At 61.7% G+C, this 51306-nt stretch carries 46 protein-coding genes and 2 pseudogenes; 13 read left to right on the top strand and 35 right to left on the bottom strand.

All coding sequences use genetic code 11. The annotated features are described in order from the left end of the window. The 5 genes from PHW99_RS05530 to PHW99_RS05510 all read right to left on the bottom strand — a co-directional run. Positions 1-230, bottom strand: a 230-nt coding sequence (locus PHW99_RS05530) for a hypothetical protein (RefSeq protein WP_300174574.1), incomplete at its 3' end; no start/stop codon positions are given. 60 nt (positions 231-290) lie between these two features. Continuing rightward, positions 291-779 (bottom strand): VOC family protein, encoded by a 489-nt coding sequence (locus PHW99_RS05525; RefSeq protein ID WP_300174572.1) that lies wholly within the window; start codon positions 777-779, stop codon positions 291-293. A 63-nt stretch (positions 780-842) separates the two neighbouring features. Next, a complete protein-coding gene (locus tag PHW99_RS05520) occupies positions 843-1280 on the bottom strand; it encodes a nuclear transport factor 2 family protein (RefSeq protein WP_300174570.1) in 438 nt (145 codons plus the stop codon). A gap of 93 nt (positions 1281-1373) precedes the next feature. Then, complete coding sequence (locus PHW99_RS05515) at positions 1374-2309, bottom strand: GyrI-like domain-containing protein (RefSeq protein WP_300174568.1); 936 nt, start codon at positions 2307-2309, stop codon at positions 1374-1376. Between the two features lie 464 nt (positions 2310-2773). Next, positions 2774-3586, bottom strand: coding sequence for a DUF2971 domain-containing protein (locus PHW99_RS05510; protein WP_300174566.1), 813 nt, complete (start codon positions 3584-3586; stop codon positions 2774-2776). Positions 3587-3728: 142 nt separating this feature from the next. On the opposite strand from PHW99_RS05510, the pseudogene PHW99_RS05505 reads away from it, so the two are divergent. Next, positions 3729-3920, top strand: a pseudogene (locus PHW99_RS05505) (IS110 family transposase); the annotation flags it as partial. Between the two features lie 268 nt (positions 3921-4188). Here the strand turns inward: PHW99_RS05505 and PHW99_RS05500 are convergent. The 11 genes from PHW99_RS05500 to PHW99_RS05450 form a co-directional block, all read right to left on the bottom strand. Continuing rightward, the gene (locus PHW99_RS05500) at positions 4189-4407 is read right to left on the bottom strand and encodes a glycine zipper 2TM domain-containing protein (protein ID WP_300174564.1); all 219 of its coding nucleotides are present in this window, start codon (positions 4405-4407) and stop codon (positions 4189-4191) included. A gap of 172 nt (positions 4408-4579) precedes the next feature. After that, entirely contained in the window at positions 4580-5467 is an 888-nt protein-coding gene (locus tag PHW99_RS05495) for an EamA family transporter (protein WP_300174562.1), read from the bottom strand. Between the two features lie 92 nt (positions 5468-5559). Beyond that, positions 5560-6549, bottom strand: coding sequence for a dihydroxyacetone kinase subunit DhaK (dhaK, locus tag PHW99_RS05490; RefSeq protein ID WP_300174560.1), 990 nt, complete (start codon positions 6547-6549; stop codon positions 5560-5562). A gap of 39 nt (positions 6550-6588) precedes the next feature. Continuing rightward, the gene (dhaL, locus tag PHW99_RS05485) at positions 6589-7185 is read right to left on the bottom strand and encodes a dihydroxyacetone kinase subunit DhaL (RefSeq protein ID WP_300174558.1); all 597 of its coding nucleotides are present in this window, start codon (positions 7183-7185) and stop codon (positions 6589-6591) included. A gap of 23 nt (positions 7186-7208) precedes the next feature. Further along, entirely contained in the window at positions 7209-8240 is a 1032-nt protein-coding gene (locus PHW99_RS05480) for an ABC transporter ATP-binding protein (RefSeq protein ID WP_300174557.1), read from the bottom strand. Further along, entirely contained in the window at positions 8233-9363 is a 1131-nt protein-coding gene (locus tag PHW99_RS05475; protein ID WP_300174555.1) for an ABC transporter ATP-binding protein, read from the bottom strand. The genes PHW99_RS05480 and PHW99_RS05475 overlap by 8 nt, the downstream gene beginning before the upstream one ends. Positions 9364-9368: 5 nt before the next feature. Next, complete coding sequence (locus PHW99_RS05470; protein WP_300174553.1) at positions 9369-9593, bottom strand: hypothetical protein; 225 nt, start codon at positions 9591-9593, stop codon at positions 9369-9371. Between the two features lie 13 nt (positions 9594-9606). Continuing rightward, the gene (locus PHW99_RS05465; RefSeq protein WP_300174551.1) at positions 9607-10563 is read right to left on the bottom strand and encodes a carbohydrate ABC transporter permease; all 957 of its coding nucleotides are present in this window, start codon (positions 10561-10563) and stop codon (positions 9607-9609) included. 19 nt (positions 10564-10582) lie between these two features. After that, the gene (locus PHW99_RS05460) at positions 10583-11533 is read right to left on the bottom strand and encodes a sugar ABC transporter permease (RefSeq protein ID WP_300174549.1); all 951 of its coding nucleotides are present in this window, start codon (positions 11531-11533) and stop codon (positions 10583-10585) included. An 82-nt stretch (positions 11534-11615) separates the two neighbouring features. Then, entirely contained in the window at positions 11616-12947 is a 1332-nt protein-coding gene (locus tag PHW99_RS05455) for an ABC transporter substrate-binding protein (protein WP_300174578.1), read from the bottom strand. 72 nt (positions 12948-13019) lie between these two features. Then, positions 13020-14057 carry a LacI family DNA-binding transcriptional regulator gene (locus PHW99_RS05450; RefSeq protein WP_300174547.1) on the bottom strand — a complete coding sequence of 346 codons (1038 nt, stop codon included), beginning with the start codon at positions 14055-14057 and terminating at the stop codon, positions 13020-13022. 181 nt (positions 14058-14238) lie between these two features. Here PHW99_RS05450 and bamE point away from each other — a divergent pair, with 181 nt between their 5' ends. After that, on the top strand, positions 14239-14742 hold the full coding sequence (bamE, locus tag PHW99_RS05445) for an outer membrane protein assembly factor BamE (protein ID WP_300174545.1): 504 nt from the start codon (positions 14239-14241) through the stop codon (positions 14740-14742). A 109-nt stretch (positions 14743-14851) separates the two neighbouring features. Then, positions 14852-15895 (top strand): L-glyceraldehyde 3-phosphate reductase, encoded by a 1044-nt coding sequence (gene mgrA, locus PHW99_RS05440; RefSeq protein WP_300174543.1) that lies wholly within the window; start codon positions 14852-14854, stop codon positions 15893-15895. A gap of 18 nt (positions 15896-15913) precedes the next feature. Here mgrA and PHW99_RS05435 read toward each other — a convergent pair whose 3' ends face one another. Then, on the bottom strand, positions 15914-19216 hold the full coding sequence (locus tag PHW99_RS05435; RefSeq protein WP_300174541.1) for a diguanylate cyclase: 3303 nt from the start codon (positions 19214-19216) through the stop codon (positions 15914-15916). A 160-nt stretch (positions 19217-19376) separates the two neighbouring features. Between PHW99_RS05435 and PHW99_RS05430 the strand changes: the two genes are divergently transcribed. Both PHW99_RS05430 and PHW99_RS05425 read left to right on the top strand, forming a co-directional pair. Continuing rightward, positions 19377-20585, top strand: coding sequence for a threonine ammonia-lyase (locus PHW99_RS05430; protein WP_300174576.1), 1209 nt, complete (start codon positions 19377-19379; stop codon positions 20583-20585). A 105-nt stretch (positions 20586-20690) separates the two neighbouring features. Continuing rightward, positions 20691-21110, top strand: coding sequence for a universal stress protein (locus PHW99_RS05425; protein WP_300174539.1), 420 nt, complete (start codon positions 20691-20693; stop codon positions 21108-21110). Between the two features lie 120 nt (positions 21111-21230). Here PHW99_RS05425 and PHW99_RS05420 read toward each other — a convergent pair whose 3' ends face one another. After that, positions 21231-22157, bottom strand: coding sequence for a LysR family transcriptional regulator ArgP (locus tag PHW99_RS05420; protein WP_300174537.1), 927 nt, complete (start codon positions 22155-22157; stop codon positions 21231-21233). A 208-nt stretch (positions 22158-22365) separates the two neighbouring features. Between PHW99_RS05420 and PHW99_RS05415 the strand changes: the two genes are divergently transcribed. The 4 genes from PHW99_RS05415 to PHW99_RS05400 all read left to right on the top strand — a co-directional run bounded on the left by PHW99_RS05415 (position 22366) and on the right by PHW99_RS05400 (position 25774). Further along, positions 22366-22758: a hypothetical protein gene (locus tag PHW99_RS05415; RefSeq protein WP_300174535.1), complete on the top strand. Its 393-nt coding sequence runs from the start codon at positions 22366-22368 to the stop codon at positions 22756-22758. A gap of 128 nt (positions 22759-22886) precedes the next feature. After that, positions 22887-23435, top strand: coding sequence for a DUF302 domain-containing protein (locus PHW99_RS05410; protein ID WP_300174533.1), 549 nt, complete (start codon positions 22887-22889; stop codon positions 23433-23435). 19 nt (positions 23436-23454) lie between these two features. Next, entirely contained in the window at positions 23455-25137 is a 1683-nt protein-coding gene (locus PHW99_RS05405; protein ID WP_300174531.1) for a tetrathionate reductase family octaheme c-type cytochrome, read from the top strand. Positions 25138-25141: 4 nt separating this feature from the next. Beyond that, positions 25142-25774 carry a cytochrome b/b6 domain-containing protein gene (locus PHW99_RS05400; protein ID WP_300174529.1) on the top strand — a complete coding sequence of 211 codons (633 nt, stop codon included), beginning with the start codon at positions 25142-25144 and terminating at the stop codon, positions 25772-25774. Between the two features lie 59 nt (positions 25775-25833). Here PHW99_RS05400 and PHW99_RS05395 read toward each other — a convergent pair whose 3' ends face one another. The 16 genes from PHW99_RS05395 to PHW99_RS05320 all read right to left on the bottom strand — a co-directional run bounded on the left by PHW99_RS05395 (position 25834) and on the right by PHW99_RS05320 (position 43011). Next, positions 25834-26646, bottom strand: a complete 813-nt coding sequence (locus PHW99_RS05395; RefSeq protein ID WP_300174527.1) for a TlpA disulfide reductase family protein — start codon at positions 26644-26646, stop codon at positions 25834-25836. 69 nt (positions 26647-26715) lie between these two features. Next, positions 26716-27123 carry a PIN domain-containing protein gene (locus PHW99_RS05390; RefSeq protein WP_300174525.1) on the bottom strand — a complete coding sequence of 136 codons (408 nt, stop codon included), beginning with the start codon at positions 27121-27123 and terminating at the stop codon, positions 26716-26718. Next, entirely contained in the window at positions 27120-27380 is a 261-nt protein-coding gene (locus tag PHW99_RS05385) for an AbrB/MazE/SpoVT family DNA-binding domain-containing protein (protein ID WP_300174523.1), read from the bottom strand. Before PHW99_RS05385 ends, PHW99_RS05390 begins: the two co-directional genes overlap by 4 nt. Positions 27381-27468: 88 nt before the next feature. Then, the gene (locus PHW99_RS05380) at positions 27469-28713 is read right to left on the bottom strand and encodes an anion transporter (RefSeq protein ID WP_300174521.1); all 1245 of its coding nucleotides are present in this window, start codon (positions 28711-28713) and stop codon (positions 27469-27471) included. A 39-nt stretch (positions 28714-28752) separates the two neighbouring features. Next, positions 28753-29514, bottom strand: coding sequence for an SDR family oxidoreductase (locus PHW99_RS05375; RefSeq protein WP_300174519.1), 762 nt, complete (start codon positions 29512-29514; stop codon positions 28753-28755). 80 nt (positions 29515-29594) lie between these two features. Beyond that, positions 29595-31028: an aldehyde dehydrogenase family protein gene (locus PHW99_RS05370; protein ID WP_300174517.1), complete on the bottom strand. Its 1434-nt coding sequence runs from the start codon at positions 31026-31028 to the stop codon at positions 29595-29597. An 87-nt stretch (positions 31029-31115) separates the two neighbouring features. Beyond that, on the bottom strand, positions 31116-31916 hold the full coding sequence (gene otnI / locus PHW99_RS05365; protein ID WP_300174516.1) for a 2-oxo-tetronate isomerase: 801 nt from the start codon (positions 31914-31916) through the stop codon (positions 31116-31118). Between the two features lie 5 nt (positions 31917-31921). Continuing rightward, positions 31922-32605, bottom strand: a complete 684-nt coding sequence (locus PHW99_RS05360; protein ID WP_300174515.1) for an aldolase — start codon at positions 32603-32605, stop codon at positions 31922-31924. Beyond that, positions 32602-33927, bottom strand: a complete 1326-nt coding sequence (otnK, locus tag PHW99_RS05355; RefSeq protein WP_300174514.1) for a 3-oxo-tetronate kinase — start codon at positions 33925-33927, stop codon at positions 32602-32604. The genes PHW99_RS05360 and otnK overlap by 4 nt, the downstream gene beginning before the upstream one ends. Further along, the gene (ltnD, locus tag PHW99_RS05350; protein ID WP_300174513.1) at positions 33924-34814 is read right to left on the bottom strand and encodes an L-threonate dehydrogenase; all 891 of its coding nucleotides are present in this window, start codon (positions 34812-34814) and stop codon (positions 33924-33926) included. Before ltnD ends, otnK begins: the two co-directional genes overlap by 4 nt. A gap of 141 nt (positions 34815-34955) precedes the next feature. Then, positions 34956-35732: a FadR/GntR family transcriptional regulator gene (locus PHW99_RS05345; protein WP_300174512.1), complete on the bottom strand. Its 777-nt coding sequence runs from the start codon at positions 35730-35732 to the stop codon at positions 34956-34958. Between the two features lie 22 nt (positions 35733-35754). Beyond that, positions 35755-37032 carry a TRAP transporter large permease gene (locus tag PHW99_RS05340; protein WP_300174511.1) on the bottom strand — a complete coding sequence of 426 codons (1278 nt, stop codon included), beginning with the start codon at positions 37030-37032 and terminating at the stop codon, positions 35755-35757. Continuing rightward, complete coding sequence (locus PHW99_RS05335) at positions 37029-37523, bottom strand: TRAP transporter small permease (RefSeq protein ID WP_300174510.1); 495 nt, start codon at positions 37521-37523, stop codon at positions 37029-37031. The genes PHW99_RS05340 and PHW99_RS05335 overlap by 4 nt, the downstream gene beginning before the upstream one ends. Before the next feature lie 91 nt (positions 37524-37614). After that, positions 37615-38586 carry a TRAP transporter substrate-binding protein gene (locus PHW99_RS05330; RefSeq protein ID WP_300174508.1) on the bottom strand — a complete coding sequence of 324 codons (972 nt, stop codon included), beginning with the start codon at positions 38584-38586 and terminating at the stop codon, positions 37615-37617. Positions 38587-38674: 88 nt separating this feature from the next. Further along, positions 38675-39730: a D-erythronate dehydrogenase gene (gene denD / locus PHW99_RS05325; RefSeq protein ID WP_300174506.1), complete on the bottom strand. Its 1056-nt coding sequence runs from the start codon at positions 39728-39730 to the stop codon at positions 38675-38677. A 20-nt stretch (positions 39731-39750) separates the two neighbouring features. Then, complete coding sequence (locus tag PHW99_RS05320; protein WP_300174504.1) at positions 39751-43011, bottom strand: EAL domain-containing protein; 3261 nt, start codon at positions 43009-43011, stop codon at positions 39751-39753. A 280-nt stretch (positions 43012-43291) separates the two neighbouring features. On the opposite strand from PHW99_RS05320, the gene PHW99_RS05315 reads away from it, so the two are divergent. Then, complete coding sequence (locus tag PHW99_RS05315) at positions 43292-44605, top strand: AAA family ATPase (protein ID WP_300174502.1); 1314 nt, start codon at positions 43292-43294, stop codon at positions 44603-44605. Beyond that, positions 44602-48744: a hypothetical protein gene (locus tag PHW99_RS05310; RefSeq protein WP_300174500.1), complete on the top strand. Its 4143-nt coding sequence runs from the start codon at positions 44602-44604 to the stop codon at positions 48742-48744. The genes PHW99_RS05315 and PHW99_RS05310 overlap by 4 nt, the downstream gene beginning before the upstream one ends. Positions 48745-48783: 39 nt before the next feature. Here the strand turns inward: PHW99_RS05310 and PHW99_RS05305 are convergent, their stop codons facing one another. Then, positions 48784-49722, bottom strand: a complete 939-nt coding sequence (locus PHW99_RS05305; protein WP_300174498.1) for a LysR family transcriptional regulator — start codon at positions 49720-49722, stop codon at positions 48784-48786. A gap of 95 nt (positions 49723-49817) precedes the next feature. Between PHW99_RS05305 and PHW99_RS05300 the strand changes: the two genes are divergently transcribed. Together PHW99_RS05300 and PHW99_RS05295 are read left to right on the top strand one after the other, a co-directional pair. Then, complete coding sequence (locus PHW99_RS05300) at positions 49818-51167, top strand: aspartate aminotransferase family protein (RefSeq protein ID WP_300174496.1); 1350 nt, start codon at positions 49818-49820, stop codon at positions 51165-51167. A gap of 8 nt (positions 51168-51175) precedes the next feature. Then, a pseudogene (locus tag PHW99_RS05295) lies at positions 51176-51306 on the top strand (AraC family transcriptional regulator); the annotation flags it as partial.

The following is a 51306-nucleotide window of genomic DNA, read 5'->3' as shown; positions in this document are numbered from 1 at the left end:
AAATCTTCGGGGTTGGAATCAGTCCACAACTCAACAACGTACATGGTTTTTTTCTCTCCCGATTCTTCGCTGGAACATGAAGTGAGCAAAGGCGTTGCTGAGACGACAGCACATCCTGTCAAAAACTCACGACGCTTCATCTGGTGCCCAACGAGGCTGTAAAAAAATACGATTTTCGCGCGCCACACCGCGTGCCAGATGCTTTTTACAGCCTGAACGTGCCAGCTCAAGGGCGCGAGGTTGGCTTGCCTGCGAAGCGTCCCTCTGGAGCGCAATGTTAGGCTGGCTCGTCATTTGTCGGTATTTGTGCAACCCGTATTTCCGGAAGCCAGCATTGCATCCCAACGTTTTTGCATTTCTTCGTGCGAGACGTTTTCAATCTGATGCTGAAGCATCCATTTGTGCCCAAAGGGGTCGCTGATTCCGGCACTACGGAAGCCATAAAACATATCAGTCGGTGGCATTTCGATAGTTGCGCCGGCGGCACGCGCGCGTTCTGTGGCTGCATCAGCATTCTCCACTATCAGACTAAAACCCACAGCAGTGCCGCCAAGGCTCAGAGGCGATTTATTGCCCCATGCGGGATTTTCGTCGGCAAGCATAAAGTGGCTGCCATTGATCATAAGTTCGGCATGACCGACACCCCCCGTTCTCGCATCGGTGAGCCGGGAGATTTCTGTCGCGCCAAACGCAGCTTTATAAAACTCGATAGCCTTGCTCGCGTCCCTCACAGTGAAATAGGGACTCATTGGCGGATAGTTGTTGAGTTCGGTATTCATGATTTTTCCTCAATTGGTGGTAGTGACAGGGCTGAATCCCGCTTGATGGATGGTTAAGTGCCATTATCTGAGTTCACGTAAAAGGATTGCTTTTTTGTCATTGAAATCTACAGGTACCGATGTATGTTCGTGAACAATTTTCACGGCGCCTCTCTCTGGCTTGAACGTCCAGGTAAGCCGGTTCTGCATGGTACGCAGTTCCTTACCTTCAGCGGAATAACCAGCATAGGTGACGATGGCCGTGAGCACTGCCAATTCACATCCGCAGAGGGTTTGCACTTCTTCGAAGTTCACTCTGACACATTCGTTGCCCAGTGAAAGGAACCACTCCTTGATCAATTTCCGCCAGATCTCAGAACCGTCGTAGAACCAAACGCTCCATGCGTCGAATACCTTCACGTCCGGGCTATAAAGACTGATGAATGCTTCGATGTCCTTCTCGGAAATTGCCGTTTTGTAGGCTTCCATAACCCGCAACATCGACGTTTCAATATCGTCCACTTCGTTTCTCCATTATTTGTACTCGTGGCGACCAATCATCGAGTGGTAGTCACGAGAGCGCTGTGCCAAACGCTGACTGTTGTGACCTCGTCATCAAAGCGGAACCACAGGAATGCATATCTCGCACTCAAATTTTCCCGTTTTGCAATCAAAGGCCGCACCCTTTGGGTAGTACTCGAAACATGGACGTCCATCAAGTTGCAAACCGCTGGAGGGTAACCAGTTCCGAAGTAACGCCGCCCAAGCCTCACCTACCCGTTCAACTGTTCCGTTGAAATGGAGCACCGCATACTTGCCGCCCGGAATGGTCTTCTTGAGTGCCCCACCAGTTGCCATGAAATCGGGTAACACTTCGGCACAAGCGTCATATCTGCACTGCTCGGGTGCGGTAATGCTCGGGTCGTCGTGGCTGATTCCGTAGCGAGCGTGATCCGCGCCAAGTTTGTTCATGACAGCCCACGGCACATAGGTTTCCTGCCAGAACCGCACGATGGGTTCGCCGTAAGGGCCAAGGTGGCGGAAATAGGCAACAGTCGCAGGCAGGCGGTCAATGAGTACTACTTTCATGATGTTCTCCTTGTTCAGTTTTCGGGAGACTTCATGTTCCGTGAATGTCACCTGTAATGCTTGACCGTGCTTGCTATTCGCCTGATCAGAATTGCTTTTTGCATGGCGTTGCAATGACTGCAGTTCACGCCATGCCGAAGGTGAGCATCCAAAGCGGTTTTTGAACGCGCGCGTAAATGCTTCTGCAGAGCCAAAGCCCACCGACAAGGCGATGTACAAAATTCTCGTGCGTGGCTGAGCCGCAAGCCGCATAGCAGCCACCTCGATTCGCCGACGGCGCAGATAGTCGCCAAATGTTTCACCCATCCATGCGGAAAAGAGCCGATGAAAGTGGAACGACGAAAAGTGTGCAACGTCAGCCAAAGTGGCGAGATCGAGTTGCTCATCCAGATGCTCGTCGATGTACGCGAGCACCCGATGCATTCGGCTTTCGTATTCTGAGCGACTATCGTGGGAGTCCATACAGTACCTAACGAGACCATGCAAAAACCATGTTTGCGCGTAGCGCCAACAGGTTCATGAGATGCGGATTTGACTTCATCGTTTCGATCCCCTGTGCTTCGTGTGTGGTTATTGTTGCGCCCATTCTTGCACCGGTGCGTCCGGATCAGACCCCAATGAGGCACGACTGACTTATCTTTCCCCCGTCACTGGTCGCTGGGCTGGCTGTCGCCACTGAGGGAAATGAACTGAACGTTGGGCAGGCAGGCATGACGGTCTACGGGTTTGTAGCGGGCCATGGCACTGAGGGTAAGAATGCGATGCCCGAATAACGTTTTTTGCTTTCTCATCAACTGACGTAATTTCCGCTTTCAAAAGGTTTTTTTGCACAGCCTCAACGCCTGAATTCAGCGGCGCTTGAGGCGACGCCTGTTTTTGCGATAGCAAAAATGGGCGGCGGGTCAAACGTTCGCTGCAATGATTTGTTAGCTGCCACGCTCAGCCACCAATGCCGAAACGTCAAACGAATCGATATCCCACGTAGCGCGGGACAACCGGCATCCATTAACTGACAGCTCTGGACAAAGCTCGTGATACTCATGTAGTCCAGCTTTTGCGGCGCTAATAGACTGAAGCGAAGAGTGTCTCATGCCCAAATAGATTTCCCTAATTGCTCCATCAGGAAGCGTGTAGCAATAGAGTGTCTTATCGGGCAATTCGACTTCAACAAAAGTGCCGCTTTGATTAGTCCCACCCTTTCTGTCCGAGAGGCACTTCACTACCCGAACTTCTTCTTCGTAAGCCCAGCAGGCTGGCTTTTGGAGAAATGTACGTTGCAGCTTTTCTTCGTGGCCAACAGGATAGTGATGCGTATGACCTACCGAGATCGGATTGGAGCCTTTAAACGATGCCAAAGCGTGGGTTGGCCGAGTATGTGTATAAACCACATTTCCAAATTGTGCGGGCACTAAGCAGCGTTGCACATCAAGAAATCCTGCTTGCTCTACATCAATACCTAGCACCACGCCTCGATGTTCGTCTCCGTAATGGGCCCACATCAAAGCGTTCAACGGGTTTCGCGTAAGGCACAGAACTCCACTTGTATCCGACCAAATGAATTGCTTACCGCATGACCGAATCACATCGATGAACAAAGCTAGTGGATTAGCTCCTTGCGGCGGATAGGCCGCCTTCAGCTCATACGGGTCATTAAACGTATCGGGCTTGGCAAATCCAATTGATCGATTTTCAAGGATCAACTTCGCTGCTGATTCGGACATGTACTTATACAGGATCACTCGAGTACTCCTGGCAGCTAACGAATGAAAGGGACTTCCCCGTCCCGAGCAAGCCGCGCCCCGTCAGGGATGCAGTAAACAACAACCGAGTGCCACGATGGGAAGTGCGAGCTTTTCATCAACTTGTCCGAAAGGAGAAATCATGACCATCGTAACCATTGGAATCGATCTGGCAAAGAACGTTTTTGCCGTGCATTGTGTCGATGCAACAGGCAAGCCTGTGTTGCTCAGGCCTAGCGTGCCACGCGCCAAGCTGGCGGAACTCATTGCGTCTTTTCCGCCTTGCCTGATTGGCATGGAAGCCTGCTCTGGTGCCCATCACTGGGCAAGACTGTTGCGACCTTTGCTCACATCGTGCGCGAGGCCAGACAACAAGAACCGTGTGGTGATGTTGCCGCACTCGCCGGTGTCTGCCATGCGCATGCAGTGGCTGGGCAGCACGTGCAGTGTGGACGGCTGGCCGATAGGCGCAACTCGGCAGAATTGCTTAAATAGCTATCTATTTAATAGCAATTAACATCCTATTGACGTGGGATAGACGCCTATTTCATGACCAACATGATTGAACAATCGGATGACGCCAGCCGCATCGACGGCACAGGCTACTTGTGCCCGACCCGGTCACCAATCACACCCCCCACGGCCGCACCGCCCACCGTGCCCAGCGTGCTGCCACCGGTCAGGATCGAACCGGCAACGGCACCAATACCGGCACCGGCAATGGTGTTGCGGTCTCGGTGCGACATGCCGGCGCAACCCGTCAGCGCCAGCAGAACAGCTGATACAACGATGCCAGAAACCCAACGCGAATCATTTTTCATGAGAAAGCCTTTGTCTTTTGTTGATTGACACGTGATGACGTGAGGCGCCCATGATGCCGCCGTCCCGGCGGGTTGGAAAACTGAAATTGTTTCAGCAAGTGTCCCTGGGTCACTTTGGCTGCATTTGGAAACAACTGACACGCCTTGCTTACGCGCCCGGGGTCGTCACCCCTCACATCACCACGTCTTGCGGCACCGTGTGGGCAGCCCTTGGGCTGGCCGTGATTGCACTGCCAGCTGCCGCCAGCATGATGCAGACGATGGCCAGCCATTGCATGGCACTCAGGTGTTCATCAAGCACCAGCAGGCCCAGCAGGGCAGCCATGGCCGGCTCCATGCTGGTCATGATGCCAAAAGCACCCTGCGGCAGGCGTTTGAGGGCCACCATCTCCAACGAGATCGGCAAGGCGCTGGACACCGCTGCCACACACAGTCCAAACAGCAAAATGTGTGGCTGCCACAAGGCGCTGCCCGCGTGCCAGAGACCAAACGGCACCACGGTGATGGCTGCCACACTCAAACCCAGTGCCACCGAGTGCCCGGCATGCAAATGCCCCACGCGCTTGCCAAACACAATGTAGGCGCCCCAGCACACCGCCGCGCCCAGCGCAAACATCACCCCTTGCAGGTCAAGGCTTCCCACACTTTGCCCCAGTGGCAGCAGCAGACCCAGTCCGACCATGGCCAGCGCCAGCCAGAGGAAGTCCACCGGCTTGCGCGAGGACAGCATGGCCACCGCCAGCGGACCGGAGAACTCGATCGCCACCGCCACCCCGAAGGCAATGGTCTGCAGCGACAGGTAAAACAACAGGTTCATGCAGCCCAAAGCCACGCCGTAGAGCAGCAAGGCGCGGGCATCGGAACGCGACAGCGCCCAGCGCCAGGGCCGCCACACGGCCAGCATCAGCAGGGCGGAAAACCCGACACGCAACGCCGTGGTGCCCAGCGACCCCACCAGCGGAAAAAGCTGTTTGGCAAACGAGGTGCCCAGGCCCAGGGCGGTGACGGAGCCGAGCACGGCCAGCAAGGGTAGAGTATTGGGAAATCGAAGGGCGCGCATCCCGCTGAAGATAACCGATCACCGAAGTTCACCCCCGGCGGTCAACACGCCGGGCCAGCATCTGGCCCCGGTCCACGCACCCGACAAACGGATCAGCGCCCCCAGCGCAAGGCTGCGGTCTGCACCGGCGCGTCCCACAATGCCAGCATGTCCTTGTCAACAGCACACACCGTGATGGAACAGCCGGCCATCTCCAGCGAGGTGACGTACGAGCCAGTCAAGTGACGCACCACACTCACGCCAGCTTTGCCCAGCACCTTGCGGGCCGCGTTGACCATCAGGTACAGCTCCAGCATGGGGGTGCCGCCAAAACCGTTGACCAGCAGGATGACTTCCTGCCCCGGCTGAAGCGCCAGATCCTTCATCACCGAGTTGGTGAGCTCTTCGGCAATGTCGTCCGCGCTGGCCAGCGGCACGCGGCGCCGTCCTGGCTCGCCGTGGATGCCAACGCCCACCTCCATTTCATGCATGCCAATCTGGAAGGTTGGTTTGCCGGCGGCCGGCACCGTGCAGGAGGTCAGCGCCACCCCCATGGAGGCTGTGGCCTTGTTCACGGCATCACCCAATGCCTTGAGCTGCTCCAGACTATCACCGCGCTCGGCGGCAGCACCCAGCATCTTTTCCACAATCAGGGTGCCAGCAACGCCCCGGCGGCCGGTGGTGTAGGTGGAGTCCTCCACCGCCACGTCGTCATTGACGATCACAATGTCGTTGTCCTGGTCGAGCATTTCTGCCGCCATCTGGAAATTCATCATGTCGCCGGAATAATTCTTGACGATGAACAGGACACCGGCACCCCCATCCACGGCCTGCGCAGCGTTGAGCATCTGGTTGGGGGTAGGCGAGGTGAAAATCTGCCCGGGACAAGCCGCATCCAGCATGCCATGACCGACAAAGCCCGCATGCAGCGGCTCGTGCCCGGCGCCACCCCCCGAAATCAAGGCCACCTTGCCGGGCTTGGGGGTCTTGCGGCGAACAAATTCGCGATCCGCGCCAAGCACCACAATGTCGGCGTGCGCGGCAGCAAAACCGTCCAGCGATTCAGCCAGAACGGTGTCAACGTGGTTCATCAGGTTTTTCATGGGGTACCTCTTGAGTCAGTAAAAAGCCGGCGGCAACACTCAGGCCCGGGACAAGGTGTCACAGACCGCAGCAATGATCAGGGCCGTGGAGCGTGACCCCGGGTCCACATGGCCCTTGGCACGCTCACCCAGAAAGGACGAACGGCCACGCGTGGCATCCATGTCAGCGGTCGCGGCAGCGCTGTCCAATGCACATTGGCGCACCCGGGCGATCAGGTCATCGCCGCCCTGGGCCAGCACTTTTTGCACCGGGTCCAACACATCAAGCAGGGTCTTTTGCCCCACCTGGGCCTTGCCCAGCCGGGTCAGGGCCTCGATGCTGGTGCGCAGCGCCAGGGCCAGGTCCTGGTGGGTCGGATTGGCGGGCAGCTCCTTGCCCAGCGTCATGAGCAGGGTGCCAAACACCGGGCCGGACGAGCCACCAATCATGGCTACACAGGTCTTGCCCATGGTCTTGAGCGATTCGTTCAGGCCGGTGCCTTCCATCTCGGCCAGCTTGGCCTGGATGGCCTGGGCGCCACGTTTCATGTTCAGGCCATGGTCGCCGTCGCCAATGGCCTGGTCCAGCGCCGTGAGTTCTTCCAGATGGTCCACCAGTGTCTGGGTGGCGTTTTGAATGATTGTGTTGATTGACATGATGAGTCCCTGTGTAAAGATGATCAGTGGCGCACCCGTTGCCCGCCGGCATCAAACCACAGGCTGTGTGCAATGTGAATGTGGATGTCTTCGCCGGGCCGGGCCAGCTCGCCAGGATGGGCCGACGCAATCAGCCCCTGCTCGCTGCCTGGCAAACTCAGGTGCAGCAAATACTGGTCGCTCAGGCGTTCAATCCGCTCAACACGGGCCTGCGCGTTGGCCTGTGCCAGGGTGTCCGGGTGACAGACCTGGATGTGCTCGGCCCGTACCCCCAGCGTGGTGACCGTCTCGGGCACCTGCAGATAGGCCAGCGCCGCACGGGGCAACAGATTGATGCGTGGTGAACCCAGCCGGCTGGCCACGGCCACACTGGCCGGGTCTTCATACACCTGCTGGGGGGTGCCCAACTGCACCAGCTGCCCGTGATCCAGCACACCGATGCGGGTGGCCAGGGTCAGCGCCTCGACCTGGTCATGTGTGACATACAACATGGTCGCCTGGGTGTCCTGCTGGATGCGCTTGAGCTCCAGCCGCAGGTCGTTGCGAAGCTTGGCGTCCAGTGACGACAGTGGTTCGTCCATCAGGTACACCGCCGGGTTGCGCACCAGGGCGCGGCCAATGGCCACCCGCTGCATCTGCCCACCGGAGAGCCGGGTGGCCGGGTTCTGCAACTTGTCTTCCATACGCAGCATGCGTGCCACTTCGGTCACCTTGGCCCGGATGTCGTCTTCACTGGTCTTGCGCAGCGGTGAACGCAGGGGGAAGGCCAGGTTGTCGTAGACACTCAGATGCGGGTAGAGCGAATACTGCTGGAACACAAAAGTCACGTCACGCAGTGCCGGTGCCACCTGGGTGACATCGCGGCCATTGATCCAGACCTGCCCGCTGTCAGGCGTTTCCAACCCGGCCACCAAACGCAGGGTGGTGGTCTTGCCCGCGCCACTGGGGCCCAGCAGCACGACAAATTCACCACTGGCCATGTCGATGTTCAAGTCCCGGACCGCCGCTGTTTGGCCAAAATGTTTGCTCACCGCGGCAATTTTCAGATCAGCCATGGGCCGCACCTCCTCTGGTCCCGATCAGGCTGACGGGAATGTCATCACGCGCGGTGCGCAGGGCGCGCCCGCTGGCCGCGTCAAACAGGCTGACCTGTGCAGCGTCAAACACCAGCCCGACCTGATCGCCCCGCTGAGCGGGTGAGCGGACATCCGCCTTGGCGCGCACGGTGCTGCCCACGGCAGTGGTCAAGGTGACGATCTGGCAGTTGCCCAGGTAGTCCACCCCCACCACTTCAGCCCGCAAACCGGTGTCTGCCGAGAGTTGGATATGCTCGGGGCGAACACCATACAACAGGGGCCGCTCGGTGACCGCATCACTCACCGCCGGCAAACCCAATGACGCCCCACTGACACGGATCGTGGTCGCCCCGCGGGCCAACGCCGCCGAGACCGGGATGAAGTTCATCGATGGCGAGCCCATGAAATCAGCCACAAACACGCTGGCCGGACGTTCGTAAATTTCCTGCGGGGCACCGAGCTGCTCGATCACGCCCTGGTTCATGATGGCGATCTTGTCAGCCATCGACATCGCCTCGCGCTGGTCGTGGGTTACATAGACCGTGGTCGCCCCCAGCCGGTCATGCAGGCCACGCAGTTCCTCACACATCAGCTCACGAAACTCGGCATCCAATGCGCCCAGGGGTTCGTCCATCATGAAGGCCATCGGCTGGCGCACGATCGCCCGGCCCAGAGCGACACGCTGGCGGTCCCCGCTGGTCAGACCGGAGACCGATTTGTCGAGCAGGCCGGTGATGTGCAGCGTATTGGCGGCTTGCGCCACACGCTGGGTGATCTCCGATTTGGCCATGCCCTGGGATACCAGCGGAAACGCGATGTTCTGGCGCACCGTCATGTGCGGGTACAACGCAAACATCTGGAACACAAACGCAATGTCACGTGCCGAGGCACGCTTGAAAGTGACGTCTTCACCCCCCAGAAATATCTGCCCGGAGGTGGGCAGTTCCAGCCCGGCGATCATGCGCAGGGTGGTGGTCTTGCCACAGCCCGACGGCCCCAGCAGACAAAAAAATTCACCGTCGTTCACCGTGAACGACGAATCCTTCACGGCGGTGAACTCGGCAAACGCCTTGTGCAGGTTTTGAATACGGATTTCAGCCATGGTGCTTATTCAGGGAACTTGGAAACCACCATGAACATCACCGTGCCGGCCAGCATGGTGACAAACGACCAGGTGTAGAGCACCAGGGCAAAGGGCTGCAACAACATGAACAGCCCCAGGCCGATGACCAGGCAAGCCACCATTTCCATGGGGCCGCGGCGCAACCAGCGGGGCCAGCGGGAACCGGCCGTGCCAGCAGCTTTCACAGGAGAAATCGAGGTAGTGGACATGATCAGCCAGGTGTTATTTGCGAACGGCGCCGAAGGTGATGCCACGCAATAGATGCTTGCGAAGTAGCACGGTGAAGACCAGGATGGGCACCAGGAACAGGGTGGTGCCAGCGGCCACAGCCGGCCAGTCCTGACCACCTTCACCAATGATGATGGGGATGAACGGCGGCGCGGTCTGCGCCTCGCCCGAAGTCAGCAACACGGCAAAGGCGTATTCGTTCCAGGCAAAGATCAGACAAAAAATGGCGGTGGCGACGATGCCGGTGGTGGCCTGCGGCAGCACCACCTTGCGAAACGCCTGCAGCCGGGTGTAACCGTCCACCATGGCGGCTTCTTCGTATTCACGCGGGATTTCATCGATGAAACCTTTGAGCAGCCAGACCGCCAGCGAGACGTTGACGGCGGTGTAGAGCAGGATCATGCCGGTGCGGGTGTCGGACAGGCCCAGCTCGCGGTACATCAGGTAGATCGGAATGGCCACCGCAATTGGCGGCATCATGCGGGTCGACAGAATGAAAAACAGCAGGTCGTCCTTGAGTGGCACCTTGAACCGCGAAAAGGCGTAAGCCGCCATGACACCCAGCGCCACTGACAGAATGGTGGAGCCAAAGGCAATGATGAGTGAATTGGCAAAACGCGGAATGTAATTGGACTTGCCGGCCACCACCATGTTGTCGGCGCGGGCCATCTGCTCACACTGGTCTTGCGCCGCCGGCAGGGCAGCAATGTATTCGGGGGTCTGGCGCGAGCGCGTGGTGAACAGGTTGCAATACCCTTGCACGGTCGGCTCAAACACCACCTTGGGTGGGTAGCTGATGGCATCGCCTGGGCTCTTGAAACCGGTCAGGATGATCCACGCCAACGGCGTGATGGTCACCAAGGCATATAGAGCGACCAGAAAGCCGGCGATCCAGCGGCTGGTGTCGCTGGGTTCAACCACGGAATGCGCAGTGCTGATACCTTTGCTCATGACGTTTCCTGGTTGGCTGTTAGCGGTTCTTGACGTAATTCAGGGCCTTGACGTACATGTTGGCCAGCCCAAAAACCGCGACAAACAAGATGATGGCAAAGGCCGATGAATACCCGGTGCGCCACTTCTCGAACGCCTCGCGCTTGAGGGTGATGGAGGCCAGTTCGGTGGCCGAGCCCGGCCCCCCGGAAGTGAGCAGGTTGACCATGTCGAACATCTTGAAGTTTTCAATGCCACGGAACAGCACCGCCAGCATGATGAAGGGCATCACCATCGGCAAGGTGATGGACCAGAACTGGCGCCACTTGGAGGCACGGTCTACTTCGGCCGCCTCGTAGATGTAGTCGGGAATGGAGCGCAGGCCAGCCAGGCAAATCAGCATGACGTAGGGGGTCCACATCCAGGTGTCGACAATCACAATCGCCCAGGGCGCCAGTTGCACCGACCCCAGCATGGAGAACGACGAGGCTGGCACCCCCGACAGGAAGGCGGCGGCGTAGTTGAAAAGACCCACCTGGGGTTGGTACAAAAAGGCCCAGAAGTTGCCCACCACCGCCGGTGACAACATCATGGGAATCAGGATCATGGTGGTCCAGAAGCCATGCCCCCGGAACTTGCGGTCGATCAAATAGGCCAGGGTGAACCCAATGACCATTTGCAGAAGAATGGTCCAGAACAGGAAATGCGCCGTGTTCTGCATGGCCAGCCAGATATCCGGGTCCGTCAGCACCGAGACATAGTTGTCGATCCCCAGGTCCACCACCGGGGCGTTGGGCCGGTTGGCACGGTAATTGGTGAACGACAGCTTGATGGTCCAGATCAGCGGGAAGATGTTGATGGCCAGCAGGATCAGCATGGTCGGGCCGATGAACAGCCAGGCAATGGCACGATCGGACAAGCCACGCACCGTGGAGGCCATGGTGGCAGGCGTTGCGATGGCAGCACGCTCGACAGCGCTCTTGATCTTCATGGTGGGGTCTCGTTTACTTGGCGGTCACGCAGCGGTGTCCCCTTGCTCGGCCCATGCGGGGCGAGCAAGGGAGCAATACCGATCACTTCAGCTTGCCGTCGTCCTTGAAGACCTTCTTCCAGTCCACCACCAAGGTGTCCAGCGCTTCCTTGGCAGAGCCCTTGTCGGCCACCACATAGTCATGCACACGTTTTTGCATGGCCAGCATCAGCTGCGCATAGGTCGGTTCGGCCCAGAAGTCCACCACCATGCCCATGGAGTCCAGGAAGGCCTGGGCATAGGGTGCGCTCTTGGCATAACCGGGGTCATTGAGCACTGCCTTGTGGGCCGAGGAGCCGCCGACGGCCTGCCATTTCTTCTGGACATCAGGCGAGGCAAACCACTTGATGTATTGCAGTGCTTCGTTCTTGTTGGGGGAGTAGGACACCACCGAGATCCCCTGGCCGCCGAGCTGCACGCCCTTGCCCTTGTCAGACGGATTGGCAAAGAAGCCGATCTTGTCACCCCCCACATTCGGGTCCTTGTTCAGACCGGGGAAGAAGGCAAACCAGTTCATCTGCATCGCCACCTGGCCGGACTTGAAGGCATCCAGACCTTCACCCATATAGGCGTTGGTCATGCCCGGTGCCGTGCTGCCCTTGTAGAGGGACTTGTAGAACTCCAGCGCCTTGACCGAGTCGGCCGAGTTGACAAAGCCGTCCATGGCATAAGGCTTCTTCGGGTCCTGGTATTTGAAACCCATGGGGTAAAGCACGTTGGTCACCCCCATGGTGATGCCTTCGGAGCCACGCTCGGTGAAGATGTAGGCGCCATACACTTTTTTGCCATCCACCATGCGGCCCTGGAAGAACTCGGACACTTGCTTGAACTCGGTCCAGGTCTTGGGGGCAGCCAGTTCACGGTTGTGCTTCTTCTTGAATTCGGCACGCAGTTCCGGCTTGGCGAACCAGTCCTTGCGATACGTCCAGCCCACAGCATCCGCCATGGCCGGCAAGGCCCAGTAATTGGGCGTGTTTTTGGGCCACTCGGCATACCCCGTCACCGTCGCCGGGGCGAAGTCGGTCATCTTGATGCCTTCCTTGGCAAAGAAGTCATTGAGCTTGACATAGTGGCCGCTTTCGGCCGCACCCCCAATCCACTGGCTGTCACCAATCATCAGGTCACACAGCTTGCCCTTGGAGTTGAGCTCATTGAGCATGCGGTCGGCAAAGTTGGGCCATGGCACAAACTCGAATTTCATCTTCACACCACTCTTGGCCGTGAAGTCCTTGGACAGCTCAACCAGCGCATTGGCCGGATCCCACGCCGCCCAGCACAGCGTGATGGTCTTGTCCTGCGCGTGGGCGGCCGTGGCGCCCATCACCAGCGCCGCAGCGGCAGTCACCGAAGCCAGTGTCGGCAATTTTTTCAGCATCTTCCTCATGAACACATCTCCTCGTAAGTTTTGAATACAACCAACCCGATCAGCAAACATCCCACCGCCGTGTCAATGCAGGTTTTCGGCAGTCAAGATCTCGACACGTGGCTGCACGACGTTGAGCGCGCCACGCACGTTTTCACACAGGCCGCGCAAGGCACGCGCGGCCGTGAGAACACAGTAATGAATGTCCTGATGCAACACATACGACAGCGCGCCATCAATCAGCAGCGCCTGGTGTTGCTCGGTGAAATCATGCGCAATCAGGCCCGGGGCTTGGTCCAGTTGCAGCGCGCCCAATGCCTGCACCACACCGGCCGTCCCCACGCCAACGCTGTACACCCCCGCCAGTCGCGTGGTGTCCACATCCTCAGCCAGGGTCTTGCCCAGCATGCTGGCCACACCGGCGTCGTCACCCGGCAGGTCCAGCAGGCGCACCACCTTGATCGACGGGAACCGCTCTTCAAGCACCTGGACAAAACCAATCCGCCGCTCGATCTCGCCCGACATGCGCGTGGCCTGCGACAGCAGCAGCAGGGTGTCGCGCCGGGGCAGCTGCGCCATGCGGGCCAGCAACAGCCCGGCCGTGCGCCCGGCTGCCCGGTTGTCCGCCCCGACAAACGCCTCACGCATCGACCCGGCCACATCAGAAAACAGGGTCACTACATGGATGCCCGAACGCGCCAGATCATTGATCGCCAGTTTGATGGCCGGCAAATCGGGCGCCACCAGCACAATGCCGTCGCAGTCATTGATACGCGCCAGATCGGCAGCAAAGGCGGCCGGGTCATCCGCGCTGAGCCGATGGGTGACCTCGGTGATGTGCTGGTGCCGAAAGTCACCCGCCGTCTGGGCAATCAGCCGCTCCATCTTGTTGAAAAACGGGGTTTCCGTGTCCGGCAACACATAGGCAAAACGAAACCCTTCCTTTTGCCGTGGCCGCCCCCGAAGCACCGTGGGTTCGCCCAGCGCCTTCACGGCCGCCATCACCTTTTGGGTGGTCTCGGCATTGACACCCGGACGTTTGTTGAGCACCCGGTCCACCGTGGCCGTGCCAACCCCTGCGTGGCGGGCAATATCAGCAATGGTGGCAATGTTGTTGGACATGGGTCGCCGGATCGAGGTCTGCCGGTGTGATGGATTAAATTGATGTTGATGTTAAGTACATCAATAATTAAATCAATCAGGGTTTACACCGACCAAGCCAGCGATATTTCTCGCACTGGCCCGGCCAACTAGAATTCACCCAAGAGCCCGCCGCTGGCGGCTGCGATCAGGAGAATTTGTGATGCAACGTCGTCTGTCACTCTGGCATGGGTCCTGGTTGCTGTTGGCGCTGCTGGCCGGCTGCAGCAGCTACGCGCCGCCCGAGGTGCTGACCGGCCTGCGCCGCGAGGCGCTGGTAGCCCGCCTGGGCGCCCCCGACATGGAACGCCAGCTTGACGTTGGCACACGACTGGAATTTCCGCGCGGGCCGCGCGGCCACCACACCTGGTTTGTCTACCTGGATGCCGCTGGCCAGGCGCTGCGCGCCGAGCAGGTCCTGACTGAGCAGAACTTCAGCCGCGTCACGGTTGGCATGCCACAGGACGCCGTGCGCCAGTTACTGGGCCGCCCCAGCGAGGTGCAAGGCCTCGGGCGCTCACGAGGTGAGGTCTGGAGCTACCGCTACGAAAACCATTTCTGCCAGTGGTTCCAGATTGAGCTGACGCTGGAGCAGCAGGTACGCTCGGCAGGTTATGGCCAGCCGCCCGAATGTATGCATGATTCCCAGGAAATCATTGTCCCGTGACACCCTGCAGCGCCGGATTTGACTTGCATGCTACTTATTTTATAGCTACAAAGCATTATTCCACCCGGGCTAGAGGCACTTTTGACCCATCAACAGAGGCAAAACCAGCATGACTTACCCTGCCAACCCGGCCCGTTATGACACCATGGCCTACCGCACCTGCGGTCAAAGTGGCCTGAAACTGCCCGCCATCACCCTGGGCCTGTGGCACAACTTTGGGGACGCCACACCGCTGGCGACCCAGCGCGACATGTTGCGCACCGCGTTTGATGCCGGCATCACCCACTTTGACCTGGCCAACAACTACGGCCCGCCCTACGGCAGCGCCGAAACCAATTTTGGCGAGCATCTGCGCCGCGACTTGCGCCCCTACCGGGATGAACTGGTGATCTCCAGCAAAGCCGGCTACGACATGTGGCCCGGCCCTTACGGCCAAGGTGGTGGCTCGCGCAAATACGTGCTGGCGAGTCTGGACCAGAGCCTCCAACGCCTGGGCCTGGACTATGTGGACATTTTCTACTCGCACCGTTTTGACCCCGACACGCCGCTGGAGGAAACCATGGGTGCGCTGGCCAGCGCGGTGCAGCAAGGCAAGGCCCTGTACGTGGGGGTCAGCCGCTACTCGGCCAGCCAGACCCGCGAGGCAGCGGCGATTCTGAAAAGCATGGGGGTGCGGGCGCTGATTCACCAGCCGTCCTACAGCCTGCTCAACCGCTGGATTGAGGAAGACCTGCTCGACACGCTGGATGAGCTCGGCATGGGTTGTATTGCCTTCAGCCCGCTGGCGCAGGGTCTGCTGACCGATAAGTACCTCCACGGCACTCCGCAGGATGCACGCATCAACCGGCCCGGTGGCGGCTCGTTCAAGCCCGAGTTCCTCAGTGAACAGAACCTGGCCCACGTGCGCGCCCTCAACGCCATGGCGCAGGCACGCGGCCAGAGCCTGGCGCAGATGGCCACCGCCTGGGTGTTGCGCGACACCCGGGTCACCTCGGCCCTGATTGGCGCCAGCCGGCCGGCGCAGATCACAGAACTGCTGGGGGCACTGAAAAACCTGCATTTCTCGGCGGACGAACTCCAGGCCATTGACCAGCACGCGGTGGAAGGCGGCATCAATCTGTGGCAGCCGGTGACCAGAAGGCCCGCAGCGTGAAATAAGCCCCGCTGGCGGTCAGTGCGCCTCAGTGGCTTCAGTGGCTTTAGTGGCCACAGTGGGCGGGAAGACATGAAACCGGTTCTTGCCGGCCTGTTTGGCGCGGTACATGGCCTGATCGGCTTGCTGCAGCAGCTCATCAGCCGAGATGTCCTGCGCCTGGGGATACAAAGACACCCCGACACTGGCACTCACCTGCAGCGGGATTTCGCCATAAAACACCGGCTCACTGGCGGCCTCCAGCAGACGCCGCAACAGCGGCTCACAGTCCAGCGGCTGATTCAGATCCACCAGCACAGCGGCAAATTCGTCGCCCCCGATCCGTGCCAGCGTGTCACCCTCGCGCAGGCCCTGTTTCATGCGCTGCGCCAGCGCCACCAGCAGGTGGTCTCCGGCCGCGTGGCCATGCGTGTCGTTGATGGCCTTGAACCCATCCAGATCCAGAAACACCAGGGCCAGTGTCTTGCCACGCCGCAACACCTGTGCCATGGCCTGTTGCAGCCGATCGGCATGCAACGCCCGGTTGGGCAACCCGGTCAATGAATCAAAATGCGCCAGATGGTTCAGCTGGGCTTCCTGCGCCTTGCGGGCGGTGATGTCAGAGAACAGGGACACGTACTGGACCACTTCCCCCTTGTCGTTGGTCACGGCACTGATGTGCTGCATTTGCACAAAGGTTTGCCCATCCTTGCGCCGGTTCCACATCTCCCCTGACCAGTAACCCTGCGTCAGCAGGCTCTGCCACAGGACTTGATAAAACTCCGGCCCATGCCGCCCTGACGAGAGCAGGCGCGGGCTCTGGCCCAACACCTCGTCGCGGCTGTAGCCAGTGATGCGGGTGAAGGCTGCGTTGGCATCAATGATGCGCGCATCCGGCGTGGTGATCAGAATCCCCTCCACGGCATGGCTGAACACGCTGGCCGCCACCCGCAGTTGCTGTTCATCGTGCTTGCGTTGGGTGATGTCCCGGATCGACACGTGGATGGCGGGCAGGCCGGCGTACACGATCGCCGTGCCCTGCACCTCCACATGGAACTCACTGCCATCCAGCCGCACAAAACGCGACTCCACCATCGGCTCAATCGCATCCGCCCGTTCAATGGCCTGCATGCGTGCCAGTTGCTGCGGCAGGCAGTCAGGGGCAATGCGGTCCTGAGTCAGGGTACCAACCAGGTCTGCCGCCGAGCCGGCCCCGAACAGTCGCACCGCCGACGGGTTGGCATACAGAATGCGGCCGCCGCGGTGCACCAGCACCGCTTCGGGCGTGTGCTCGGCCAGCGCCCGGAAGCTGGCCTCGCTGGCGCTCAGGCGTTGCGTGGACTGGCGCCGCTCCACCGCGATCTCGGCCAGCCGCGCCAGATGCTCCAGCAACTCGAAGTCGGCTGCCACCGGCGTGGCCGGATGGGCCTGATACACCGAAAACACGCCCAGCACCTGCCCCTGGGCATCACACATCGGCTGCGACCAGCACGCCCCCAGACCGGCGCGCTGGGCCAGGGCGCGATAGTGATTCCAGCTGGGATGGCTGGCAATGTCACTCACCACCACCCGCTGGCCGGTGAAGGCGGCACAAGCACAGCCCCCGTTGTCTTCATTCACCACCAGGCCGTCGATGGCCTGGGTGAACTCGGCACTCAGTCCGGCCGAGGCCGCCACCTTCAAGGTCTGGCCCCACGACGCATCCGGCTCCACCAGCAGCAACATGCAGGACCAATCAGGGTGCAGGGCGCGCAAACCATCGGTCAGGGTCTGCAACATTTGCGGCAACTCGGCCCCCAGCGTGAGCAGCTCCAAGACCCGGCTGCGCAGTTGCTCGAACTGCTTCATGCGCCAGCCCGAAGTGACGTCCCGGCCAATGCCCAGAATGCCACTGGCCTGCCCCTGGGCATCACGCAAGGCCACCTTGGTGATTTCCAGCAGGATCCGCTGGGTACCGGCGGGAGCTTCCACCCAACGTTCAAGCACCTCGGGCTGCCTGGCCTGCAGACAGCGCTGGTCCTGCTCCAGAAACATCCGGGCCTGGTCGACCGAATACAGCTCTTCATCGGTCTTGCCTTGCAGCGCAGCCAGTGAAATCCCCATGAACGCCTCAAACGGCAGGTTGCAACCCAGGTAGCGGCCTTGCGGATCTTTCAGCCAGATCAATTGCGGCACGTTTTGCAGGATCGCCTGAAAACCCTGGTTGGACTGGGTCAGTGCCTGTGCCTGTTGCTTGAGGGTGTTTTCGCGCTGACCCAGTTGCGCCAGCAATTGGTTGAACCGGTCCATCAACACCCCGATTTCGTCGTCGCGCACACGTGGCAACGGTGCCGGCACCGACGCGGCGTCGACCCATCCGGCCAAGGTTTCGGCTGCCTGCACCAAGGGCTGCAACTGGCGGCGTAACATCCACCACGTCAGCGCAGCAGCCAGCAGCGTCAGCGCAGCCACGGCCAGCCACAAACGCTGCTGCACCACGGCGACCGGTTTGAAAACCTCGACCACCGGCAGTTGTGTCACCAGATGCCAGCGGGCAGCAGAAATGGCCGCCACCGACATCATTACCGACACACCTGCGGTGTTGGTCAGGATACTGGTGCCCTCTACCCCTTCCATATAACGGTCCATCTCAGGGTCAAGCCCTGGCGCCGGGCTGGCGGCAAAAATGCGGCTGCGGTCAGAGGCCGTCACCACCATGCGGTGGGGCCGCGAAACCACCAGAAAACTCGCCGACTGGTCCACCGACAATTGGCCCAGATGGTCGAGAAAGCTGCTTTGCAGCACATCCACCAGGCCAACCAGCCAGTGCGTCGCCCGACCCTGCGCATCACGCAGTGGCACCACCATCGGCACCGCCGGTGTCCCCAGGAACGGCCCCATCATCGGGTGCGCCACAAAAGCCAGGCTGCTCTGGCGCAAGCGGGACAGATCCGCGGCATCCAATGTCACCTGCCGTCCGACCCGGTCAAGCAGCACCGGAACGCTGGCCCTGACCACGCCACCCGCGTCCAAGATCAACAAGCCGCCATTGAACAAAGCCTGGACACCCGGGCGCGAATGCAGCAGGGCTTGCAGATCGACCGTGCGGTCAAGCGCGGTGCCAGCCATGGATTGCGCCACCGCATTGAGCACACTCAAGCGAGTGCGAATCTGGTCATCAATCTGATTGGCCAGCAAGGCCACCGATGTGCGCTGCTGCGCACCGGCCTGCTGCTGCAGGTTGCCCCGCAACAGGTCCGCAGCCACCCAGGCCAGCGCCCACAGGCTGGCCACAAAAATGGCCAACGTGAACAGGGTCACGCGGGTTTTGACGGAATGTTGCAGTCCGACTGCAGAACTCATAGGGGGTAGGCAACCGGATGTGGCCTGGCCTTCGTGGCACAGTGTGGGGCTAATAAAAAGGCATTGACCGTGAATTTGGTCACAATGTCACTGACCCTAATTTACGCCCGAATGTTGCACTTGCCTATCCCCCATTCGGGGGATCAATTCTGACACCAAACTGACAATGATAGACCTCCACGCCGTTCAGCAAGCCGCCACCCGGCTGCATGACCATCTGCTGCGCACCCCCTGCGTGCCGTCGCACACCCTCTCGGACATCACCGGCGCCCAGGTTTTCCTGAAGTTTGAAAACCTCCAGTTCACCGCCTCGTTCAAGGAGCGCGGGGCCTGCAACAAGCTGGCCCAGCTCACCGAGGCTGAGCGCGCCCGTGGGGTGATCGCCATGAGCGCCGGCAACCATGCCCAGGGTGTGGCCTACCATGCCCAGCGGCTGGGCATTCGCGCCGTGATCGTGATGCCCAGCTTCACGCCGGGGGTGAAAGTGGAGCGCACGCGCGGCTTTGGCGCTGACATCGTGTTGCACGGCGACTCGCTCGACGAGGCACGCAACCACGCCCGGGCGCTGGCCGAACAACAGGGTCTGGTATTTGTCCATCCTTATGACGACGCCGACATCATGGCCGGCCAGGGCACGGTGGCACTGGAGATGCTCGCCGAGGTGCCCGACCTGGACACGCTGGTCGCTGCGGTCGGTGGCGGCGGCCTGATTGCCGGCATGGCCGTTGCCGCCAAGGCGCTGCGACCCGACATCGAGATCATCGGGGTCCAGACCACCCGTTTCCCGGGCATGGTCAATGCCATCAAAGGCACCCACCACCCGCAGGGCAGCAGCAGCATTGCCGAGGGCATCGCCGTGGGCACGCCGGGGCAGCTGCCGCAGGCCATCATCCGGCAGCGGGTGAATGACTTGCTGCTGGTAGACGAGGGTGACATTGAGCAGGCCATCGTGATGCTGCTCGAGGTCGAGAAGACCCTGGTCGAAGGCGCTGGTGCGGCACCGTTGGCTGCGTTGCTGCGCTTCCCGCAACGCTTCAAGGGCAAAAAGATCGGGCTGGTCCTCAGTGGCGGCAATATCGACCCGCTGCTGCTGGCCTCCATCATCGAACGGGGCATGGTGCGCGCAGGCCGGCTGGCGCGCCTGTGTGTGCGGGCACGTGACGTGCCAGGCACGCTGGCCAGCATCACCGCCACGATGGCCCGCATGGGTGCCAACATCAATGAGGTGCATCACCAGCGGGCCTTCACCACACTGGCTGCCCAGAATGTCGAGATCGAGCTGGTGATCCAGACGCGTGGACCGCAGCACATCAGCGACGTGGTCGCGGCGCTGCAAGCCGCCGGGCTGGATGCCCAGCTGGTGCATTGACCCTGCACCCGGCCGCCATCCAGCGCCCAGCAGTTTCTTGACCGGAGACAACACAGGGCCGCTGCCTTTGGTTAAACTGACCGTCCCTTATCGAGGAGTTAGCTGATGAAGATCCTTCTGGCCGTTGACGGCAGTCCCTACACCAAAAAAATGCTGGCCTACCTGGCCGCCAACGAGATGTTCTCATCCAAGAACGAGTATGTCGCCGTGACGGCCCAGATGGCCTTGCCCAGCCAGGCGCGCTCGGCACTGGGCAAGGAACTGGTGCAGAAATACTACGTCGATGAAGGCACCCGCGTGATGACACCGGTGACCAAGTTCCTGCAACGCCATGGCATTGAGGCCAAATGTGTCTGGAAAATCGCCCGGCCCGGTGAACTGATCTCGAAAATAGCCACCGACGGCAAATTCGACCTGGTGGTGATGGGTTCGCATGGCCACGGCACCCTGGTCAACCTGGTGATGGGCTCGGTCGCCACCGAAGTGCTGGCCGGCTGCAAGGTGCCGGTCCTGATCGTGCGTTGATTCTTCTGAAAATGCTATATGTTTTATAGCATTACAGGATCATTCCACGCGGGCTAAGGCCTGCTTTCTCATTCAAACAGGGCGCCTGGGGCGCCCTGTTGTCTTTGCGCCCTGCCCAGCTCAGGCCCCGGCGCTGACGGGGGTCAACACCACCGATGCAGCCGATTTCAGCGCCTGGGTGAGGCCATCGAGCACCACCGAGTTCAGATTCCAGCAGTGCCAGTAGAGCGCCACCGGCAACGCATGATCCGGCATCAGATTCACCAAGGCACCGCTGCGGATGGACTCACGCACCTTCAGTTCCGGCAGCACACTCACGCCCCAGCCGGCCAACACGGCATGCACCTGACCTTGCGAACTGGGCACATACATCTGGCTCAGCGACACGTGTTTGAAGCCGAACGCACTGGCGACGAACTCGGCCTGCAGGTCATCCTTGCGGTTGAAGGCCACAAATGGCAGGCTGCTGAAATTGTGGGGACTCAAGCCCTGTGGGCAACGCGCCGCAGCAAAACCGGGCTCGGCCACCGCCACATACTGCATGGCACCCAGAGGCTCGACCCGGCAGCTGCGCAAGGCCGCCCGCAAGGTGGTCACACACCCCAGCACCCGGCCATCACGCAGCCAGTCAAAGGTGAAGTCCTGGTCATCGGTGATGATCTCCAGCCCCAGGCCCTGACGCGCCAACGGACTGAGCGCCGGCAGCGCCCAAGTGGCAATGCTGTCAGCGTTGACGGCAATCGAAATCCGTTCATCCTCACCCGCCGCGCCAGCCGCGCCCGGCGCCAGATCCTTCAGATCACGCTCCAGATCGGCGCGCAGCAGACGCATCTGCATGGCGTGTTTGAGCAACAGACGCCCGGCCATGGTGGCCTGCAGTGGCCGGCTACGCACAATCAGCACCGTGCCGACCTGCTCCTCCAGCGAACGCAGGCGCTGAGATACCGCTGACTGGGTGATCGACAGGCGCACCGCCGCACGCTCGAAACCGCCCTCTTCCACAATGGCAGCCAGGCATTCCAGGGCGGCAGGATCAAAAGTACTCATGAGGATTCGTCGGTCAGGGGGTGGGCCAGTTGCCGGGGCGAGTTTAAACCCCGCGCCGCGGCGGCTGCGGGCCGCCGCCGCAGCCATCGACAGACAGATAGACCCAGGGTTTTCCCTTGATTGACCCGGCAAAATTGCTTTTTGTTACCTTTTCAGGCTTTAGCCTGGCAGGCGGGCCTGCAAAATGCCCGTCTCGCCAGGAGGTTTCATGACACTGCAGTACCAACTCAAGGAAGGTCACTACCATTTGTATGACCTGAGTACGCCGGCCAGCAAGGTCACGGGTGAGCACCGGCTGCGCCTGAAAACCGACACGGTGGCGATTGCCTTTGAGGCCAGCACCGGTGCCCTGCGTGAACACGGCAGCCCGCAGCGTATCCACTGCTGGGCCAACAACACGCGCCGGCGCCTGCGCGCCAGCGGCGCCCTGGAGCGCGCCAACGACCTGGTGGTGGTGTCTGGCCCGCTGCCGGTGGATGAAATCAACAAATGCCTGAAGATCGACGGGTATTGCCGCGACATGTTCACCCGCCTGGCCACGTTGCCCCACGGCAAGCTGGGTCACCACCGCCCTCACGGCAACCATCAGGCCACACACTGAGCTGCGCCTGTGCCAGGGCGCTATTTTTGCGGCATTGCAACAAATCTTGAGCAAAATCAATAATTAATAGATCATTAATCGTTTAATAGCGATATATCTATTTAACAAAGTCGAAAGCGAGGCTTGACATGGTTGCAAAAGTGATTGGTGGCGTGGTTGGCGGTATCGTGCTGACGGGCGTCATTGGCTGGAACATGGCCGCAGGACTGATGTTCAATGAATACGAGAGTCCGTTCGGGGTGGAGGAGACCGTTGCCCGGATCCAGCACAACATCCTGGCCACGGGCAACGGCTGGGCCTTGTCGGGCATCCGCAACCCGGCCAAGGCGGTGCAGGCCGATGGCGGCAACGTGTTGCCGGTGATGATGGTGGAAGCCTGCAGTACCAAATACTCCGGCCCCATCCTGAAAGAGGACTCGGTGCGTTACCTGTCCATCCTGATGCCGTGCAAGGTCACGGTCTACAAGAAGAACGATGGCAAGGTCTACATCGCCACCATGAATGCTGGACTGATCGGCAAGATGTTTGGCCCGCTGGTGGGCGACATCATGGGCAAGGTGGCCCAGGACCAGAAAAAATTCCTGGTGATGGACCCGAGCAAACCCGCACCACAGATGATTGTGCCGGCCCCGGCGGCGGCCGGCGGTAGTGGTGGTCCTGCTGCCAGCGGCTGCTGAAATCCACCGGGAGTTCATCATGCGTCAATTCTGTTTCACTGCCCTCCTGAGTCTGGTGGCTGTCAGTGCCCTGGCTCAAACCGCGCCGGCCAAAGCGGTCGCCGCCAGCGCGCCCGCCGTGGTGGCCTCGGCCCCGCAGGGCACCGCTTCCATGCCGATGAGCAAGGCGGGCGCCAACTCCACCGCCGATCACAGCAAGTTCAAGGAACTGCAGCAAGCCTTCAAAAGCGGCCCGGAAGTCACCAAGGCCTGCCTGAGCTGCCACACCGAGGCGGCCAAGCAGGTACACAAGACCAAACACTGGACCTGGGAGGTGCTCAACCCCGAGAGCAAACAGGTGCTGGGCAAGAAAAATGTGATCAACAACTTCTGCACCGCCATTCCGTCCAATGAAGCGTTCTGCACCGCCTGCCACGCAGGTTATGGCTGGAAAGACGACAAATTCGACTTCAAGTCAGAAGAGAACGTCGACTGCCTGGTCTGCCATGACCGCACCGGCAAGTACAAGAAGCTGCCCGGCCTGGCCGGCCACCCCGCCTACAAAGAGATGGAGTTCCCACCCGGCTCGGGCAAGATGATCAAGCCGGTGGACCTCAGCAGCGTGGCCCAGAGTGTCGGGCCAACCAGCCGCGCCACCTGTGGTGCCTGCCACTTCTTTGGTGGTGGTGGTGACGCCGTCAAGCACGGTGACCTGGATTCGTCCATGACCAACCCGCAGCGTTATCTGGACGTGCACATGGATGTGAAGGGCCTCAACTTCAGTTGTGCCACCTGCCATGCCACCAAGGGCCACAACATTCCCGGTAGCCGCTACACCCCCACCGGCAAGGATGCTGGCGATGCCCACATGCGCGGCAAGGTGGATGCCAGCAACGCCGCCACCTGCCAGTCGTGCCACGGCCAGGCAGCGCACAAGACGGTGGCCATGGCCGACAAGCTCAACGAGCACACCGACAAGATCGCCTGCCAGACCTGCCATGTCCCGCAATTTGCCCGCGGCAATATCGCCACCAAGATGACCTGGGACTGGTCAACGGCTGGCAAGCTCAACGCCGAAGGCAAGCCGTTCAGCATCAAGGACAGCTCGGGCCACCATGACAGCTACGACAGCAAGAAGGGCAACTTCACCTACGAGAGCGACGTGGTGCCCGAATACATCTGGATCAACGGCAAGGTTAAATACACCATGCTGGGCGATCCGGTCAACACCACCGGGGTGACCGAGATCAACCACTACGATGGCAGCGCCGACGACCAGCTTTCGCGCATCTGGCCGGTCAAGGTGTTCCGTGGCAAACAACCCTATGACCTGGAAACCAAGTCGCTGCTGATCCCGCACACCGCCATGCCTTATGGCGAACGCGACGACACCAGCTTCTGGCAGAACTTCAAGTGGGAAGCTGCCTTGAAGGCCGGCTCTGACGCTGCCGGGCAGAAGTTTGGTGGCAAGTTCGACTTTGTCAAGACCGAGTACACCTGGCCCATCACCCACATGGTGGCACCCAAGGAAGATGCCCTCACCTGCACCCAGTGCCACAGCAAGAGCGGCCGCTTGCAAAACGTCAAGGGCATCTACATGCCCGGGCGTGACACCAACCGGTGGCTGGACCTGATCGGCTGGCTGGCCGTGTTCGGCACGCTGGCCGGGGTGCTGGGCCACGGTGCCCTGCGCATTTACCTGAAAAACAGAAAGGCAGGCTGAGATCATGGCTGCATCACGCATTTACATCTTCAACGGCTTTGAGCGGCTCTGGCACTGGCTGCAGGCGGCGCTGATCATCACGCTGCTGGTCACCGGCTTTGAAATCCACGGCAGTTACGCCAACCTGGGCTTCAAGACCGCGGTGCAGGTGCACACGCTGGCCGCCTGGTCACTGGTGGGGCTGTGGGTGCTGGCGGTGTTCTGGCACATCACCACCGGCCAGTGGCGCCAGTACATCCTGACCACCGACAAGTTCATGGCGGTGGCCCGGTTCTACTCGGTGGGCATCTTCAAGGGTGAACCCCACCCCTACAAGGTCACGGCGCTGAAAAAACACAACCCGATCCAGCGCATGACCTATCTGGCCATCCTGATCGTGGTCAGCCCGATGATCTGGGTGTCCGGCTGGTTCTACCTGTTCTATGGCAGCTGGCGCGCCTGGGGCCTGGAGCCCTATCTGTCACTGCAATGGGTGGCGTTTTTCCACGTGGCCGCCGCCTTCATGATGCTGGCCTTCCTGGTCAGCCACCTCTACCTGATCACCACCGGCCACACCATGGGCGCCCACCTGAAGGCCATGATCACCGGCTGGGAAACCGTGCACGACGAGCCCGACACCGGGACTGCCGCGAAATAGAGCGGTAGACCACCTTCCCGGGACAGGGCGCAGCCTGCGGGCTGCGCCTTTTTTTGACCCTAACGGCCCGAACGCCGGGCGGCGTCCAGGAGAAAGTCGCGGTATTGGGCCCAGTCTTCGACCGGGCCAAAGTGGGAAAACACCACCACCCCATGTTTGTCCAGCACATAGGTGGTGGGGAACACCTTGGCCAGCTCACGGTCTGGCAGCCGGCCACCGCCCTTGAGCCGGAACCCTGGGTCAGCGGCACTGGAGAAGCCCGAATCAAACAGCGGCAAGGCCAGCCCCTGGGCCTGAGCCCACTGCACCGACACCGCGAACTTTTCCCGCGCCTGCAGCAGCACAAAGGCCACGTCCTTGTTGGCCTTCAGGCTGTCATGCAGCTGCTGCAACTGCGGCATCTCACGCCGGCACGGCCCGCACCAGGAGCCCCAGAAATGCAGCACCAGCACCTTGCCGCGCCAGCCCTGGATACTCTGGCCATCACCCCACAACAGATCGGGAAAACGCTGACCCAGCGCCAGCCCCGGCGGTGCCTTGGCCGCCTGCGCCGCGCTGGCATACGGCCCCCACAAGGACGGCCAGGCCGTCGGGTTGAACACCAGCTGCTGGTCCCTGGCGTAAAGCACACATTTCTGCCGGGTATTGGCCTGGCAGGCCGCCAGGGCGTCGGCCTGGACCTGCGCCACCGACATCAGCTCGGCCTTCCAGCCCCAGGCGCCGCCGGGCGCAATAGCAAAGGCCTTGTGTTCCGGCGCGGCCAGATAGGCCTGGTAAGCCTCCTGCCCGGCGGCGTCCAGATGCGGCACCGGCGCCGCCGCCCAGGCCAGCCGCCCCAGCACCAGCGCCACCAACGGGAAAACATGCCACATGGTTCACTCCCTTACAAATGCTATAAATTGAATAGCTTTGTTGGCTGATTCGATCCGGGTGGGAGACGCTCAGGCCAGCAGGGACATGCCTGCGGCACGGGCCGCCTTGTGATCGAACGTGACCGTCTGCTCACAACCGCAGGCCAAGGCCAGCTGCGCAATCAATACATCGGGCAAATCAACTTTGCTGCCAGGACTCTCGCGCAAATAGCGCAGCGTGGCCTGCACCACGTCCCGCTGATCCACATGAAACTGCACACCCGCCAACAAATCTGCCACGGTATCCAGCAATTCCTGCCGAGTCGCAGCGTACAGGCGCTTGAGCACCCAGCACAACTCCACCAGTACCGCCACACTGATGAAACCGGGCTGCGCCGCCGACAGCTCGGTTTCAATCAGGCGCGTGGCCCTGGCGGCCTGGACAGGGTCGTCCTGCGCCAAGTAGCGCACCAGCACATTGGTGTCCAGACCGATCATGGGTGGGCACCTGCGGCATGGCTTGATGCCAACTCCTGCGCAATCGCCTCGTCCATGTCGGCCACACTGGGAGCAAGCGCCACCCGTCCGGCAAACCGCCCCTTCAGCGCAGACGTGGCATCTGCCAATTTGACCACCTTGAGCACATCACCCTCACGCACAAAATCCAGCCGCACTCCGGCATGCAAACCCAGCGCCTGGCGCAAATCCAAGGGAATAGTCACCTGCCCTTTACTGCTCATCGTGGCGGTTGTCATGGCAAACTCCTTTTCTTACCGTTGGTAAGGATTATAGGAATTTGCGCCGTCGCGGCCTACCAAGTGCTGACCGAAAAGTTGTGGCCACTCAGACCAGCGTCAGCCAGACCAGCAGCAAGGTCAGCAGTGTGACCGGCAGCCCCACGCGGGCATGGGCGCGCCAGTCGATGGCCACGCCGCTTTTCTGCGCCAGGTCCACCACGATCAGGTTGGCAATCGAGCCCACCAGCAGCAGGTTACCGGCAAAGGTGCTGACCAGCGCCAGCATCACCCCGGCCGACATGCCCTGCAGATGCGGCAGCAGCAGCATCACCGCCGGCACATTGGACACCAGATTGGACAGGCCGACCCCGGCCACCAGCAGCGGCCCGGGCTCGTTCAGGTGCACGCCCTGGGCCGCCAGCGCCGCCACCGCCTGTCCTGCCAGCCCGGTGCCGGCAAACGCATGGTTCACCACAAACAGGCCGATGAACAGCACCAGCAGCTCCCAGTCGACAAAACCCATGACATGGGAGGAATGAAAACGCCGGCTCAGCAGCAACACCCCGGCGCCCACCAGCGCCGCCACCTCACGCGGCCAGTCGGTGAACAGAAACACCAGCAGCAGCGCCGTGGCCACGGTCAGGCCCTTGGTGGTTTGCCAGGCATCAAACGGCGGTGTGGGCAGCGGCTCGGCCTCTGGCAGCTGCCCGGGCGCCGCCGCTGCAGTGGCTGCCACGCCAGGCTGCGGCCCCCACACCAGCCAGGCCCACAACAACAGCAGACTCAGCGCCACCGGCAGCCAGGCCTGACGCACATAGGCGCCAAAAGGCAGTTGCAGCACCGAGCCAATCAGCATGTTCTGCGGGTTGCCGATCAGCGTCGCGGCCGAGCCGATGTTGGCGGCGCAGGCCAACCCGAGCAGAAACGGCACCGGGTTGAGCCGACGCTGCTGGCACAGTTGCGCCACCACCGGCGTCATGGCCAGGCAAATGATGTCGTTGGAAAAAATGGCCGACAACAGGCCGGACACGGCAATCAGCGCGCCCAGCAGGCCGCTGCGCCCCAGCGGCAGAGCCGCCACCCGCTGCGTCACCGCGGTGTAAAAACCGCCCAGGCGCATCTGCGCCGACACCACCATGAAGGAAAACAGCAGCAGGATGGTCGGCAGGTCCACCGCCCGCGCGGCGTCTTCGGTGGTAGTGGCGCCCAGGCCGATCACGGCGATCGCCCCCAGCAGTGCCACCCCGGGGCGGTTGAGCTTCAGGCGCGGCAGGCCGCCCAGGATCATGCCGAGGTAGACCAGCACAAAGATGGCCACAATGCCCCAGTCGAGCCGACTGTGCTCAGGCATGGCCAACACCCGGTGGGGCAAGCGACAACGGCATCGACCTCAAACGCAGCGGGCGCCGTCCACCTCGATACACACCCCGCTGATGAACGCGGCCTCGTCACTGGCCAGGTACAGCACGGCATTGGCCACATCCAGCGCGGTGGAAAAACGCCCCAGCGGAATGGTGGCGCGAAAGCGGGCCATCCGCTCCTCGGTCAGCGGGCCACCGGCGAACTCGGTGGACAGCCCGGTTTCGGGGTTGAACACCGGGTTGACACAGTTCACGCGGATGTTGTCCGGCCCGAGTTCAGCGGCCAGGGATTTGGAGGTGGTGATCACCGCGCCCTTGGAGCCGTTGTACCAGGTCAGGCCCGGGCGCGGGCGCACCCCGGCGGTGGAGGCGATGTTGATGAAGCTGCCGCCGCCCTGCGCCCGAAACACCGGCGTGGCATGCACGGTGGCCAGGTAGACGCTTTTGACGTTGACGGCATAACACTTGTCGAACTCGTCCTCGTCAACCTCCAGCGCCGGGCGGTTGCGGTGGGTCCAGCCGGCGTTGTTGACCATCACATCAAGCCGGCCATGACGCTGCACCGCCGCCGCCACCAGCGCCTTGACGTCGGCCGAGCGGGTCACGTCGGCGGCAAAAAACGATGCCACCCCGCCGGCCTGGCTGATCTCGGCCACCACCTGCTCACCCAGGGCTGCGTTGATGTCGTTGACGATCACACTGGCGCCTTCAGCGGCCAGCCGCAGGGCGATGCCCTTGCCAATGCCCTGGCCGGCGCCGGTGACGATGATGGACTTGCCTTTGACTCTCATGGGGTCTCCTTTTGCTATGATTTATAGAGCTATATATGGTTTAAATACGCGGGCTGGAGCCCAATTTTTCTGGCAAAACCTCAACCATGGCGAATCGCCACGGTCTTGAGGGTGGTGAAACCGTGCAGGGCTTCAAACCCCTTTTCGCGGCCATACCCCGACGACTTGACGCCGCCAAACGGCAGTTCCACGCCGCCGCCGGCGCCATAGTTGTTGATGAACACCTGGCCGCTGCGGATACGCCGGGCCATGCGGAACTGGCGCGCCCCGTCGCGGGTCCAGACCCCGGCCACCAGCCCGAACCGGGTGGCGTTGGCCAGCGCCACTGCGTGGTCCTCGTCGTCAAACGCCATGGCGCACAACACCGGGCCGAACACTTCCTCCTGGGCCAGCCGGTGTTGCGGCGGCACGTCGCGCAGCAGCGTGGGGGCCTGGTAGAACCCGGCCTGCGGCGCCTCGTCCACCACCCGGCCCTGCGCCACCATCGGGATGTTGGCCACCTGGGCGTCGCTGAGAAAGTCCCACACCCGCTGCTGCTGGCTCTGGCGGATCAGTGGGCCCAGGTCCAGGTCCATGCTGGCCGGCCCGACGCGCAGTTGCTCAAAGGCCTGGCCCAGACGCGCCAGCAGCGGCTCGTAAATGGCCTGCGCCACCAGCAGACGCGACCCGGCAGAACAGGTTTGCCCGGCGTTTTGCACAATGGCGTTGAGGATGGCCGGCACCGCCGCATCCAGGTCCGCATCGGCAAACACGATCTGCGGGCTCTTGCCGCCCAGCTCCAGCGTCACCGGGCAATGTCGCTGCGCCGCCACCTGCTGGATCAGGGTGCCCACCGACGGGCTGCCGGTGAAGCTGATGTGGTCGATGCCGGGGTGGCGCGCCAGCGCGTCACCGACCTCGTGGCCATACCCGGTCACGATGTTGATCGCCCCGGCCGGAAAACCCACCTCGGCAGCCAGCTGGGCCACCCGCAGCAGCGACAGGCAGGCGTCCTCGGCCGGTTTGACCACACAGGCATTGCCCGCCGCCAGCGCGCCGCCGACACTGCGGCCAAAAATCTGCATCGGGTAATTCCACGGAATGATGTGGCCGGTGACGCCGTGGGGCTCGCGCCAGGTCAAGACGCTGTAACCCTCCAGGTACGGAATGGTGTCGCCGTGCAGCTTGTCACAGGCGCCGGCATAAAACTCGAAATACCGCGCCAGCGCCAGCGCGTCAGCACGCGCCTGTTTGGTCGGTTTGCCGCAGTCACGCTGCTCGATCGCGGTCAGCTCGTCCACGCTGTCGCTGATCCGGGCCGACAGCCGCATCAGCAGGCGGCCACGCTCGGCCGCACTGAATTTGCCCCAGACCGTGTTGAAACACTGGCGGGCTGCCGCCACGGCCTCGTCCACGTCGGCCGCCTGGCTGCGCTGGATCTGGTCGTAGATTTGCCCATCCGAGGGGTCAAGCACGGCCAGGGTCTGGCCGGAAGTGGAGGTCTGTGGCGCGTTGGCAATGAAGTTGAATTGCATGATGGTGACGCTGTGGTGGGGGCAAAAATGGCGCGGGGATGGACGGGACAAATTCTAGGGCGGTGTGACCTTGGTGGGCCGGGCCGGTCAGCGCTTCAGCCAGGGCGTCAGCCAGCCCAGCCCGGCCGAGGTGCCACCGGCCAGCGGGTCGGCGGGACGGTATTCACAGCCGACCCAGCCGCTGTAACCCAGTTCGTCGAGCAGGGCCAACAGATAGGGGTAGTTGATCTCGCCCAGGTCAGGTTCATGGCGCTGCGGCACACCCGCAATCTGCACATGGCCGACCTGGCCGGTGGGCAGGTAGCGGCGCAGCTTCATCGCCAGGTCACCTTCAACAATCTGGCAGTGGTAGAGGTCCATCTGCACCTTCAGGTTGGGCTCGCCCACCGCCGCCAGCACGGCATGGGCCTGGTCCTGGCGGTTGAGGTAAAAGCCGGGAATGTCGCGGGTGTTGATCGGCTCGATCAGCACCGTCACCCCCTGGCGGGCGGCTTCCTGGGCAGCCCAGCGCAGGTTGCCGACGTAGGTGGCGTACAAGGCGTCAAAACTGGCGCCCGCGGGCAGCAGGCCGGCCATCACATGGATACGCGGGCAGTCCAGTGTGGCGGCGTAGGCCAGCGCCTGGGCAAAACCGATGCGAAATTGCGCCTCGCGCCCGGGCAGGCAGGCCAGGCCACGTTCACCGGCATCCCAGTCACCGGGCGGGGCGTTGAACAGCGCTTGCTGCAGGCCATGGGCCTGCAGCCGCGCCGCGATCTCATGCCGGTCAAAAGCGTAGGGGAACAGGTATTCAACGGCCTTGAAGCCGTCGCGGGCGGCGGCTTCAAACCGGTCCAGGAAGGCGTGTTCCTGGTACAGCATGGACAGGTTGGCGGCAAATTGAGGCATGGGCGTCACCAGCGGGCGCCAAAGGTCTGGCGCAGTTCGTCGATTTGGGAGTCGGTCAGCGGCATGGGCGCGTGGGCGCCTTGGCTCAGCAGCCGGGCGGTTTCTTCAAGTTCTTCGAGCGTGGCCATGGCCGCCGTCGGCGAGTCGTGCCAGACGTTGGGGCCCAGGCGTTCGAGCATCACGGCGCGGATCGGGGTACCGGCCTGGCCGTACCGGGTGATGGTCTGCGCCACCAGCACCGCCGCCGCCGGGTCACCGGGGCGGTGGTAGGGGATCACCGGCACATGACCGACTTTCATCACGAAGTAGGGGGTGATCGCCGGTAGCAGTTCACGCGGCCCGGCGCCAACCGGACGCAGCGTCAGCGCCACGCAGTGTTGGCTGTGGGTGTGGATGACACACCGGGTTTGGGCATCAAATTGGCCGCTAGCCCGGTAGATATGGGCATGGAGTGCTATTGTTTTACTAGCTTTATCGCCACTAAGCTGCTGCGCCTGGTCATCCAGCCGGGCCAGCCGCGCGGGGTGCAGGAAACCCAGGCAGGCGTCGGTGGGGGTGATCAGGTAGCCCCCGCCTTCGGACGCCTCCAGCCGCACACTGATGTTGCCGGCCGTGGCGTGGACGTAACCCCGCTCAAACAGGCTGCGGCCCACGCGGCAGATTTCTTCGCGGGCTTCGGATTCGGTCATGCCAGCCTCGCCAGCGCTTTGATAAAAAAGTCGTCGGTGCCGAAGTTGCCGGACTTCAGCGCCAGGTGCAGGCCTGCCGCTGGCGCGGCGTCGGTCTGGGCAAAACACCAGGGCACGCCGGGGTCAATCTGCGGCCCGATCTGCATCTGGCGGATGCCCAGCGCCTGCACGCAGGCGCCGCTGGTTTCGCCACCGGCCACCACCAGCTGGCGCACACCGCGCTGCACCAGCGCCCGGCTGATGGCGGCCAGGGTGGTTTCGACCAGCGCACCAGCGGCCGCCACCCCCAGCTGCCCCTGCACCGCCTTCACCGCCGCCGGGTCGGCTGAGGAATAGATCAGCACCGGCCCCTGGCCCAGCAGGGGTTCGGCCCAGGCCATGGCGTCGGCCACCACATCCGCCCCGGCGGCCTGCCGGGCGGCAATGTGCAGCGGGTCCAGGGCCAGCGCCGGGCGGCCGCTCTGGATGAAGGCCGCCACCTGCCGATTGGTGGCCTGGGAACAGCTGCCCGACACCACCGCCTGCCAGCCGCTGGGCGCGGGCAAGGCGCTGGCCTGGTCCGACGGGGTGATGCCAAAGTTGGCCGGCAGGCCAATGGCCACACCGGAACCGGCGGTCACCAGCGGCAGGTCTTTGAGCGCCGGCCCCAGGCGCAGCAGGTCAGCGTTGCTGATGGCGTCCACCACCGCCAGCCCGACGCCCTGGGCGCGCAAGGCGGCGATGCGGGCCCGAATGGCCGCCTCACCCTGCGCCACCACCTGGTAGTCGATCAGCCCGACCTGGCGCTGGCACTGGGCCTGCAACACCCGCACCAGATTGGCGTCCTGCATCGGGGTGAGCGGGTGGTGCTGCATGCCGCTCTCGTTGAGCAGCATGTCGCCGACAAACAGATGGCCCTTGAACACGGTGCGCTGGTTGTCCGGGAACGCCGGGGTGGCGATGGTGAAGTCGCCGCCCGGCACATCGGCCAGGGCGTCCAGCAGCGCCTCGGCCACCGGACCGATGTTGCCCTGCGCGGTGGAATCAAAGGTGGAGCAGTATTTGAAATAAATCTGGCCCGCACCCTGCGCCCGCAGCCAGTGCAAGGCCGCCAGCGACTGCGCCACCGCCTCGGGCGCTGGCACGGTGCGTGATTTCAGCGCCACCACCACGGCGTCGGCGGCCACCGCCAGCGGCTGGCTGGGCACCCCGATGACCTGCACCACGCGCATGCCTGCGCGCACCAGGTTGTTGGCCAGGTCGGTGGCGCCGGTGAAGTCGTCGGCAATACAACCGAGCCGGACCTGGGCTCCGGCATGAGAACCGTGCTGCGCGTGGCTCATGGTTTTTGCGGCAACTCGATGCCGGGGAAGATCTTGATGACGGCGCTGTCGTCCTCGCGCGCGAAACCCGCCGTCGACGCTTGCATGAACATCTGATGCGCGGTGCTGGACAGCGGCAGCGGAAACTTGCTGGCGCGCGCCACGTCCAGCACCAACCCCAGGTCCTTGACAAAAATGTCCACCGCCGACAACGGGGTGTAGTCGCCGCTGAGCACATGGGCCATGCGGTTTTCGAACATCCAGCTGTTGCCAGCGCTGTGGGTGATCACCTCATACAGGGCGTGGGCGTCCACCCCTTCGCGCAGGCCCAGCGCCATGGCCTCGGCGGCGGCGGCAATGTGCACCCCGGCCAGCAGCTGGTTGATGATTTTGACCTTGCTGCCCGCGCCAGCCCGGTCGCCCAGGCGGTAGACCTTGGCAGCCATGGCGTCAAGCAGGTCGCCCACGGCGGCGTAGGCCTCGGGCCGGGCGGCGGTCATCATGGTCATCTGGCCGCTGGCGGCCTTGGCGGCGCCGCCGGAGATGGGGGCGTCGATGTAGAGGATGCCGCGTTCGGCCAGGCGCGCTTCCAGGGCCATGGACCAGTTCGGATCAACTGTGGAGCACATCACAAACACACTGCCAGGCGCCATGGCCGCAGCGCAGCCGTCGGGGCCAAACAGCGCGGTTTCTGTCTGGGCGGCATTGACCACCACCGACACAATGACCTGGCACTGCGCCGCCAGGTCAGCGGGCGACGCGCAGGCCACCCCGCCCTCGGCGGCAAACGCCTGCGCCACCTCGGAGCGCACATCACACACATGCACCTGGCAGCCATGGCGGCGCAGTGACCCTGCCATGCCATGGCCCATGGCTCCCAAACCAATCACACCGACCTTGGACGTCATCGTCTGCTTCCTTTATTGCGTGTCACTCGTGCTACCGCACCGGGGGTTGATGGCCACCCAGCGTCCGGGTTTGAAAATGATTTTATATGGTTGTCATACAACTTTGATCTGGATCGACCACCTCTTTCTGTGACCTGCACCTCAGCGTTTGAGCGGCAACCCTGACACCAGCGGATGCGCCAGCTGCACCCCGGCCTGCTGCCAGAAGGCCGGGTCGGCCTGCTCGATGCGCCGGATGGCGTTGTCCATGTGGCGGGCAGCGGCCTGGCGCGCCGCTGCCGCGTCACCGGCCTCAATGGCCTGCAAAATGGCCGCGTGTTCATCACACACCTGACCGGCAAAGTCGGTGCGGCGCGCCTCGTTGGCACGGGTCACCCGGGTCGCGCCGCTCAGGAACTGACCCAGGTATTCCAGCGTACCGATCAGAAAGGGGTTGCGCGCGGCCTCGGCAATGGCGCGGTGGTACTGCACGTCTTCATCGACCCCGTCACCGCCGGCCTGCACCGCCCTGGTCAGCAAGCTGATGCACTTGCGGATACGCCTGACGTCGGCCTGGGTGCGCCGCTGCGCCGCCAGCGCCGCCACCTCGGCTTCCAGGCCGCGGCGCACCTCCACCATCTGGATCACCGCTTGCTTGGACACCACCGAGCTGGCATCAAAATTGAGCGGCGAAAAACCCTGTTCCCTCACATAGACACCGCTGCCCTGGCGCGAGTCCACCAGGCCCAGCGACTTGAGCCGCGACATGGCCTCACGCACCACCGTGCGGCTTACCGAGAACTGCGCCACCAGCACCGCCTCGGTGGGCAGCTTGTCACCCACCGCCAGCCGGCCAGCCCGGATCTCGGCAGCCAGCACATCGGCCACCTGGTCCGACAGGTAGGCGCCGGGTGTGATGGGTTTGAACTGTGCCGTCATGGGCTGCCCGTTGAACCGTCGCCTATTTGGCGTAAACCAGGTCGCGCAGACCGAGCGACAGGCCCGGCACGTAGGTGACCACCATCAGGCAGGCCAGAATCACCAGCACAAACGGGATCAGGTCCTTGATCATGCGGTCCAGCGAGATACGCGCCACCGTGCAGGCGGCAAACAGGTTGACACCAAACGGCGGCGTGATCATGCCCAGCGCCAGATTCACCACCATGACCAGGCCAAACTGCACCGGGTCAATGCCAAAGTGTTGCGCCACCGGCGCCAGGATCGGCGCCAGCACAATGATGGCGGCGCTGGTTTCGATGAACATGCCAATCAGAAAAAGTGCGGCATTGACCCCCAGCAGGAAATAGGCCGGCGACTTCAACACGTCTTGCAGCCACAGGCCGATGGCTTCGGGCACACCGGCCCGGGTGATCAAAAAGGCAAACAGGCCGGCATTGGCAATGATGAACATGATCACCGCCGAGGACAACACCGATTTGCGCAGGATGGTGTAGAGGTCCGTCAGCTTGATTTCGCGGTACACCAGCAGGCCGACCACCAGCGCGTAAAACACCGCCACGGCCGAGGCCTCGGTCGGGGTGAACACCCCGCCATAGATGCCGCCCAGGATGATGACCGGCATCAGCAGCGCCCAGCCGGCGTTCAAGGTGGCTTTGCCGACCGACAAGCGGCCCTCGCCGTCATTCTTGCCCCAGCCTTTGATGCGGCAATAGACCCAGACAAAGGCCATCAGCGCCAGACCAATCAGAAGGCCCGGGCCAAAGCCGGCAATGAACAGCTCCCCAATCGACACTTCGGCGCTGACACCGTACAGAATCATCGGGATCGATGGCGGAATGATCACCCCCAGCTCGGCGCTGGTGGCCTGCAGGGCCGCGGCCCAGGTGGTGGGGTAGCCGTGTTTGATGAGGGCCGGGATCAGGATGGTGCCAATGGCAAAGGTGGTGGCCACCGACGAGCCCGACACCGCCGCGAAAATCATGCAGGTCAACACACAGGTCATGGGCAGGCCACCCTGCACGCCACCGACCAGGCTCTTGGCAAACTCGACCAGGCGGCGCGAGATCCCGCCGGTTTCCATGATGTTGCCGGCCAGGATGAAAAACGGAATGGCCGCCAATGGGAACTTGTTGATGGCATTGAACATCTCCTTGACGGAGATCAGCATGTTGGCCTGCGCCACCTGGATGCCCAGGATGGAGGCCAGGCCGATGGACACCGCCACCGACACGGTGAGGGCAAAACACAGCACCATGGTGCTTAACATGGCAGCGGTCATTGCGCAGTCTCCAGTTCAAGGCGTTGGGTGTCGAGCAGGTTGCCGATGATCCCGATCATGCTGAGCAGGCCACCGACCGGCAGGGCCAGATAGGCCCAGAACATCGACATACTCTCCAGCCCGCTCATGGTCTGGACCTTGCCGCGGTTGGCGTAGTCCCAGCCCCACCAGACGATGACGGCAATCAGGCTCAGGGCGGCCAGGCACACCACCCAGTCCAGCAGCCGGCGCAGGCGCGCCGGACTCCAGCGGTAGAGCACGTCCACGCTGACCATGGCGCCCTGGCGAAACGCCGTCGGAATACCCAAAAACACCATCCAGATCAAACTGAAACGGATCAGCACTTCGGTCCATTCCGCCGGGGTTTCCAGGACAAAACGGGTGACGATCTGAAACACGCCCAGACCGGCCGCCAGCGCCAGCATGGCACAGGCGGCGAGCATGGACAGGCCGCTCGTCAGACGCTCCAGCCTGAGGAACTTGTCTCTCATGGCAATCACCATCCAAATGAAAAAAGGGGATAAAAAAAGCGCCCGAAAACTGCTGATTTCCGGGCGCGTGGCGCGCAACAGCGCGGAGGATTTACTTGAAGTTGCGGATGCGGTCGATGTTGGCCTTGCCAAACTGCTTCTCGAACTCGGCGTTGACCGGACCCAGGGCCGCCACAAACTTGGCCTTGTCGACGTTCTCGACCACGGCCATGCCCTTGGCACGCAACTCGGCCGCACCCTTGGCGTCGTCGGCGTCCACACGCTCGCGGTTGGCCTTGGCGCCGACCTTGGCGGCTTCCAGGAACGCCGTCTTGTCGGCTGCCGACAGCTTGTCAAACGCCGCCTTGTTCATCAGGAAGATGCAGGGCGAATAGACGTGGCCGGTGAGGGTGAGGTGTTTTTGCACCTGGTCAAACTTGGCCGACATGATCACCGACAGCGGGTTCTCCTGGCCGTCCACCGTACCTTGCTGCAGGGCAGTGAACACTTCCGGGAAGGCCATGGGGGTGGTGATGATGCCAAAGCCCTTGTAGGCGGCCACGTGCACCGGGTTTTCCATGGTGCGCATCTTCAGACCCTTGAGGTCTTCGGGCGCATTCACGGCACGTTTGCTGTTGGTCATGTGGCGAAAGCCGTTTTCGGCCCAGGCCAAGGCCTTGAAGCCCTTAGCGTCAAACTTGCCCAGCAGATCCTGGCCGATCGGGCCATCCAGCACGGCGCGGGCATGGGCTTTGTCGCGGAACAGGAAGGGGATGTCCAGGATCTTGGCTTCGGGCACAAAGTTGGGCACCGGGCCGGTGGAGGAGAAGGCCAGTTCCTGGGTACCCAGTTGCACGGCTTCAATGGACTCGCGCTCGCCGCCGAGGGCGCCGGAGTAGAAGGTCTGGATCTTGTAGCGGCCACCGGTGCGTTTTTCGACTTCCTTGGCAAAGGTGTCAATCGCCACGCCCTGGTGCGAGTTCTGCGCCACCGAAATGCTGATTTTCATGGTGGTCTGGGCGGCAGCACTCGCCATGAAACCCACGGCCAACGACAGGCCAATAACCAGTTTGCTCAATTTCATCAAGGTCTCCTCGGTTTATAAAACAGTGGCGCTGGCAAAGAGTCAATTCACCAGTTCACCCAAAATTTGTCATACAACTTGGGTATTGTTATCGCGTCGCCAGCTTGACTGCGTAGGGATTTTCCCTGATGTAGTCGCGAATGATGTCCTCAAAACAAGCGTCGGCCAGCAGACCCAGGTCACGGGCGCGCGCCGCATGGATGCGGGCCGGCCAGGTGTTGACGATGGCGCTGATGGCGGGGTCCGGCGTCCAGTCGATCAGCTCGATGGCGGCGCGGCCAGCCACCCGTTCCAGCGCGGCCGCCATCTCGGCCGGGGTGGTGGTCAGGGCCGGCAAGTTCAAGCCGGTACGCGGGCCCCAGGCCTGATCGCTGGTCTGGGCCGCGCGGATCAGGCCTTCGATGGTACGGGCTGGCGACGACAGGGCCACCGCCGTGTCGGGCGCCACCGGGCACACCGCCCGCACACCCGCCAGCGGCTCCCGGATCATGCCGCTGAGAAAGCTCGATGCCGCGCCATTGGGCCGGCCCGGGCGCACACTCACCGTCATCAGGCGCACGTTGCGGCCCTGGACAAAGCCTTTGCGGGTGAAGTCGGCCACCAGTTGTTCACCGATGAATTTCTGGATGCCGTAACTGCTCTGCGGCGTTGGCAGGGTGTTGTCTTCGATGGCAGGCGGCAGAGGCAGGCCGGGCGCATCACCAAACACAGCGAGTGAACTGGCAAACACCACCATGGGCCGGGTCTGAAGCGCCCGGCAGCGCTCCAGCAAGGTCAGCGTGGCGGCCAGGTTGCTGCGCATGCCGAGGTCAAAATCGGCTTCACACTCGGCGCTGACAGCCGCCGCCAAATGAAAAACAATAGCAGTCTGATCAGTAACGACGCGGGCTGGAGCCTTATTTTCTTCAAGAAGTTCATTGAGATCGCCCACCAGCGCTGTCACCCGGGGGTCGGCCAGCAGATCAGCAGGCGGCTGGGCACGGTCTACCAGGGTGATCTGACTGATGGGCTGCGCAGCACCACCGGCCAGCGACAGCTGCCCCTGCGCCAGCAGTGCGCGCGCCAGGCGCACACCCAAAAAACCGGCGCCACCGGTGATCACAAGCTGGCAGGCTGGTACAGCCTGAGGGTTTGGATTCGACATGGAAAACTCCTCGTTGTTCGTTATTCAATGGATGGGCTGGTCCAGGCGGCATCCGGCTGCCAAGCCGCCGCCCACGCCACCAGATCGGGCGCGGGCATCGGCCGGGCAATGCCGTAACCTTGTGCCAGTTCGCAGCCCAGACGCAGCAGCGCCGTGCCATGGGCGACGGTTTCCACCCCTTCGGCAATGACCTCGCGGTGAAACGCCCGTGCCAGCCCGATGATGCCATTGAGAATGGCCTGATCATCCGGATCATCCAGCATGTCACGCACAAAACTCTGGTCGATCTTGAGCAAGGCCACCGGCAGGCGCTTGAGGTAGGTCAGTGACGAATAACCGGTGCCAAAGTCGTCCAGCGCAAACATCACCCCCAGGGCACGGCAATCGGCAATGACCTGCGAGACGCCGTTGATGTCTTCCAGGGCACTGGTTTCCAGCACTTCCAGCGCCAGTTGCCCCGGTTGCAGGTCCGGGTATTGCGCCAGGATGGCCTCAAGCCGCGGCACGAAGTCGCGCTGCTGCAACTGGCGCGCCCCCACGTTCACACTCACCGGCAGGTTCAGACCCTGGCGCTGCCAGTCCTGCATCTGGCGCAGGGCGGTGTGGATGACCCATTCACCGACCTCAATCGCCAGCACGTGGCTTTCAATCACCGGCAGGAACTGTGTCGGCGCCAGCAGGCCACGCTGTGGATGCTGCCAGCGAATCAGCGCCTCGGCCCCGACCACCTCGCCACTGTGCATGTTGACCTTGGGCTGGTAATGCAGCACCAGATGGCCGTCGATGAGGGCCTGGCGGATTTCCTCCAGGCTTTCAAAATGCCCGCGCGCGCTGCGGTCCTGCTCGGCATCAAACAGGTGGTAGCGGTTTTTGCCAGCCAGCTTGGCCTGGTACATGGCCTGATCAGCCTGGCGCTGCAGCTGGTCTGCATCTATCTCCTCGGCCTGCGGGTAGAACGTCACCCCCAGACTGGCTGATACCTGCAAGACCACGCTGTCCAGATGCAGGGGTTCGGCAGCGGCCACCAGCAAACGTGTCAACAGTGGATAGCAGGTGACCATGTCCGGCAGATCCACCAGCACCGCCACAAACTCATCTCCGCCGATGCGCGCTAATGTGTCACCTTCGCGCAGGGTGTCTTTCATGCGTGCGGCCACCCCCATCAACACCCGGTCACCTGTATCGTGGCCATGACGGTCGTTGATGGCCTTGAAGCCGTCCAGATCCAGATAGGCCACCGCCAGCAGTCGGCCGCGCCGCTGTGTCTGCACCATGGCCTGCTGCAGGCGATCGGCCAGCAGCACCCGGTTGGGCAGATTGGTGAGGGCATCAAAATGGGCAATCCGCTCCAGCTGCTGCTCATGCTCCTTCAGCGCGGTGATGTCGGTGAACAGGGACACATAGTGACGGGTTTGGCCCTGGGCGTCGCGCACCGCGCTGATGGTCTGCATCTCGGCATACAGCTCGCCATTGCGGCGCCGGTTCCAGATTTCGCCACACCAATAACCCTTGCCCTGGATGTCGCGCCACATCGCTCTGTAATACGCGGGGGTCTGCCGGCCCGAACTGAGCAGGCGTGGGTTCTGGCCCAGAGCCTCCTGCCGGCTGTAACCGGTGATGCGGCTGAACGAGTCGTTGACATCCATGATGGTGCCGTCGAGTTCGGTGATCATGATGCCTTCACGGGCATGGACGAACACGCTGGCGGCCATCTGCAGCCGCTCTTCGCCGCGCCGGCGTTCACTGATGTCATGCACGGCCGAGATGAAATACAGCGGTTGCCCGTGCGTAGCGCGCACCAGATGTACCGCCAGACTCACCCATACCAGACTGCCGTCCTTGCGGGTATACCGCTTCTCCAGGCTATACCCCTGGATCTGCCCGGCCAGCAGGCGCTGGACTTGTTCAAGGTCCGGGCCTCGATCTTGCGGTGGCGTGATCTGCTGAAAGGTGAATCCTTGCGCCAGGAACTCCTCGGGGGAATAACCCAGCATGTCGCAAAAGTACTGGTTGACTTTCAGGAAATGCCCCTCGGGCGACACCTGGGCAATGCCCACGGCAGCGTTGTCAAACACCGCATGGAACAGGGCTTCACTGTCGGCAATGGCCTGGTTCTTGGCCTGGAGATCGTTCTGGTAAGCGGTAAACAGCTGACGCAGCCAGCGCGAAAAGCCATAAGACGCCAACAGCCCGAAAAACAACGCCAGCGCCAAAGGCAGCAGCCACTGCACCATGCGCTGGCCGGTGCTCAGCTCACGCGCCAGCTCCTGGTTCAGCGTGGCCTGCAATTCGTCGTCGCGGATGGTGGCCACCACCGTCCAGCCCCAGGGTTCCACCAGTTTCACCAGCGCGGTTTTGGTCACACTTGTCGTGGCGCCGTCTTCCTGCCACTGGTAATGCACCACACCGCCACCTTGGCGTGCCTGCGTCAGCAACTGTGTCAGCGCCTCACGGCGCTGGGCCGAAAGCCCATGGGGGTCATGTCCCTCCGCGGCGCCAGCCGTCAAAGACAGCAGCAGATGCCCCTGGCGATCAATCAAGGCAATATAACCACTCTGGCCAAAACGCACCGTCCGCAGCCGGGCAATCACCTCCTGCTGCTGCGCCTGTTCCCACAGATGGGTGTAGTCGCCGGTGCCAATCAGCCAGTCAAAAGGGGCGAAGTAGCGTACATAGGCCAGTTTGTCAGCCATGACCTTGGGTGCCTCGGGGGCATACCAGCGGTAGCTGGCATACCCCTGCCCGTCCGGCTTGCGGGCCGCGTCGATCAGGCCACGCATGATGTAGCGGCCGTTGTCATCCCGGTTGTTCAGATTGGTGGTGCCTTCAAGCTGCGGGGAGGTGGGCAGCAGGATGAATTGGCCCGACATGTCATCGATGAAGTAGTAACCCCGGCCATCGTAGAAGCGCACGGGCCGCAGCGCCTCGGTGATCAGCCGCTTGACCTCTTCAGGCTGGTGTTTGGGAATTTCCCGGTCATAAATAGCCTGCGCCACCTGCATCGCGGTATCCACCTGCACGCGCAGGCTGCGGCGCAACACCTCCTGGGTCCGTTGACGTGTGAAATCGAGGTAACTGACCGCAGAGTCCAGTTCGGTCTGAAGGCGTGACTGCTGCTGGCTGCTGACACTTTGGGCCACCCGCTCCAGTGAGGCTCGATGCTCCGCGGCGCTGCGCCAGGAGAAAAAGGCGGCCAGTGCCAACGTCAGCGCCAAGACGATGGTCAGGGTGCCGATCAGGTGTAACCGGGGCAGGGTCTGTGCGTTGGCCGTGAATCGCACGTCAGTGGTCCTGCAGTTGTGTCATATGTTTTTCCTGGATTTTTCCAACGCGGGCGCAATGATTTTAAGCAGCTGACGTCCCGTCCGGGCACGTCAGCCCGTTGGTGAAATATACGAAAAACTATCCCTATCCTATCCAATAGATAGCCTATGAGCGCATCTAACGGTCCAACGAGCCACCGCAGTACAGCAAACGCTTTTTGGCTTGTTTTTGATTGAGTAAAATAACTCAATTATGGAAAACTACCAGCGCGCAGCGTCCCTCCAGCTTCAAGAGCGAATGGCTGAACCCGTCCGCCGCCTCATCGTTGTGGCCGGTCCCAGGCAAATCGGCAAAACAACTGCCGTCCATCAGGTGCTACGGGGGCGACCGCAAGCATCCTATCAATTCCATGCGGTCGATGCCCCCACCTCCAGCGTCAATGATCTGCCCACAGATTTCAGCACCGAGACCGGGTCTGGTCTGGTGTTTCGCTCCGGCAGCGACACCACACGCGACGAAAAGTGGTTGATTGAGCGCTGGCAAGCGGCACGACAGGCCGCCCGCTCCTGGTACAACCAGTCCATGCAAGCCCTGCTGGCAGGCAAGCCACCCCAGACCAAGGCCCCAGACACTGCCCCGCCCCCCTATGCGCTGGTGTTCGACGAGATACAGCACATTCCCAACTGGTCTGGCGTGGTCAAAGGTCTGTGGGACCAGGATCGCGCCCAAGGGTTTGCCATGCACGTTGTGGTGCTGGGCTCCGCCCCGCTGCTGATGCAACGCGGCTTGAGCGAAAGCCTGATGGGCCGCTTTGAGCTGCTGGAAATGACGCACTGGTCGTACAGCGAAATGCGTGACTGTTTTGGCTTCACACTCGACCAATACATCTACTTCGGCGGCTACCCGGGACCGGCGCCACTGGTCATCCAGGGGCAAGAACTGCGCTGGCGCGACGAAGTTCTTCACAGTCTGATTGAGCCCAATCTGGTGAAAGACATCCTGGCACTCGCCCGCATCGAAAAACCAGCCGTCCTGCGCCAGCTCTTTGAACTGGGTTGCTCGTATTCGGGCCAGATCGTCGCCTTGACCAAACTGCTGGTGCAGCTCAACGACGCAGGCAACACCACCACCTTGACGCACTACCTCAAGCTGCTGCGCGCGGCGGGGCTGCTGGCCGGGCTGGAGAAATACGCCGCCCAGGTGATCAGGCAGCGCGCCGCCCCACCCAAACTGAACGTGCTCAACACCGCCTTCGTGTCGGTGTACTGTGGCAAAACCTTCGCCCAAGCCCGGGCCGACCATGCGCTCTGGGGCCACTTGGTGGAAAGCAGCATCGGCGCCCACTTGCTCAACTCTGCCGTTGATGGCATGCGCGTGGCCTACTGGCGAGAGAGCCCCTTTGAGGTGGACTTTGTCTTGCAACACGGTGACCGCATTGCCGCACTCGAAGTGAAGTCTGCTGCACACAACCAAAGCGCCCGAAAGGGCTTGCGCGTCTTCGCCGAAAAGCATGCGCGACTGAACATCCGCACCGAGGTGCTCGGCGGAGACGATTTCGCCCTGGCGGACGCGCTCACCCAGCCCGCCAGCCATTGGTTGCCAGAGCCATGAGCGCGTACGCCGTTGATCCCTTGGCGCGAACCTGCACCGAGCTTTTGCCCGCCGAAGACAACCCGTCCAACCCGGGATCACACCCGGTCATCACCATTCGCGAGTTGGTGACTATCCCCGTATTTGTGCTCCTGGGTGAGCCGGGCATGGGCAAATCCGAAACGATGAAAGCCTTGGCAGCGTTGGCGCTGGGGGAACACGGCAAACCGATGACGGTCAACGACTTCATCGTTCTCGCCATGCCTATGCAAAATGCAAAACTCCCTGTTTTCATCGACGCACTGGATGAAGCCCGCGCCAGCGGCGACACCACGGTATGGAAAGAACTGCGCCGCAGCATTGCCCAAAGCCAGCTGAAGCGATTTGGCGTGGCTTGCCGAGCCGCCGACTGGTACGCCACTGACGCGCAAGACCTGGCTACAGTAGCGCAAGGACAACGTGTTCGGGTTTTTGCACTGAACCCGCTCACACCCGAGCAGCGCCACGCTGTACTGGAACACGAAGGTGTCCAGGACGTGAGTACCTTCGAGCAACAAGCGCAGACCTTGGGATTCGGCGACATGCTCGGCAACCCGCAGTCTCTCCTCTTGCTGGCAGCCGCCGTCAAGACCAACCATAACCAGTGGCCACAGACCCGCCGTGAGGCCTATGAGCTGGCCTGCCAAAAACTGGTGACGGAGAGCAACCAACGCCACGCCCGAGCGCAGCAATCCGCCGCGCTGCTGAGTGATGCGGTCTTGCTAGATGCCGCAGGCTGGTTGTGTGCACTCATGCTCTTGAGCAACCAGAATGAAATGGCCGATGACACACTGAGCCTAAATACCCTCGCAAGCCTGCGACTGCCCGAGGTGCTGGATGCCTTACCTGCCAACAGTTTTTCAGCAAATGCCATCCAGCAGGTGTTGCAGCGCCGGTTATTCACCAAACCCAGGGGTTACACCGCAACCCACCGCACCGTGGCCGAATACCTGGCCGCGCGTCACATCGCCGGACGGATCGCACACGGGGGACTGTTGGTCAGCCGAGTCTCTGCGTTGATGCTGGCATCGTCCCAAAACCTGGTGAGCAACTTGCGCGGCCTTGCGGGCTGGTTGGCCGCGCTGAGCGAACCGATGCGCGCAACAATCTTCGAGGCAGACCCGGCTGCGGTGCTGGACTATGGCGATTTGCACTTGCTCTCACCCAGCGCCAAGCAGGCTTTGATCGAACAACTGGCAGTGAACCCCAGAGCAAGGAGCGAGGGCAATCTGTGGCAAAAGGCTGCAGCTCATGTGCCGTTGGTGCAAGCCGATATGCAAGACTTTGTGACGGCGTGGCTGCAGTCCTTCAGAAAAATCGCTCACCCAACCAGCCAGCAGAGCTTGGTAGCCGATGTGTTGCTGTGTGCGCTGATTCACTTGCCCGCTGACACGCGTTGGGAACCGATCCTGCTTCAACTGGTCCGGGACGAAAACTTGAGCGAAGGCGACCGCAGCATAGCGCTCCAAGCGCTCTACAGACACAACTCGCACCACTCGGTGCTGACGGCGCTGCTGGAGGACATTCACCACGGGACGTTGAGCGAACCCAGAGGTCGCTTGACCGACAGCTTGCTGCGACACCTCTACCCGGAACACATCCGGCCTTCGCAAGTGCTTGGCTTTCTCAAGTCAACCCATCTTTCGGGTTACCAGCCAGGTTTTCCCATGTTCTGGGGGTACTACATCCCCAAACAAACACCGTTGAATCTCTTGCCGGAGTTGATGGAGGCCCTGGAGCGCGCTGTGGATGCCAACACCTTCTCCCAAAACGGCTTTGCAATGGCAAGTCACCAACTTGAGGGATTGGAAACCTTGGCTGTCACCGCCATACTGACCTTTGGTGCTGAGATTGAAGTAGCCAAACTTTCGAGTTGGCTCTTGATGTTCTTCGATAACGACACCAAGACAGCACCATTCCGCCATCTGAACGCGGCAAATATCCAACGTTTAAACGAATGGTATCGCGCGCATCCGAACCTGATCAAACAGGTGATGGCACACCAGGTTCGCGAAGGCGCGAGCAGTTGGACGGCTCAGCACCATTTTCCAATGGACACCCTACCAAGAGGCATGGGCGCGTTCTGGCTGGAGCAAGCCAAGGCTTTAGAAACCAATGATGAACCGGTCAAAGCGCAGGATTGCCTGACCACCGCTTTCTGGTGGATTGACCAAAAAGACAGTGACATCACGCTTAATGACTTGGAAAACGCGGCAAGGCACAGCCATGTTCTCTGCGCGGCACTTGAACCACTGCTGTCTTCATCTTTGAGCGACGACAACTGGCGGCGAAAACACTGGCTTCAAGACAAGAAATACCGCGATACAGAAGCAGACCGGCATGAACTGAACGAAAGGAACCGTCGCTATTTGCTGGATCATTTAGACGATGTACGTAATGGCAAACTACTCAGCTACCTCAGTGAAGCTGCATGGGCAGATATGAAGGACTCTGGTTACGGCGGGGGTCCTGATGGACACCTGTTCGACCAGTGGCGAGAGAAACACCCCGAGCTGGATGAAGCCACCCGCCAGGGCTACCAAACGATCCTCACCCAACTGACATCCAATCAAGCAACCAGCGCAGTCAAGAGCCACAAGACGAGCCAGATCTTGAACATTGAGCTGCCCTGTCTGCTCGCCGCCCAACAGCTATTCACAAAGAACCCGCAGCAATTGTTCGACTTGGGCGAGGAACGGCTCAAAGCGGTGCTGACCCTTTTCCTCCTACATCACAGTTCCACGCACAAATGGTTCCTGGCCTTGGCCGAACGCCAACCGGATTGGGTTGAATCAGTGTGGTGGTCGTTGTGTGAAAGCAGCCTTCGATCCAGAAAAATCATTCGCATCCCGCAAATCAGCTTATTGCGGCATGAGGCTGCCTTGCGCCCCATGGCGTTGCGCCTGCTTCCGCGCATCCTCTTGAAGTGGCCCAGCAAAGTCAGGGAATATGACTTCCCCGAATTTGTGCAGGTGCTCGACCTTGTGCTGGCGCAATGTGCACCCGCTGAGGTCAGCCACATGCTGGCTGAGCGGCTAAAACGGAAATCGCTGGGCTCTCTGCAAACAGGTTATCTGCTCATGGCGGGCCTTTGGGTGGATCACCCGACCTTCGCACCTCTGCTGCAGAGTTTGCTGAACAAGAGGCAGATTGAACAAACCGAGCTATTGGGCTTCATTGCCCACCTGCGCCGCTACGGTGGCACCCCGGAGCCACTGCCTGGATGGGATGCCGCCACGCTTGGGCTGTTGTTCCGGATTTTTGGTCCGCTGTGCCCTTCCGAAAGACCAGAAGGCATCAATACGATTGGCAAAAAGGACGAGGGGCGCTCGTTCCTCCATCAACTGCTGGCTGCTATGCGAAACGACACCAGCGAAGCCGCTCAGCAAGAACTTCAACACCTGTTGACCGAGCCCGCTTTGAACCATTGGAAGCACCGACTCGAAGAGACGCTGTCGCGACAAGCCCAGGCCAGAGCAGAGAAGGCTTTTGCATTACCAACACCCCGACAGGTGGCACTGACGCTGCAAAACAAAACACCGGCCAATCCGGCTGACTTGATGGCGGTTGCGCTGGATGCGCTGCACACCTTGCAGCAGACACTACGCAACAGTGACACCAACCGATTGAACAGGTTCTGGACGGTTGACGCGGCAGGAAAACACCCGCAAGCACCGCACCGCCCGGAGCCCGAATGCCGCAATGCCATTGCGGAATGGCTGCGTGCCGATCTCAAAGACTTCGACATATCGGTTGCCATCGAAAACCAGCACGGTGCTCAAAACCAGTCGGACATCGTGCTCCGGGTACAAACTGCCGCACACCAAGAGATGCTGTTGCCCATCGAAATCAAAGGCGACTGGAACCGGGATTTGTGGACTGCAGCAACAAAACAACTCGCCAAGCAATACGCCAGCGAGCCCCGCTGCCATCACCAGGGCGTCTATCTGGTGCTGTGGTTGGGCAGTAACCGCGGAAAGGCAGCCAAGCCCAAATTGCATCCCAACAACCCCACAAACACGCCAGCCGACCTGCAAGCCTGCTTGCAACTTGAAACCACTCAAAAAACCAACAACCAGAACATCCGGGTGTTTGTCCTGGACATCTCGATTCCCGATTGAACCGCCTCCGAGCCTGAACATGACAGCGCCAGGGCCAACTCAACCCCCACTGGCATGCGCTTGGCGCAGGCAGGCCTGGAAAGCCAGCGTCACCCGGGCAGCCTGGGGCGAGGCGCGCACGATGCCAAAAAAGCTGCAGCTGTAGCTGAAGACCTGTGGCCGCAAGGCACGCAGCCGGCCCTGACGCACAAAACTTTCAGCATAGTGGTCCGGTAAAAAGCCCAGGAAACGGCCCGAAAGAATCAGGGTGGCGATCGACTCCTGGTCGTAGCCTGTGGCCTGGCGCGCCAGGTGGACCTGCTGCGCCAGTTCCATGTTCGGCGAGTGGTAACCCAGGCCGGCAAAACGATGCTGGCGCAGCGCGGCCCAGTGGGCCGGCTCCCGCGCAGGTTCCGCCGCAAACAGGGGATGGGCCTGCCCGCAGTACAGATACATGGTTTCGGTGAACAACTCGTCGTAGGCCAGGGTGCTGGCGCTGCGATGACCAGGGACGATGCCGACCTGGAACTGGCCATCCAGCACACCACGCTCAATCACATTCAGCGGCGCCACATGCAGGTGCAGGTTGACATCAGGGGCCTGGGCCTGGAACAGCGCAATCGCCTCACCCAGGTGGGCAGCGGGGTTGCTGGCGGTTTTGTCAAACACGGCAATGTGCAGCTCGCCGCCCATGCGCTGGTGGATTTCGTCGACCCGGCTGCGGAAGGCGTCCACGCCGCTGAGCAGGCGCAGGGTCTCGGCATAAATCTGCTCGCCCTCGGGGGTCAGCGCAAAACCGGCGCGGCCCCGGCGGCACAGGGTCAGGCCCAGGCGGGTTTCCAGGTCCTTGATGTGGCGGCTGACGGTGGAGGTGCCGATATTGAGCTCCAGTTCGGCAGCGCTCATGCCGCCACAGTCCACCACGGTTTTGAACACCCGCAGCAAACGGATGTCCATGTCGCTCAGCTGGCCCAGGGCAGCGCGGGTTTTTACTTGCATGAATCAGCAACCAAGTAGTGATAGTTAGTCAATCATAAGAGTAAAACACTGCTCAAAATCAGCACCTTGTCGCCACCCTTGAAGGACTTCCTGCCATGAACCTGACCGATGCCAAAGCCTTGACCCAACCCCGACTCGATGCCGCCTGGCTCGATGCCCACTGGATGCCTTTCACGGCCAATCGCAATTTCAAAGCCAACCCGCGCATGATGGTGGGGGCCGAAGGTTGTTACTACATCGACGCGGATGGCCGCAAGATATTCGATGGCTTGTCAGGTCTGTGGACCTGCGGCCTGGGCCATGGCCGCGCCGAGATCACCGAAGCCGCGACACGCCAGCTCGCCACGCTGGACTACTCCCCAGCCTTCCAGTTCGGCCACCCGCTGTCTTTTGCGCTGGCCAACAAGCTCAAGGAACTCACCCCCGCCGGGCTGGACTATGTGTTCTTCACCGGCTCGGGCTCCGAGTCGGCTGACACCTCGCTGAAGATGGCGCGGGCCTACTGGCGTGCCAAAGGTCAGGCCAGCAAGAGTCTGCTGATTGGCCGCGAAAAAGGTTACCACGGCGTGAACTTTGGCGGCATTTCGGTCGGCGGCATTGGCGGCAACCGCAAGGTGTTTGGCCAGGGCATTGCGGCGGACCACCTGCCGCACACCCAACCACCCGCAGGCTCGTTTGTGCGCGGCATGCCGGAGACCGGTGCCGAGCTGGCCGATGACTTGCTCAAGCTGATTGCCCTGCACGATGCCAGCAACATCGCCGCCGTGATTGTCGAACCCATGTCGGGCTCAGCCGGTGTGGTGATTCCGCCCAAGGGCTACCTGAAACGCCTGCGCGACATCTGCACCGCGCACAACATTCTGCTGATTTTTGACGAGGTCATCACCGGCTTTGGCCGCATGGGCGCGTGGACCGGGGCCGAGGCGTTTGGGGTCACGCCCGACATCATGAACTGCGCCAAGCAGATCACCAACGGTGCCCAGCCGCTGGGCGCGGTGCTGGCCAGCAAGGCCATTTACGACACCTTCATGGCCACCGGCGGGCCAGACTACATGCTGGAATTTGCCCACGGCTACACCTACTCGGCCCACCCGGTGCCCTGCGCCGTCGGCCTGGCCACGCTGGACATTCTGCAGCGCGAGAACATGATCGACCGCGTCAAGGCCTTGGCCCCACACTTCGAGAACGCCGTGCACAGCCTCAAGGGGACCAAACACGTGGCCGACATTCGCAACTACGGCCTGGCCGCTGGTTTGACGATTGCCGCGCTGCCCGGCGAACCCGCCAAGCGGCCTTACGAGATTGCCATGGCGATGCTGCAAAAAGGCTTCTACGTGCGCTATGGCGGCGACACCATCCAGCTCGCCCCGCCGTTCATCAGCACACCCGAGCAGATTGACAGCCTGGTGAATGCGCTGGGTGAGTGCATCAACGCCACGGCGTGACACCCGGTATGCACATTGCCATCCTGACGTTTGAAGGTTTCAATGAGCTTGACTCATTGATCGCGTTTGGCATGCTCAGTCGCCTCACCCTTTTGGGTGACAAGGACTGGCGTGTCAGCATCGCCAGCCCGACGGCGCG

The organism is Rhodoferax sp., assembly GCF_028689305.1.
GTDB lineage: Bacteria > Pseudomonadota > Gammaproteobacteria > Burkholderiales > Burkholderiaceae_C > Rhodoferax.
Note: the sequence above shows the minus strand (reverse complement) of the source record. Positions and strands in the feature narration are given on the sequence as shown.

Excerpts from the sequence above, each read along its gene's own strand:
- PHW99_RS05525 (WP_300174572.1), bottom strand. The coding sequence starts at position 779 with ATGAATACCGAACTCAACAACTATCCGCCAATGAGTCCCTATTTCACT.
- PHW99_RS05515 (WP_300174568.1), bottom strand. The coding sequence starts at position 2,309 with ATGGACTCCCACGATAGTCGCTCAGAATACGAAAGCCGAATGCATCGG.
- PHW99_RS05500 (WP_300174564.1), bottom strand. The coding sequence starts at position 4,407 with ATGAAAAATGATTCGCGTTGGGTTTCTGGCATCGTTGTATCAGCTGTT.
- PHW99_RS05495 (WP_300174562.1), bottom strand. The coding sequence starts at position 5,467 with ATGCGCGCCCTTCGATTTCCCAATACTCTACCCTTGCTGGCCGTGCTC.
- dhaK (WP_300174560.1), bottom strand. The coding sequence starts at position 6,549 with ATGAAAAACCTGATGAACCACGTTGACACCGTTCTGGCTGAATCGCTG.
- dhaL (WP_300174558.1), bottom strand. The coding sequence starts at position 7,185 with ATGTCAATCAACACAATCATTCAAAACGCCACCCAGACACTGGTGGAC.
- PHW99_RS05480 (WP_300174557.1), bottom strand. The coding sequence starts at position 8,240 with ATGGCTGATCTGAAAATTGCCGCGGTGAGCAAACATTTTGGCCAAACA.
- PHW99_RS05475 (WP_300174555.1), bottom strand. The coding sequence starts at position 9,363 with ATGGCTGAAATCCGTATTCAAAACCTGCACAAGGCGTTTGCCGAGTTC.
- PHW99_RS05470 (WP_300174553.1), bottom strand. The coding sequence starts at position 9,593 with ATGTCCACTACCTCGATTTCTCCTGTGAAAGCTGCTGGCACGGCCGGT.
- PHW99_RS05465 (WP_300174551.1), bottom strand. The coding sequence starts at position 10,563 with ATGAGCAAAGGTATCAGCACTGCGCATTCCGTGGTTGAACCCAGCGAC.
- PHW99_RS05460 (WP_300174549.1), bottom strand. The coding sequence starts at position 11,533 with ATGAAGATCAAGAGCGCTGTCGAGCGTGCTGCCATCGCAACGCCTGCC.
- PHW99_RS05455 (WP_300174578.1), bottom strand. The coding sequence starts at position 12,947 with ATGCTGAAAAAATTGCCGACACTGGCTTCGGTGACTGCCGCTGCGGCG.
- PHW99_RS05450 (WP_300174547.1), bottom strand. The coding sequence starts at position 14,057 with ATGTCCAACAACATTGCCACCATTGCTGATATTGCCCGCCACGCAGGG.
- bamE (WP_300174545.1), top strand. The coding sequence starts at position 14,239 with ATGCAACGTCGTCTGTCACTCTGGCATGGGTCCTGGTTGCTGTTGGCG.
- mgrA (WP_300174543.1), top strand. The coding sequence starts at position 14,852 with ATGACTTACCCTGCCAACCCGGCCCGTTATGACACCATGGCCTACCGC.
- PHW99_RS05435 (WP_300174541.1), bottom strand. The coding sequence starts at position 19,216 with ATGAGTTCTGCAGTCGGACTGCAACATTCCGTCAAAACCCGCGTGACC.
- PHW99_RS05425 (WP_300174539.1), top strand. The coding sequence starts at position 20,691 with ATGAAGATCCTTCTGGCCGTTGACGGCAGTCCCTACACCAAAAAAATG.
- PHW99_RS05420 (WP_300174537.1), bottom strand. The coding sequence starts at position 22,157 with ATGAGTACTTTTGATCCTGCCGCCCTGGAATGCCTGGCTGCCATTGTG.
- PHW99_RS05415 (WP_300174535.1), top strand. The coding sequence starts at position 22,366 with ATGACACTGCAGTACCAACTCAAGGAAGGTCACTACCATTTGTATGAC.
- PHW99_RS05410 (WP_300174533.1), top strand. The coding sequence starts at position 22,887 with ATGGTTGCAAAAGTGATTGGTGGCGTGGTTGGCGGTATCGTGCTGACG.
- PHW99_RS05405 (WP_300174531.1), top strand. The coding sequence starts at position 23,455 with ATGCGTCAATTCTGTTTCACTGCCCTCCTGAGTCTGGTGGCTGTCAGT.
- PHW99_RS05400 (WP_300174529.1), top strand. The coding sequence starts at position 25,142 with ATGGCTGCATCACGCATTTACATCTTCAACGGCTTTGAGCGGCTCTGG.
- PHW99_RS05395 (WP_300174527.1), bottom strand. The coding sequence starts at position 26,646 with ATGTGGCATGTTTTCCCGTTGGTGGCGCTGGTGCTGGGGCGGCTGGCC.
- PHW99_RS05390 (WP_300174525.1), bottom strand. The coding sequence starts at position 27,123 with ATGATCGGTCTGGACACCAATGTGCTGGTGCGCTACTTGGCGCAGGAC.
- PHW99_RS05385 (WP_300174523.1), bottom strand. The coding sequence starts at position 27,380 with ATGACAACCGCCACGATGAGCAGTAAAGGGCAGGTGACTATTCCCTTG.
- PHW99_RS05380 (WP_300174521.1), bottom strand. The coding sequence starts at position 28,713 with ATGCCTGAGCACAGTCGGCTCGACTGGGGCATTGTGGCCATCTTTGTG.
- PHW99_RS05375 (WP_300174519.1), bottom strand. The coding sequence starts at position 29,514 with ATGAGAGTCAAAGGCAAGTCCATCATCGTCACCGGCGCCGGCCAGGGC.
- PHW99_RS05370 (WP_300174517.1), bottom strand. The coding sequence starts at position 31,028 with ATGCAATTCAACTTCATTGCCAACGCGCCACAGACCTCCACTTCCGGC.
- otnI (WP_300174516.1), bottom strand. The coding sequence starts at position 31,916 with ATGCCTCAATTTGCCGCCAACCTGTCCATGCTGTACCAGGAACACGCC.
- PHW99_RS05360 (WP_300174515.1), bottom strand. The coding sequence starts at position 32,605 with ATGACCGAATCCGAAGCCCGCGAAGAAATCTGCCGCGTGGGCCGCAGC.
- otnK (WP_300174514.1), bottom strand. The coding sequence starts at position 33,927 with ATGAGCCACGCGCAGCACGGTTCTCATGCCGGAGCCCAGGTCCGGCTC.
- ltnD (WP_300174513.1), bottom strand. The coding sequence starts at position 34,814 with ATGACGTCCAAGGTCGGTGTGATTGGTTTGGGAGCCATGGGCCATGGC.
- PHW99_RS05345 (WP_300174512.1), bottom strand. The coding sequence starts at position 35,732 with ATGACGGCACAGTTCAAACCCATCACACCCGGCGCCTACCTGTCGGAC.
- PHW99_RS05340 (WP_300174511.1), bottom strand. The coding sequence starts at position 37,032 with ATGACCGCTGCCATGTTAAGCACCATGGTGCTGTGTTTTGCCCTCACC.
- PHW99_RS05335 (WP_300174510.1), bottom strand. The coding sequence starts at position 37,523 with ATGAGAGACAAGTTCCTCAGGCTGGAGCGTCTGACGAGCGGCCTGTCC.
- PHW99_RS05330 (WP_300174508.1), bottom strand. The coding sequence starts at position 38,586 with ATGAAATTGAGCAAACTGGTTATTGGCCTGTCGTTGGCCGTGGGTTTC.
- denD (WP_300174506.1), bottom strand. The coding sequence starts at position 39,730 with ATGTCGAATCCAAACCCTCAGGCTGTACCAGCCTGCCAGCTTGTGATC.
- PHW99_RS05315 (WP_300174502.1), top strand. The coding sequence starts at position 43,292 with ATGGCTGAACCCGTCCGCCGCCTCATCGTTGTGGCCGGTCCCAGGCAA.
- PHW99_RS05310 (WP_300174500.1), top strand. The coding sequence starts at position 44,602 with ATGAGCGCGTACGCCGTTGATCCCTTGGCGCGAACCTGCACCGAGCTT.
- PHW99_RS05305 (WP_300174498.1), bottom strand. The coding sequence starts at position 49,722 with ATGCAAGTAAAAACCCGCGCTGCCCTGGGCCAGCTGAGCGACATGGAC.
- PHW99_RS05300 (WP_300174496.1), top strand. The coding sequence starts at position 49,818 with ATGAACCTGACCGATGCCAAAGCCTTGACCCAACCCCGACTCGATGCC.